The organism is Verrucomicrobiaceae bacterium, from assembly GCA_016713035.1.
In the GTDB taxonomy this organism is placed as follows: domain Bacteria; phylum Verrucomicrobiota; class Verrucomicrobiia; order Verrucomicrobiales; family Verrucomicrobiaceae; genus Prosthecobacter.
In genome coordinates this window covers 632,645-690,315 of sequence record JADJPW010000003.1, presented here as the reverse complement: position 1 = coordinate 690,315, position 57,671 = coordinate 632,645, and the positions used below count along the sequence as shown (strand labels likewise).

Annotated in this window: 36 protein-coding genes and 1 pseudogene (2 of these 37 running past the window's edge); 16 read left to right on the top strand and 21 right to left on the bottom strand. The window is 59.0% G+C overall.

Annotated elements, in window-relative coordinates; all coding sequences use genetic code 11:
- The 6 genes from IPK32_13665 to IPK32_13640 form a co-directional block, all read right to left on the bottom strand.
- Positions 1–2,653, bottom strand: partial view of a DUF1553 domain-containing protein gene (locus tag IPK32_13665; protein MBK8092996.1) — the 5' portion only. Its footprint begins 623 nt before the window's first position; 2,653 of the gene's 3,276 nt are visible here — the first part of the coding sequence; the start codon lies at positions 2,651–2,653; its stop codon lies off the left edge, out of view.
- Positions 2,650–3,297 (bottom strand): FadR family transcriptional regulator, encoded by a 648-nt coding sequence (locus IPK32_13660; protein MBK8092995.1) that lies wholly within the window; start codon positions 3,295–3,297, stop codon positions 2,650–2,652. Before IPK32_13660 ends, IPK32_13665 begins: the two co-directional genes overlap by 4 nt.
- A gap of 58 nt (positions 3,298–3,355) precedes the next feature.
- A complete protein-coding gene (locus IPK32_13655) occupies positions 3,356–3,826 on the bottom strand; it encodes a tryptophan-rich sensory protein (protein ID MBK8092994.1) in 471 nt (156 codons plus the stop codon).
- Between the two features lie 34 nt (positions 3,827–3,860).
- The gene (locus IPK32_13650; protein MBK8092993.1) at positions 3,861–4,370 is read right to left on the bottom strand and encodes a DUF1963 domain-containing protein; all 510 of its coding nucleotides are present in this window, start codon (positions 4,368–4,370) and stop codon (positions 3,861–3,863) included.
- A gap of 25 nt (positions 4,371–4,395) precedes the next feature.
- Positions 4,396–4,773 (bottom strand): DUF1963 domain-containing protein, encoded by a 378-nt coding sequence (locus IPK32_13645; GenBank protein ID MBK8092992.1) that lies wholly within the window; start codon positions 4,771–4,773, stop codon positions 4,396–4,398.
- Between the two features lie 226 nt (positions 4,774–4,999).
- Positions 5,000–5,935 carry a DUF1080 domain-containing protein gene (locus IPK32_13640; protein MBK8092991.1) on the bottom strand — a complete coding sequence of 312 codons (936 nt, stop codon included), beginning with the start codon at positions 5,933–5,935 and terminating at the stop codon, positions 5,000–5,002.
- An 89-nt stretch (positions 5,936–6,024) separates the two neighbouring features.
- Between IPK32_13640 and IPK32_13635 the strand changes: the two genes are divergently transcribed.
- Both IPK32_13635 and IPK32_13630 read left to right on the top strand, forming a co-directional pair.
- Positions 6,025–7,227, top strand: a complete 1,203-nt coding sequence (locus tag IPK32_13635; GenBank protein ID MBK8092990.1) for a hypothetical protein — start codon at positions 6,025–6,027, stop codon at positions 7,225–7,227.
- Positions 7,228–7,310: 83 nt separating this feature from the next.
- Positions 7,311–8,747: a Gfo/Idh/MocA family oxidoreductase gene (locus IPK32_13630; protein ID MBK8092989.1), complete on the top strand. Its 1,437-nt coding sequence runs from the start codon at positions 7,311–7,313 to the stop codon at positions 8,745–8,747.
- Between the two features lie 65 nt (positions 8,748–8,812).
- On the opposite strand, the gene IPK32_13625 is transcribed toward IPK32_13630, so the two are convergent.
- Together IPK32_13625 and IPK32_13620 are read right to left on the bottom strand one after the other, a co-directional pair.
- Positions 8,813–9,568 carry an RDD family protein gene (locus tag IPK32_13625; GenBank protein ID MBK8092988.1) on the bottom strand — a complete coding sequence of 252 codons (756 nt, stop codon included), beginning with the start codon at positions 9,566–9,568 and terminating at the stop codon, positions 8,813–8,815.
- An 84-nt stretch (positions 9,569–9,652) separates the two neighbouring features.
- Positions 9,653–10,594: a pyruvate ferredoxin oxidoreductase gene (locus IPK32_13620; protein ID MBK8092987.1), complete on the bottom strand. Its 942-nt coding sequence runs from the start codon at positions 10,592–10,594 to the stop codon at positions 9,653–9,655.
- A gap of 560 nt (positions 10,595–11,154) precedes the next feature.
- On the opposite strand from IPK32_13620, the gene IPK32_13615 reads away from it, so the two are divergent.
- From IPK32_13615 to IPK32_13605, 3 genes are all read left to right on the top strand, one after another.
- Positions 11,155–13,152, top strand: a complete 1,998-nt coding sequence (locus IPK32_13615) for a BamA/TamA family outer membrane protein (GenBank protein ID MBK8092986.1) — start codon at positions 11,155–11,157, stop codon at positions 13,150–13,152.
- Positions 13,153–13,214: 62 nt separating this feature from the next.
- Complete coding sequence (locus IPK32_13610; protein ID MBK8092985.1) at positions 13,215–14,093, top strand: DMT family transporter; 879 nt, start codon at positions 13,215–13,217, stop codon at positions 14,091–14,093.
- A 47-nt stretch (positions 14,094–14,140) separates the two neighbouring features.
- Entirely contained in the window at positions 14,141–15,568 is a 1,428-nt protein-coding gene (locus IPK32_13605; GenBank protein MBK8092984.1) for an adenylosuccinate lyase, read from the top strand.
- A 3-nt stretch (positions 15,569–15,571) separates the two neighbouring features.
- On the opposite strand, the gene IPK32_13600 is transcribed toward IPK32_13605, so the two are convergent.
- The 8 genes from IPK32_13600 to IPK32_13565 form a co-directional block, all read right to left on the bottom strand.
- Positions 15,572–17,659, bottom strand: a complete 2,088-nt coding sequence (locus IPK32_13600; GenBank protein ID MBK8092983.1) for a response regulator — start codon at positions 17,657–17,659, stop codon at positions 15,572–15,574.
- Positions 17,660–17,708: 49 nt separating this feature from the next.
- Complete coding sequence (locus IPK32_13595) at positions 17,709–18,092, bottom strand: hypothetical protein (GenBank protein ID MBK8092982.1); 384 nt, start codon at positions 18,090–18,092, stop codon at positions 17,709–17,711.
- A gap of 511 nt (positions 18,093–18,603) precedes the next feature.
- Positions 18,604–20,157: an HD domain-containing protein gene (locus IPK32_13590; protein MBK8092981.1), complete on the bottom strand. Its 1,554-nt coding sequence runs from the start codon at positions 20,155–20,157 to the stop codon at positions 18,604–18,606.
- Positions 20,158–20,269: 112 nt separating this feature from the next.
- Positions 20,270–20,815, bottom strand: coding sequence for a DUF1854 domain-containing protein (locus tag IPK32_13585; protein ID MBK8092980.1), 546 nt, complete (start codon positions 20,813–20,815; stop codon positions 20,270–20,272).
- 6 nt (positions 20,816–20,821) lie between these two features.
- Positions 20,822–22,996: an ABC transporter ATP-binding protein gene (locus IPK32_13580; GenBank protein MBK8092979.1), complete on the bottom strand. Its 2,175-nt coding sequence runs from the start codon at positions 22,994–22,996 to the stop codon at positions 20,822–20,824.
- A gap of 125 nt (positions 22,997–23,121) precedes the next feature.
- Complete coding sequence (locus tag IPK32_13575) at positions 23,122–23,364, bottom strand: hypothetical protein (GenBank protein MBK8092978.1); 243 nt, start codon at positions 23,362–23,364, stop codon at positions 23,122–23,124.
- A 107-nt stretch (positions 23,365–23,471) separates the two neighbouring features.
- On the bottom strand, positions 23,472–24,170 hold the full coding sequence (locus tag IPK32_13570; protein MBK8092977.1) for a hypothetical protein: 699 nt from the start codon (positions 24,168–24,170) through the stop codon (positions 23,472–23,474).
- An 862-nt stretch (positions 24,171–25,032) separates the two neighbouring features.
- A complete protein-coding gene (locus tag IPK32_13565; protein MBK8092976.1) occupies positions 25,033–25,314 on the bottom strand; it encodes a helix-turn-helix transcriptional regulator in 282 nt (93 codons plus the stop codon).
- 197 nt (positions 25,315–25,511) lie between these two features.
- On the opposite strand from IPK32_13565, the gene IPK32_13560 reads away from it, so the two are divergent.
- Genes IPK32_13560 through IPK32_13550 form a run of 3 tightly spaced genes read left to right on the top strand, consistent with a single transcriptional unit; the run spans position 25,512 to position 31,343 of the window.
- The gene (locus tag IPK32_13560; protein MBK8092975.1) at positions 25,512–28,205 is read left to right on the top strand and encodes a class I SAM-dependent DNA methyltransferase; all 2,694 of its coding nucleotides are present in this window, start codon (positions 25,512–25,514) and stop codon (positions 28,203–28,205) included.
- Between the two features lie 33 nt (positions 28,206–28,238).
- Positions 28,239–30,155 carry an ATP-dependent helicase gene (locus tag IPK32_13555; protein ID MBK8092974.1) on the top strand — a complete coding sequence of 639 codons (1,917 nt, stop codon included), beginning with the start codon at positions 28,239–28,241 and terminating at the stop codon, positions 30,153–30,155.
- Between the two features lie 3 nt (positions 30,156–30,158).
- Positions 30,159–31,343, top strand: coding sequence for a GIY-YIG nuclease family protein (locus IPK32_13550; GenBank protein ID MBK8092973.1), 1,185 nt, complete (start codon positions 30,159–30,161; stop codon positions 31,341–31,343).
- A gap of 617 nt (positions 31,344–31,960) precedes the next feature.
- On the opposite strand, the gene IPK32_13545 is transcribed toward IPK32_13550, so the two are convergent.
- A complete protein-coding gene (locus IPK32_13545; protein MBK8092972.1) occupies positions 31,961–38,584 on the bottom strand; it encodes an autotransporter-associated beta strand repeat-containing protein in 6,624 nt (2,207 codons plus the stop codon).
- A gap of 244 nt (positions 38,585–38,828) precedes the next feature.
- Between IPK32_13545 and IPK32_13540 the strand changes: the two genes are divergently transcribed.
- On the top strand, positions 38,829–39,629 hold the full coding sequence (locus tag IPK32_13540; GenBank protein MBK8092971.1) for a DUF3800 domain-containing protein: 801 nt from the start codon (positions 38,829–38,831) through the stop codon (positions 39,627–39,629).
- Between the two features lie 325 nt (positions 39,630–39,954).
- On the opposite strand, the gene IPK32_13535 is transcribed toward IPK32_13540, so the two are convergent.
- The 4 genes from IPK32_13535 to IPK32_13520 all read right to left on the bottom strand — a co-directional run bounded on the left by IPK32_13535 (position 39,955) and on the right by IPK32_13520 (position 45,397).
- Complete coding sequence (locus IPK32_13535; protein MBK8092970.1) at positions 39,955–40,389, bottom strand: hypothetical protein; 435 nt, start codon at positions 40,387–40,389, stop codon at positions 39,955–39,957.
- A 49-nt stretch (positions 40,390–40,438) separates the two neighbouring features.
- Positions 40,439–43,003, bottom strand: a complete 2,565-nt coding sequence (locus IPK32_13530; protein ID MBK8092969.1) for a hypothetical protein — start codon at positions 43,001–43,003, stop codon at positions 40,439–40,441.
- 234 nt (positions 43,004–43,237) lie between these two features.
- On the bottom strand, positions 43,238–43,978 hold the full coding sequence (locus IPK32_13525; protein ID MBK8092968.1) for an alpha/beta fold hydrolase: 741 nt from the start codon (positions 43,976–43,978) through the stop codon (positions 43,238–43,240).
- 15 nt (positions 43,979–43,993) lie between these two features.
- Positions 43,994–45,397, bottom strand: a complete 1,404-nt coding sequence (locus IPK32_13520) for a DUF1501 domain-containing protein (protein ID MBK8092967.1) — start codon at positions 45,395–45,397, stop codon at positions 43,994–43,996.
- A gap of 157 nt (positions 45,398–45,554) precedes the next feature.
- Between IPK32_13520 and IPK32_13515 the strand changes: the two genes are divergently transcribed.
- The 7 genes and pseudogenes from IPK32_13515 to IPK32_13485 form a co-directional block, all read left to right on the top strand.
- On the top strand, positions 45,555–46,424 hold the full coding sequence (locus IPK32_13515; protein MBK8092966.1) for an alpha/beta hydrolase: 870 nt from the start codon (positions 45,555–45,557) through the stop codon (positions 46,422–46,424).
- A 66-nt stretch (positions 46,425–46,490) separates the two neighbouring features.
- Positions 46,491–47,870, top strand: a complete 1,380-nt coding sequence (locus tag IPK32_13510; GenBank protein ID MBK8092965.1) for a DUF1501 domain-containing protein — start codon at positions 46,491–46,493, stop codon at positions 47,868–47,870.
- A gap of 159 nt (positions 47,871–48,029) precedes the next feature.
- Positions 48,030–50,672: a DEAD/DEAH box helicase gene (locus IPK32_13505; GenBank protein MBK8092964.1), complete on the top strand. Its 2,643-nt coding sequence runs from the start codon at positions 48,030–48,032 to the stop codon at positions 50,670–50,672.
- A 179-nt stretch (positions 50,673–50,851) separates the two neighbouring features.
- Positions 50,852–51,904, top strand: a complete 1,053-nt coding sequence (locus tag IPK32_13500) for a fatty acid desaturase (protein MBK8092963.1) — start codon at positions 50,852–50,854, stop codon at positions 51,902–51,904.
- A 49-nt stretch (positions 51,905–51,953) separates the two neighbouring features.
- On the top strand, positions 51,954–53,111 hold the full coding sequence (locus IPK32_13495; GenBank protein ID MBK8092962.1) for a M48 family metalloprotease: 1,158 nt from the start codon (positions 51,954–51,956) through the stop codon (positions 53,109–53,111).
- Complete coding sequence (locus tag IPK32_13490) at positions 53,108–53,914, top strand: hypothetical protein (protein MBK8092961.1); 807 nt, start codon at positions 53,108–53,110, stop codon at positions 53,912–53,914. The genes IPK32_13495 and IPK32_13490 overlap by 4 nt, the downstream gene beginning before the upstream one ends.
- Positions 53,911–57,671: pseudogene (locus IPK32_13485) on the top strand (DUF4011 domain-containing protein) (it continues 1,668 nt past the right edge of the window). The gene IPK32_13490 and the pseudogene IPK32_13485 overlap by 4 nt, the downstream one beginning before the upstream one ends.

Here is a 57,671-nt window from a genome sequence, read left to right as displayed (position 1 = left end):
TGAGCGTGCTCGCTTGCTGAAACGTCTTCGATGTCAGAATGAGTCTCTGAATGTGCTTTACGCTCCAGCCGCTCTTGATGAACTCATTGGCGAGCCAGTCGAGGAGTTCGGGATGCGTGGGTTTGAAGCCCATGTGGCCAAAATCGCTGGGCGTGGCGACGAGGCCGGTGCCGAAGATGTAATGCCAGATGCGGTTCACCATGACGCGGGCGGGCAGTGGATTGCGTGGATCGGAGAGCCATTTGGCGAAGGCGAGGCGGCGCTGCTGCTCCGGGGCGTCGGGCGCGAGATGGAAGCTGCCAAGAGTGGGATGGAAAAGCGAGAGCGCATCCGGTGCGACGACTTCCCGCGGGTTCATGTGATCGCCGCGATGCAGACGATGCGTGGGCTCTGGCTGCTTGAAGGTGCCTGCGTAGGCCATGGGCGGCTCGGTGAAGCTTTGCAGCTCTTTTTGCAGTGCATCGACTTTTGTGATGAGGTCGGCGGGGGCGTGCGACGCGGATGGGATGGCTTTGACCTTTTTGTTAAAGCGGGCACTGAGGCGATCCGCGTGGCTGGCGACGGTTTTCCAGGTCTTGGCATCGTCAGAGACCTCGATGCGATACGCGGTGGCGAGGCGATCTTCATAAACCTTGCCGCTGGTGCTGCGATCGCGACTCCAGACGACGCGGTTGATTTCATGCGCACGGTCAAAATCGAACTTTACCCAGCCTTTTGTTTCTTTGGCGATCCAACTGCGACTGTTGCCGTAATGGCCGTCGTTGATGTGTGCGAGCTTATGAATCGGCGAGGGGCCGTAATCGCCGCTGGAGGTCGTTTTGGCCTTCAACGCGAGGTTTTCGCCGTTGGGGCCGAAAATCTCGAGTTCGTCGATGCAGGCGTTGTTGCTATAGCTGTCCTCAATGACGAAGCGGAGGTGTTTCGCGGTCGTGGGAGTGAAAAGATCCGTGTTGGCGGTGTGAGTGACGGGTGGGCGGATATGGAGCTTTTCGGAAGGCGCGGGCAGTTCTTCGAGGAGGAGGATGTCTGCGGCCATCGGAGCACTTGTCGGGCCCATGCGGAGCAGGATGCGGCTATCGGCGGCCAGTTCGTGCTCGCCGAGGCTTTTGAAGCTGCTCCAGCGTTTTTTGCTGGCGATGGCCGGTGTGCCATCGGCGAACTGGCGTTGGTTGATGGTGCCGATTTCGGTTTGTTTGCCGTTGGTTTCGAGAATGAAGCGGGCGTCCGGTGCATGCGTGGTCCAAACGCCCCAGCTCACCCAGATGCGATGTTTGCCGCTGCGTTTCGGTGTCCACGCCACGCAGTCAGTGCCGGGCTCCTCGACGAAGTAGCGGTAGCTCTCGCCGATGTTGGGGAAGCGGTGTGCATCGCCGGGGTCGTTCAGCTCGCCCTGGGCGGTGCCGGTGTCGTATTCGGTGGGTTTGACGCCTTTCGGTGTCTTCAAAAACGCCGCTTCTTCCTCACTGAGTGTCAGGCGGCGGCCTAGCAGGGCTTTTGGCTGATATTCAGCAAGTTTGGTGAGGAGCGGTGCGAGCTTGGCGCGGATTGCAGCGGCCTTTTTCTCCTGAGCGGCGTATTCCGGTGACTTGATCGGGCGCTCGCCATGCTGCACGCCGGAAAAGACAGCCTGCATGGAGTAGAAGTCGGTTTGCAGGACGGGATCAAATTTGTGGTTGTGGCACTTCGCGCAGATCATCGTCGTGGCGAGGAAGGTCGTGCCAGTGGTGTTGACCATGTCGGAGAGCTCGTCGGCACGCTGCATGAGCTGCAAATTTTTGTCCTGGCCCTTCACACGATCATACGGACCACCGACGATGAAGCCGGTGGCGACATCTGCGTCACAGGTGTCGCCAGCGATCTGCTCGAACATGAAGCGGTCGTAGGGTTTGTCAGAGTTGAAGGCGTCGATGACGTAGTTGCGGTAGCGCCAGGCATTCGGGCGCTCGTGGTTGGTCTCAAAGCCGTTCGAGTCAGCGAAACGCACGACATCCAGCCAGTGGCGGGCCCATTTCTCGCCGTAGTGGCGGGAGGATAAAAGAGAGTCGATGAGCGAAACGGGAGAATTCCTGATTTTAGATTCCTGATTCCTGATTTGCTCAGAGTTTGGAGGCAGCCCGGTGACGATGAGGTGAAGACGGCGGACCAGGGTGTGCGGATCAGCCAGAGGTGAGAGTGCCAGGCCCTTTTCGGCGAGCCTTTTGGTTATGAAGTAGTCGATGGGGTTCACCGAATCAGGAATCATGAATCCAGAATCAGGAATTGGCTGATACGCCCACTGTGTGAGGCGTGGGTCTTGAGCGGCGGCTTTGTCCGCAGCGTTTTCGGGCCAGATGGCGCCGGAGTCGATCCAGGCTTTGATTTTGGCGATTTGATCAGCCGTGAGGGGCTCGCCTTTCGGTGGCATGCGTTCATCGCCGGTGGCGGTGATGTGTTTGAAGAGTGGAGATGCGCTGGTTTTGCCTGCGATGATGGCAGGGCCGCTCTCGCCGCCTTTGAAGGCGTGGATTCGCGCATCGAGGCGCAGGTCTGCTTTTTGCTTTTCGGGGCCGTGGCACTCGACGCAGCGCTCTTGGAGGAGGGGGCGGATTTCGCGATCGAAGTCCTGGGAGAATAGGACGGATGGGGCGGATAGGGCGAATAAGAGAAGTCTCATAAACCGAGATCGGTGCGGGCGTGTTCGAGGTGGGTGCGCATGGCCTTGGCGGCAGTAGCGGGGCGGCGGGCGAGGATGGCGCGGAGGATTTTGGCGTGGTCAGAGACCGCTAGTTCCTTGGTGACGCGGCTGTAGCCGCGTTTGAGGCTCGTTTGTAGCAGCTCGGAGAGGCTTTGAATGAGCAGTGCGGCGATGCGGTTGCCACTGGCCTCTGCGAGGAGGCAGTGAAAGGTCATGTCGGCTTGGACCTGTTCTTCAAAAGTGGCGGCTGCTTCAAAGCGGAGATGGCAGTCGGTGAGGGCCTTTAAATCGGCTGTGGTAGCACGCTCGGCGGCGTGTAGGGCGTTTTCTGGTTCTAGTGCAAGGCGCACCTCGATGAGTTGAGCGATGCGTTGGGCTTCATTTGGCACGAGGAGGCTGAGTGCGCCGTTGAGCGGCTTGTGGAGCTTGTCCACGACGGTCATGCCGCTGCCTTGGCGGATTTCGAGCAGGCCCTGGAGTTCGAGTCGTTTTGCGGCCTCGCGGATGACGCTACGGCTGACGCCAAATTTGGCCGACATGTCCCGCTCCGTCGGCAGGCGACGATTGGTGCGGGCGAGGCCGATGATGCGGCGTGAGACGGTTTCGACGAGAGAGACGGACATGGGAAATTGGTCAGACCAATTTCTCATACGGGCGAGGAGGCCGCTTTTAACGCGTTTTTCAGCTATTGAGCCGCCAGAGCGTGAAATTCAGCACGGTGGCAAAGCTGACCCAGGCGAGGTAGGGCAGGAGGAGGAGGCCTGCGGGGCGTGATACCGCGCCGAATGCCCGCTGGGTGATGAAAATGGCGATCCACAGGCTGATGATGACGAGGAGGGCAGCACCGATTTGATGGGCACCAAAGAATAGGGGTGTCCAGGCGGCATTGAGGGCGAGCTGGACGATGTAGAGCATCATTTCACGGCCCCAGCCGACTCGCCGCCACACTGTCCATGCGGCGATGGCCATCATGAGATAGAGGGCGGTCCAGACCGGGCCGAAGAGCCAAGAGGGCGGATTCCAAGTGGGTTTCGCGAGTGATTGATACCATTCACCTGGCGGTGTGAAAGCACCCGCTGCGGGTGCGAGGAAGGTGAGGAGGATGAATCCGCAGAGGACAGCGAAGCTTGCGGCGGCAGAAGGAGTTTTCATGACTTGGCACCGCAGGATGTGGTAAAGGATGGTATCAGCAACATTGAAACACAAGCCAAGCGCCGCTAAAGTCTCCCAATTTCGCCTGTTCGCGTTTCACCCAGAAATAAACCATTCCGCAGTCTCCCCACATGATGTCGAGTTCTTCATCACTGTCGAATTGGAGGAGCAGGCTCCATTCGGCGGCCCCAGCCATAAGTTTTTGCGCCTTCTCGCACTTATATCCCTCCTCATTGCCCACATACACTCCGTTGGAGGCGAGCTGGCACTCCTTGTCCATTTCAGGCGATTGCACTGCGTCCGGCCAACCTCCCAGTTGATGATGCGGGTGGCTCATGTAAATGGCTGAGGATTGATCAATCCAGGCATCAGACTGTTTGCTGTGCAAATTTAGCCGGGCCACCTCCTCTGTGAAAATGCTAGGGTAAGTATGAGCCTTTACAAAGTTCACATGATGCTTTTTTAAGCATGTCTGGTCACTTATATCCTCCGGTTTTGCCGCAAATGAATTTTGTCTGGCGGCCGAAGCTGGAATGTAAAGCACTCGAAAACTGTCTCTATCTTTTGGATCAAGCCCCTGGCATCTCCTCTACATCATAAAAAAACAGCAGCCTGCCGGATGGAGGTAGCCAATCCGTAACGACTCCAGTCTCGGACAAATCCAAACAGGCCAAGAAGGTTAAAGGACGCCCTCCGCAGCGAGGCCACACAAAGCTATCGTGCTCAGGAGGGCAGCCGCCGAGCCATGATGATGTGGTTTCCGAGGTCTTACGGATCAGCATGGCGGGTTTGGAGAGAGAATCCATGCATCGCTTGAGATCCGCCATCACCACAGGCGGCTCCTCGTCTGGATCAAGTAAGCCATTCTTCCTTCGCCACCAGTTCTGCAAAAGAGTACCTGTGATGATAAGAAACAACGCGAGAAAGGTTAGAACGAGAAAGTCCATGGGGATACCTTCTCACTTCTTCTTTTCCCAATCGCGTGCTTGGATGACGGCTTCGAGGTCAGCTTTGGCGGAGGTATCGGCGGGGAGGAGCTTGAAGTGGGTCATGTAGCGGAGGGCTTTGGCGACGTTCATGATTTCGCCTTTTTGCTTTTCCTGCTTGGTGGCGTCTGCGGTTTTTGCTTCGGCTGCGAAGGCTGTGAGTGTGGCGAGAGAGGCTTTCTCGGCGTCAGCGTTGGCTTCGTAGCAGAGGGATTCGAGGAGGCGGAGGGCTTTGGCGTTGCCTTGCAGCTTTGCGGCGTCTTCGCGGATGGTTTTGGCGATTTCGGCACGCTTTTTGGCGGTGGCTTCCTCGCTCATCTTGGAGTATCTCGCCGCCTTCGATGGCCCGCTTTGGCAGTGGGCGATACCAGATGTTGCGGAAGCGCACGGGATTGCCGTGGTCCTGGATTTTGAGCGGTCCTTTTTCAGGGAAGGCGCGTGGCTTGCTGCGGCCTTTGTGGCCGCCGCCGCCTTCGAGCGGGGTGTGGTCCTGGGTGAGGACGCCATTGACGAAGACGGTGATGTAGCCGGGGTCGATCTGCTGGCCGTCTTTGAAGATGGGGCGGCGGAAGACGATGTCGTAGCTCTGCCACTGGCCGGGAGCACGCAGGGGATTGGCGGCGGGCGGATTGATGCCGTAGATGCTGCTGGCGAAGCCGTCGGGGTAGGTGGGGTTGTTGTGATTATCGAGCACCTGCACCTCGACCTGACCCATGAGGAAGACGCCGCTGTTGCCGCGGCCTTGGCTGTTGCCTTCGACTTTGGAGGGGGCTGACCACTCGATGTGGAGCTGGCAGTCGGCGAATTCTTCGACGCTGCGGATGTAGCCGCTGCCGGGCACGCATTGGAGCACGCCGTCCACGACTTCCCACTTGGTGGGCTCGCCAGTGGGCTTGTCCGATTTCCATTTGCTGATTTCCTCTGGCTTGCCGGAGAAGAGGATGACGGCGTCGGAGGGTGGGGCGCTGTTTTCACCGGGCTCGACACGCGGGGGCTGTGGGCGATTCATGTCATGGATGGCCCAGGGGTGGGTGGCATCCGGGGGATCACCGTAGAAGCCGCCTTCGGCGAGGGCAGGGTGGGTGAGGGCGAGGAGACAAAAGAGGTGCGGCAGTGATTTCATGGAGCGGGAGTGCATAAACGGCGGTGGAGGGGTTCCAAGTTTCAAGTTTCGGGTTGTGCTTCTGCGGGGGGGGATAGGATGGGCGGCGCATGAAAGCGGCTCTTTTTCACGGTTTTTCAGTTCTAGCTGCCACGCTATGGCTCACGGGGTGTGCACTGCCGCCGCCGCCGAAGGCGGAGGTGGTCTATGATGAATCCATGCCGGAGGTGCAGCGTGCGCTGCCTGCGGATGGCGCGGAGCCCTTATATAATGGTGCGGCGTCGATGAATGTGCCGGCGCACTCGACGACGCTCAATGATGTGGCTCGCATGCTGGCGGGGATGGATGCGGAGGGGCTCGATCAGCTAGCAGGTATCCGCCGCTCACCGATCTGGCAGCAGCACCGGCAGCGGATGGACATGATGTGGCAGACGCATGTGCAGCTGCACCGCGATCCGATCCAGCGCTGGGCTGCCAGAGAGATCGGAGATTTGCGGGATGCAGGGACGGTATTCTATCCCTTCAGCGGGCCGGATTTTCTTTTTGCGAACGCGTTTTTCCCGCATGCAGAGAGCTATGTGCTGTGTGGACTAGAGGGAGCAGAGCCGATGCCTGAGCTGGCGGCCCTGACTGCGGCGGATGTGCAGGAGGGCCTAGCGCAGCTACGCAGCACGCTGCAAACGAGCATGCAGTTCAGTTATTTTATCACGAAGGACATGCGTAGCGATCTACAGGCGACGCGGTTCAAAGGCGTGCTGCCAGTGATGATGGTCTTTTTGGCAAGGGCGGGTCTGCGAATCGAATCGGTGGATACCGTGCAGCTAGATGCGGGGGGAAATGCGGTGATGGCAGGCTCATCTGGCCACACGGGTCTGCTGATCCGCTGCCGCACGGGCTGGGGTGGCACGAAGCACCTTTTTTACTTCAGGCAGGATTTGTCGGATGGTGGGCTGGGGGCTCCGTTCTTGAGCTTTGTGTCACGCTTTGGCCGAGTGCCGGTGTTTACAAAGAGTGCGTCGTATCTGATGCATGAGGGGTCATTTTCACGCATCCGTGATTTTTTACTCCAGAGCTGTGGTGCCATCGTGCAGGACCCGACGGGGGTGCCTTATGCATCCCTACTCAAAGCAGGACGGCAGATCCGGCTCTATGGGAACTACCAGGGCACGCTGGATATTTTCCCGAACAGCCAGCAGCCAGACCTGATCGAGGCGTATCGCAGTGGTCAGCCAGGGGCACAGGCGCTGGATTTTGGCATCGGGTATCTATTTGAGCCCTCTCGCACGAGCCTGATGGTGGCCAGGCAGCAGTGAGAAGCACAGAAAGCCGTAGGAACCAGCTTTGAAGTTGCGTTCATGGACGCATCGCCGCTATCTTTGCGGCCCCCAATCCAACTATGAAGCCCACACTCTTCCCCAATCGCCGCGCCTTCCTCCGTGGCACCGCAGCCGCCACTGGCGGTATTTTCTTCCCACACCTCCTGCTCGGTCAGGAAGGTGGCGTCAAAAAACTCAACGTCGCAGGCATCGGCGGCGCGGGCGGCAAAGGCGCGAGTGACATCGCCATCGCGGCTGAAGGCGCAAACGTCGTCGCGATCTGCGACATCGACAGCAACCGCCTCGCGGATGCGCAGAAGAAGTATCCAGGGGCGAAGATGTTCCAGAGCTTCCGTGAGATGTTCGATACCATGGGCGACCAGATCGATATGGTGACTGTCTCCACCCCTGACCATGCCCATTATCCGGCAGCGATGGAGGCCATCAAACGCGGCAAGCATGTCTGCGTGCAAAAGCCCCTCGTGAACCGCATCTGGGAGGCCAATCAGCTCCATGAAGCCGCCAAAAAGAAAGGCGTGAAGACCAACATGGGCAACCAGGGCCATTCCGGCGAGTCTATTCGCCAATTCAAAGAGTGGATGAATGCAGGCATCGTCGGCAACGTGAAAGAAATTCACGTTTGGACCAACCGTCCCATCTGGCCGCAGGGAAATGCCGCGCTAGACATCTACACAGGCAAAACAGCTCCCAAACCGCGCCGCAAGGAAGAAGCCAACGCTGCCGCCGAAGCAATCGGTCAGGCCCCGGCGCACGTAAGCTGGACCAACTGGCTCGCTCAGTCCCCAGATATGCCCTACGTCCCAGGACTGCATCCTTTAGCGTGGCGCGGACACCGTGAATTCGGTGCTGGAGCCATGGGCGACATGGGCTGTCACATCATGGACGGTCCCTTCTGGGCCTGCGAGCTCGGCGAGCCGTATAAGCTCGAAGCCGAAGTCGGCGAGCTCACAGAGCATAGCTGGCCCGCCTGGTCCCACGTCATCTGCTCCTTCAAGCATGCCAAATATGGCGAGATCAAGCTGCACTGGTATGAAGGCAAAAATGGCGACGTGCCCATGAAGCCCGCCCGCCCTGCCAAGCTCGAAGAGGGCCGCGATTACAATAAAATGATTGGCGGTTTCATGGTCGTCGGTGACGAAGACACCGTCCTCAGCGCCCACGACTACTGTGGTAACCTCGAAGTCGTCGGTAACCGCGAAAAACTGGTCAAATTCGCCAAGGAGACCCCGAAAACCCTCGACCGCGCTCTCGCTCCCGATAAGCCGCAGCTCGAACTCGTCCGCGCCATCGAGCAAAACAAGATCGCTGGCAGCAACTTCGATTACAGCGTGCCCCTCACCAAGCTCTGCCTCTTTGGCAATCTCGCCATCGCCAATCCGGGCAAAGTCATTAACTGGGACAGCGCTACGCAGCAAACCGACAACGCCGACGCCAACAAGCTCATCCAGCGTGCTGCCGTCCGTCAGGGCTGGGAATACAGCGCTGCGAGCATCTAAACCACGCTCACACTCACGAAACTGAGTTCACCGGCGGCATGAGCAAATCATGCCGCCGGATTTTTTTACCGGCTACGCACCACCATCGTGTCAGCGATCATATCGTGGAGGCAGCGGCGATCTGTGCGGAAGATGCAGAACGCATCCACAAGCCAGATACCGAGCCCGACGCCTGGGATCGTCTGCGTCAGGACTAGCATGACAAAGGAACGCAGCATGACGACGCTGATGAATCCGGCACGACCACCCGTTTGATGCTTCACCACACGCGTCCCCGTGATCAGCTTTCCCACCGTCTGGCCACGCCAAGTGAGTAAAATCACGTTCAGGAGCCCGACGCCTAACAATAGATTCATCGGCATCACGAAGTCCTGAGGGCGTGCTTCGATGACTTTTTGCATGTGCTCCTGTGTCGCGACAATGAGCTGATTCTGTGGCAAAAGCTGGTTTTTCTCAAAAAAGGCCTGGAGGCCCAGCGCATTGGAGAAAAGCAACATCGCAGGCAGTATTGTGAGCATATCCACCCACCAGCCGAGGAAACGCTGCCAGAGCGATGCGGGCTGGAGAGAGCCCTCCGCCCCATCATCGAGAGCACTCCAGCGGAAATCACCCTCGACTGGCGGTGGCGTAGCACTGCTCCTTTCCGGCTGCACAGGCTGCTCTGGAGGCGGGAACTCCACGGAGAGAGGTGACCACTCCTTTAGCCCTGCATGCCAGCAGATGTCCGTCGGCTTGAACTCGCCAGCACGCAGACCTGCGCTGATGTCGAGATCACTGAATTCTCCGATTTTTTCACCATCACGGGCGACATGATATTTCATACACGCCTACCTCGCGCCGCAGAGGCGGTTCTCAAGAAAGAAAAGCATGTGGAGGGCTCGAAAAGGCAGACTTTTTGACAATGCTTACCGCATCGCCTCAAAGCGCTTTTTCAGAAGATCTTTTTGGGATGCATCACCGAGCTTCGATTGCGTGTCGTCGATCCATTTTTGCTCGAGGGCATTCTTGGTCGGGCGGTTGACCTGGTAATAGACACCGAATTTTCCAGGAGCGAGGTTGTCAGCGAGTTTGAAGGCGGCGACGTCGTCTGTCACGTCGTGCTGCGTTTCGTCGATGGTTTCCCAGGAACCGCCTTTTTTCGGCCAGCTATCGTCGAAAGCGCCGGGGTAGAACATGACGCACTCACTGAGGCACTCGACGACGCTGAAGCCGTCGTGATTGATGGCACGGGTGAAGATTTCCTCCATGTGCTTCACCTGCGCAGCGTGGGTGCGAGCGATGAAGGTGGCACCGCTGGCGAGGAGCTGCTTCATCGGATTGATCGGGCGGTCGATCGCGCCAGTGGGATCAGTCTTCGATTTGCGGCCAATGGGCGTCGTCGGGCTGGTCTGGTTCTTCGTGAGGCCGTACACGAAGTTATCCATGGTGATGTAGGGGAGCTTGATGTTTTTGCGGGCGGCGTGGTTCAGGTGATTACCACCGATGGAGAAACCGTCACCGTCACCGCCAAAGACGAAGACATGCACATCCGGGCGGCTCAGACTGACACCCGTCGCGAGGGGCAGGGCACGGCCATGGATGAAGTGCAGGCTGTGCGTGTTCATGAAATAGGGGAAACGCGAGGAGCAACCAATGCCTGCGACCACCACGATTTTCTCCTGCGGGATGTTCAGCTTCTCCAGCACGCGGTAAAACATGGCGAGCACGGCGAAATCGCCGCAGCCGGGGCACCAAGTCGGATGATCAGCCGTGAGAGCCTTTTTCGTGAGTTTTTCGACAGCCGGAGCAACTGGGGCGTCAGGGGCAGAGGTGAGGGCGGCGGGGGGCTCCAGAGTGGTAGCGGACATGAGTTAGGTATTTGGTTGGTGGTGAAAAAGGCATTACAAACGCAATTTGGACAAACGCTATTTGTCCAAGTTACGGGGAAATGAGCAGGCAGCTTGAAAATCCGTTGGCCTCCAAGGGTAGCAAAAAAACAGCACCGGAAGGTATTTCTAGCCTAAAGACAGCGCTCGCTCCCGGTGCGGCGGAGGCGCGGCGGGCAGAATGGAGCGATCTAGTGGCCGAGGAGGGCATGAATGAGCGAATAAGGCTTTTTAATGGAGATGAATCAGGAGGTCAATCGGCAGGATGAGCGATGTCAAAAACCAGTCCAACTGCCTGTCTGCCGCCCAAATGGCTCATTCAATGGACCCATTGGCCACAAAATGGGGCGAGGAGGATGGTTACTCTCTGTGAGAGCTAAGAATTAGAGGAATCGCGGCCGTTTACCGTTGGCGGAGGTTTGATGAATGCCGTTGCGGAGGATTCTAAACTGGCTCCTACTTTGAGCGTGGTCTTAACGCACGATAATACTAACCTGAAAACGGAAGGATGGACGCTGGTTCGGGTAGGGATCTTTTGGTTGATGATGATTGTTTCACTGGGTGCATTTGAAGTGAAGCACGGTGGCGTGGTGGTGAGTGTGAGTGGAATCGAAGCGGCTCAGTGGAAGAATTTGGAAGGGATGTTGAAGGATCAGCTCACGCTGAATGGTGGTGGGGCTGTGGCGGAGCCTTTGGCGGATGATTTGGCGTTTTTTACGCGGCAGTTTTTGATACGAGATGGTTGGCCGGAGGTGGAGGTGAGCTGGAAGCTGCAAAAGAGTGCGATTGTGCTGGTGGTGAAGACTGGCCCGCGTGTGCGGGTGGGTGAAGTGCGGGTGCAGGGGGCTAAGGAGGTGCCGGAGGAGGAATTGCGGAAATTCGTGATGAAGCCGACGCTGGAGCGGGAGAGCGTGGACGCGAAACTGCCGCAGTGGGTGGATGGTGATCTCCAGGAGGGGGCAGGATTGGTAGCGCGGCGTCTGCGTGCGGAGGGCTATCTGAATGCGACGGCGCTGCTACTGCCCGCACCGGATCATGATGCGCAGTTTCGCCGTGATTTGACCGTGCAGGTGACGCCGGGGCCGCGTTTCACCTTTGGAAAGGCTTCGCTGAGTGGTGCCCCGTTGGAGCTGGAGTCCGAGATGCAGGCACTGATGACGGAGCAGGAGGGGACAGCCTTTAATGAGGCCCGTGTGCAGCAGATCGAGCAGCGCCTGCGGTCGATGTGTGCTGATCATGGTTGGCTAAATGCCACCACAGAGGCACGCTACACATTGTCAAAGGCAGGCGGTGCGGTGGATGTGCTCTTTCTGGTGACTCCAAGTGAGCGTGTGCGCATCACGCGGGTGGTGACGCATCCGGGCTTCAGCCGTGGAGCGGCTCGGGTGCTGATGGCGAAGTTTAAGCCGCTCCAAGGGCAAATTTATGAAGCGGAAGATGCGGATTTCTTTTTCAAGCGTGCGCTGGATACAGGGATGTTTGCGCTATTGGACACGGAAGTCGTGGCGGTGGATGCGGCGAAATCACAGGGCGAGCTGCATGTCACGGGCGAGGAGACAAAGCCGCACACACTGGGCTTTGAGGCGGGCTTTGATACCTTCCTGGGTGGTCAGGCTGGCGTAACCTACAAGAACACGAATTTCCGCAACAAGGGCAATACCTTGGCCGCAGAGCTGAGTTACAGCGTGGCGGGGCCGCTGGGTTTTGTGAGTCACACGAATCCGGCTGTGTTTGGCTCGCAGTGGGCGCTGACTTCACGTCTCGCGTTGGAGCAGTTCAATCGCTTCGAGTATGATCGGCTAGGGACGACGCTGGGTTTTGATCTGGTGCGACGGGTGAGTGTGCCGCTGAGTTACGGCTTCTTTTTGAGTTCATCGGTCAATACGGTGAGCACCAAGAATCTGACGAAACTGGAGACTGGGCCGCAGAGTTACACGCTGGAGAGTCTGGGGGCGAATATCCTCTATGATCAGCGTGATAGCCCTATTTTGCCGACAAAAGGCTGGATGGTGTCTGGACGGCTAGAGAGCACCGTGAGCCTGCTCGGCGGGAATGTGAGCTTTTTGCGCTCAGACATCCGCGCGGCGTGGTATCGGCCCCTGACGAAAAAATTGCGCTTTGCGACAGGTTTTGAGCTCTCGAATCTCCTCGGTGTGAAGGCGGAGGATGTGCCGATCGATGCCCGTGTCTTCAATGGTGGGCCCAATAGTGTGCGCAGCTTTGCGCAGCGTGAGCTGGGGCCGGTGACACCGGGCGGCACACCGCTAGGGGGCACATCGGCGCTGTTTGCGAGTGCCGAGTTCTCCTATGAGCTCATTCAAAACTTGGAGCTCGCCCTTTTTACGGATGTAGGCAGCCTAGGACGTGGGGTGAATGCGTCACCCTTCGCCTACTCATCGGATCTGCGCTACGCGGTGGGTGCCGGGCTGCGCTATCATCTGCCTTTTGGCCCGATCCGAGTCGATTATGGGCATAACATGAGCCCACGCACAGGCGAGCGCGGCGGGATGCTGCACGTGACCGTGGGTTTTGCGTTCTAGACCTGCATTGACGATGTTTGCTAGCGGCGGCATGGGGATGCGGTCTTTGCATGAGTCGCGAAATGAATTCTCTACAGCACAAGCCCGTCCTCGGGGCGTGGTGGATGGTGCTGTCGCTGACGTGTTTTACGGGGAATGCGCTGCTGCTGAAGGTGCTGGCCTCGCAGCGGATGGTGGATGGCTGGGTATTGCTGCTTTTTCGTGCTGGCCTAGGGCTGCTGGTGACGATGCTGTTTTTTTCGTCGTCAGGGACGCTGCGGCTGATGCGCAGTTTTCAGAGCTGGCTGCTGGCCTCACGCGGTGTCCTGGGAGCGCTAGGCACGGCTGCGTATTATTTGACGATTGGTCCGCTAGGGGCGGGGAAATCGACCCTGATCGGGAATACTTGGTGTGTGTTTGCCGCGGTGATGGCTGCCTGGGTGCTACGTGAGCGGCTGGGTGTGGTGCAGGTGCTGGGCATCGTCCTAGCGCTGCTGGGGCTCTCATTTCTGACCGGGATGACGCCGGGGGCGCTGGTCGTTTTCGGCAAGTATGAAATGATCGCCCTGGGCGGTGCGGTGCTGGCGGCGGCTGTGGTGGTGGTGATCCGCCAACTGACGCGGACGGAGTCGAGTGCGACGATTTTTGCTTCGCAATGCATTTACGCACTGCTGCTGTCACTGCCGCTGGCCTGGGGGCATCTGGGATCACTGGGCGGGCTGGATGTGGCGCTGCTGTGTGGCGCGGCGCTGTGTGCGACGGTGGGGCAGCTCGCGATGACGGAGGGTTTTCGCTTTTTGTCGGTGGCGGCGGGTGGGGCGTTTCAGAATGCGGTGCCGCTGGTCATCACGCTGTGCAGCATGTGGCTGTTCGCAGAGCCATTTACCGGTTTGCAGATGCTGGGGGGCTTGCTGGTGCTGTGGGGTGGCTTTCAGACGGTGGTGGGTGGGCGTGGGCGGTGATTTGAGCATTCGACAATCGCCATTCGTCATTCAAAATCGGCCTCCCCATGTCTGACTCTATCCCGAACGTCCTCGCTGAACGCTACGCCACCGCCCCAATGCGTGCTCTCTGGTCTCCAGAGGGCAAAGTCCGCCTCGAACGCGACTACTGGATCGCAGTACTGAAAGGGCAGCGTGATCTGGGCATCCCGGTGCCAGAGGGCGTGATCGAGGCGTATGAAAAGGTGAAGGACCAGATCGATGTGGCCAGCATCATGCGCCGTGAGCGTGTGACGCGGCATGATGTGAAGGCGCGGATCGAGGAGTTCTGCGATCTAGCCGGGCATGAGCACATCCACAAAGGCATGACCAGCCGCGACCTGACGGAAAATGTGGAGCAGCTCCAGGTCTTCCGCGCTTTGGAGGAGAGCCGCCGAAAGGCCGTGGCCGTGCTAGCAGGCATCGCGAACCGTGCGGTGCAGACGCGTGACATCCCGCTCACGGCCCGCACGCATAATGTGGCTGCGCAGGCCACGACGCTGGGCAAGCGCATCGCCATGTTCGGTGAGGAGATGCTGCTGGCCTTTGGTGATCTGGAGAATGTGATCGCGACGTATCCCGCACGCGGCCTCAAAGGCGCTGTGGGCACTCGCCTAGACCAGATCACACTCTTTAATGGGGATGCGAAAAAGGCCTCTGAGCTGGAAAGCCGCATCCTGCATCATTTAGGCATGCCTGCGGCCTTTGGCGCTGTGGGGCAGGTGTACCCACGCAGCCTCGATTTGCAGGTGGTGGGCTCACTTTGCCAGCTCGCGAGCGGTCCGGGCAGCTTTGCCCGCACGCTGCGTCTGATGGCGGGGCATGAGCTGGCGAGTGAGGGCTTTGCCAAAGGCCAAGTCGGCTCCTCTGCGATGCCGCATAAGATGAATAGCCGCTCATGTGAGCGTGTGAACGGACTTCACGTCATTTTGAAGGGTTATTTGGCCATGGCAGCCGGTTTGGCCGGTGACCAGTGGAATGAGGGTGATGTGTCCTGCTCCGTGGTACGGCGTGTGATGCTGCCAGATGCCTTTTTGGCGCTGGATGGCCTGCTGGAGACGTTTTTGACGATCCTCGGGCAGATGGAGGTCTTTGAATCCGTGATCGAGCAGGAGCTGATGCGCTATTTGCCATTCCTACTGACGACGACGGTGATGATGGAGTCTGTGAAAGCTGGCGCTGGCCGCGAAACCGCGCATGAGGCGATCAAGCTCCACGCTGTGCAAGTGGCCCGCGATATGCGCACGGGCAAAGTGCGTGAAAATGACCTGCTCACGCGATTGGTGAATGATCCGGCGCTTTCGCTCTCACAGGCCGATATGGACCGAATCGTGGAGGCTGGCCGCTCGAACACTGGGGATGCACCGCAGCAAGTGGATGCCTTTGCTGACCGTGTGGCACAGATCGCAGCGAAGTATCCTGATGCAGCGCAGTATCAGCCTGGGGTGATTTTGTGAAGCTTATGCGCTGAGCATGGGACGACCGGATTCACGCACTGGAGCTGCCACGTCATCGATCATGTCCACGAGGCGTGGCATGGCGGCGGTGGTGGCCTGCGGAGGTGATGTGCGCGTGGCAGAGTCCATACCGGGGGCTCCGACAGCTTTGGCGAGCGCTTTGCTGAGGCAATCGAGAGCATAGGGCTTCAGCATGATGTCCACGGGCGGCGGTTGTCCCTGGCTGAGGAGCATGAACTCATCTGGGTCGATGATGAAGCCGCTGCATACGACCACAGGCGTGTTATTGGAGGCGGCACGGAGTTGCTTGAAGGCCTCTCGCCCACTGAGCAAGGGCATGTAGATGTCGAGCAGGATGGCGTCGATTTTTTCACGGCCCTGGAGGCAGATGTCGAGCATCTGCTGGCCATCAGCAGCCTCGAGCACGCGGTAACCGAGGAAGCCCAGCATGTTCGCCGCGATGGAGCGCACGGGAGCCTCATCATCGACGACGAGGATGGTGGTCTGCATGCCGAGCGGGGCCGCGATGGTGTCTGCACCTGCGTAAGCGTCACTACCGCTGATCTGCGGCAGGGCAGATTCACTGACGACTTGGGTGCGTGGGAGGTAAATGCGGAATTCACTACCGCGTCCTGGCTCCGAGTCGAACTCGATCCAGCCGCCATGCTCACGCACGATGTCCTGAGCTGTGGCGAGTCCGAGTCCTGCGCCTTTGCTGGCGTGCTTGGTGGTAAAGAAGGGCTCGAAAATGCGCTGACGGTGCTCCTCAGAGATGCCGTGGCCATTGTCCCGAACGACGAGCATGACGTGGTCGCGTGCCTCGCTGCCACGCATGGCGCGAGTGACGTTCTCCACGGCGATTTCGATGATGCCGCCGTCCACAGGTAGGGCATCGCGGGCATTGAGGCAGAGATTGAGCATCACCTGCTGGAGCTGTGAGGAGTCCGCGTGTACCTGGGAGTCATCTAGACCTGCACGCATCTGGATGGTGACGGAGGAGTCCACGCTGTGCTTCAGGAGCTGCTGCACGTCTGCGAGGAGCTGCTTCAGGTTCACACTTTTTCTCGCAGAGGAAGTGCCGGCTCCAGAGCGTGATCCCGTGCGTGAGTAGCCAAGGAGGCTCTTCACCAGATCTGCGGCACGCTGGGTGGCATGGGAGGCGCTTTGTAGCTTGTCGCGAACAGCACCAGCATTGGACGCTGGAGTGAGCTCTGCGAGAGTGAGATTCCCCCGGATGGTGGTGAGCAGGTTATTAAAGTCATGCGCGATACCGCCAGCGAGCTGGCCGATGGTGCCCATCTTCTGGGATTCGCGCAATTGACGCTCCAGCACATGCAGGTGGGAGTGGTCCTTCATCAGCCAGATTCGGCCCAGGATCTCTCCAGAGTCTGTGGTCATGGGGGCTACGCGGAGGCTGAGGACGCGGCCATCGGCTGCAGAGGTGCTCAGGACAGGGCTCTGATCGGTCGTGTCGAGCTGGGAGGTGACTTTTTCCAGCCATGCAGCCACCGTTTGCCGATCTGCAAAGCTATCCACAAAGGCGGAGAGCAGTTTTTTGCCATCACGGCCAGCGACTTCCTCGACAGGACGCCCCAGGAATAGATCGAGCCGTGCATTGGTGGCGATGATGGAGCCCTGGGCATCCACCACAGCTACACCGTCTTCACTGGCATTAAAGATGCCCTGGAGAGCGGTGAAAGCCTCACGCAGGAGCCGCTCAGCATTGAGGAGGCGCTGTGCGGTCTGGGTGGCGTGTTGCTCGGCGGCGTTCAGCGCCTGGCGCTGCTTGGTGAAGATCATGTTGATGTCGCAGCGCAGCTTCCAGAAGTCGGAGGGCAGCCATTCGGCCACTTCATTCGATGGTGGCACGCCGCGTAGCACGGAGCCTGCACCTGTCATGATCGATTTGGCAGGCCGCAGCATGAATCCAGTGATGAGATAGGCCCCAAGTAGCACCCCCAAGGCGAGCAGGAGGCCACTCGTGCTCCAGAACCAGTCCAAAGGGCGTCCCATCAGTGTTGTGGCACCCATCGCAGGTAGGAAGCCGAAAAGCCAGAGTGGCAGGAGGAGTCGGAGTCGGAGCGTGTCCATATCGGGAGGTGTGGGAGTGCGGGAGGGGCGGGTGGCTAGGGACGGCGTCCTAAACGGTGGTCGGATTGCTGGTGGTCTGGGCTTGATACTTCTCCCACACAGCTCGCATGCGCTGCTCCACGGCGGCATCCATGTGGTGAGTGATCCATTGCCCGATCTCCTCGCGTAGGGTGGTGATGGCCGTGGTGGCTGCGTTTTGCACCGTGTGGAGTCGGCTCTCTAGCCGCTCGACACGATCACTCAGGGCACTGATCGTCGTCACTGCGGAGAAGAAATCATTCCGCAACTGCTCCATCTGGCTGGCCAGATCAGAAAGGTGCGGGACGGGCTCTTCGGGCTCTGCGAGGTGCATGTGCCGACTGAGCGGGTTCAACAAGGGTGTAGTCGCCGCATTGGCATCGCTCTGCTCATCGGCAAAACTGGGCTGTGGCACATCATGGAGGCGCCTCGGCTGGACGGGTAGAGTCTGGGTGGAAAGGGCGTCTCCGTATGGACCAGGGCCAGAGGGCGAACTGGAAAATGGTTGCTTGGGAGCCTGGGAAAGGTGTTTCGGTGGGACGAATAACATATTGGCCCGTGCGGGTGACTCGATTTGAGTGGTTGGAGGGGAGGTCGGCGCTGACGAATCTCTTTCTGCGGTCACCCCAGTCTCCGTAGCAGCCCACCCCGCAGAGATGGGCTGCGAGGAGCGTTGGCTTGAAAACGAGAAGGTGATTGGCATGTCGAGAAAGTGTGGAAACAATCAAATTTAATATAACTTATGTAATCTACCATAATTATTTGAATAAAATTACACTTTTCTCAATTTACAATAGAATCACCTCCTCATTGGCGATGATGCGACCATACAAAAAAGCATGGAAACCCCGCTATATGGCTCTTCTTCCTCTGAATGAGGACTTTGGGCCATTTGGCCAGCTAGCTCAAAGGGGAGGCGTATTGGATCAATGTTTCGCCAGCACAATCTCGTAGCCATAGATCTCGCGGAAGAGATCGCACTTCGAGTCGATGGCCATTTGCTCCACCGTGGTGTCATCGACGCCCTGGGTGAGGATGCGCAGACGGGGGCCATCTGGGCGGAGCTGGATGCTGCGGATGCGCTGCGCATGGCTGCGGTCTAGCGCATCGGCGATGCGCAGTAGCGCGGCCAGTTTCAGCACGATCATACGGTCTTCGCGGCTGAGATCGGCGAAGTGGGGGTGGCTCGGTTCTGGATTGTAGCGGCGGTGGTAGCGTGCCAGCAGCGCTACGAACTCCCGATCCAGAGTGCTGAGACCGAAAATCTCTGTGTTCAGCAGGATGTAGAGGCTGTGCTTGTGATGCTCACGCGGGCTGATGAACATGCCCACATCATGCAGCGTGGCGGCGACGCAGAGCACGAGCTCGAACTTCGGATCTAGGCCGTGCAGATGCTGCAACTCGCGGAAAAGCTGCTGTGCAAAGCCGGTGACATGCTCCGCATGCTTGCGGTCCGTTTTGTAGCGTAGGCCGATCTCGCTGGCGGACTGCAGCACCTCCTCCTGGAAGACCTCCGTGCGTGATCCTGCCGTCATGAGATCCGTCATCAGCTCCGTGCTGAAATCTCCCACCGGCACCCACAGGGATTCATCGCCGAATCGGCGTGCGAGGGCCAGATTCGTCTGGAGGGCAGGTACGATGCCCTCTCCACCTGTGTAATGCACATGCAGCTCACGCACGAGCTGCTCTGGCGTCATGCGGGCCACTTTTTCGGTGAATCGGGCCAGGTCGTCTTCTCGCAGTTGGAAGGATCCTTGGCGCTCTTTCGCCAGTTTCGGGGCCACACTCTGGATTTCCGCCCCGATGGCCACATGGTGGTCGATCCGGCTGCCAGAGTAGTCCTGCGCGAGATGATCCACCACGCCGCGGATCTGCTCTTCGAGGTGCATCATCTGCTGGGGGGCCGTTTCGTCACTGCCAGAGACCGCCTCGCGTGCCCGGAAGATGCCCAGGCGGTAATTTGAATACGCAGCGAGCCGTCCTTGCTTGAAATACATCGCACGGGTGTTCCCTGGGCCGATGTGGGTCACAAACGTGTGTCCTTCTGCCAATCGCGGGTTCCTTTGGAGCAGCCGCTGCGCGATCTGGAAGACTAAGCGGGTCATATTCCCGTCATCAATGAGTGCGGGGGATACGCCGGTCTGGATTTGGAGGCGATTGAGGAAAATCTCGTGGTTCGCTGCTTCGGCGAGGATGTTGGTGGTGAAAATACGCACCTGGGCTGCGGGGATGCCGTACTCGCGTGTCGCGAGTAGGTAATCACGCATGATGCTCACCGCCTGCTCCATCGTCGCACGCGTGATGCCGCCACCACGAAAGATGTCCCGCGCCAGCGGCAGCGGCCTATCTAGGTGCTCAATAGCCCTCAGCGGTCCACCATCCTCACCGCATACTCCGATGAGCATGGCGACAGAGGCGGCACCGACGTAAATCACGGCATTTTCAGGCGACGGGGAGGATTTGGCAGCGAGATCAGACATAAGGGGGCGTGCCTGCGGATGCATCGCAGCAGGGCAGGGGAGTCGTATCCTTGAACGCGATTGCCGCTTGCACAAGGGCCAGCCCCTATTCCGTGCGTGTACATTTTGTTACTCACCAATAGATATATGTCAGCAGCTTATGCCGCTCCTTCGGGGCGAGTGCCTCCAAATCGGGGATGAGGTAGCGATTGTTCAGTGAATCGAGCAACACGCGGCCCTTGCTGCCATATTCCTCCGCACGGTCATGGCGCCAGGGCATCACAAACTCAGTTTTGCCCGCATTCGTGTCCACGGTGAAGAATAGCTGCCCATACTGGTGTTTGATCTTCCAGATGCGCTGGATGATCCGCTCGTGGTAATGCGCATTCAGGCAGGAGAGCACCTCGCGGGCTGTTTCTGCTGGGAACTCGCTCAGCCGCTCGATGATGCCGATTTCGTGGTCCTTGTCCTTTTCGTCCGTGTGGCGCAGGGAGATGAATTGGTCGCCCAAGGTGATCGGAAACAGCCGCACCGCCGTCACACCCTCGTACACACGGTCCCCCGCGATGTCACAGTTTAGTGTGCCATGAGCGCCACGCCGCAGCTCCGTCGTCGCAGGGGCGAGGTAGCGTACGGTGCCTGGGATGGGCGGCAAAGAGATGATATTGGTCGCATTCATGGTTGTTTAAGCTGCTTCGAGCCGTGTGAGCTCCGTTTGGATTTTGACCAGGCGTGCATAGATGCCGTCCTTGGCCATCAGATCATCATGGGAGCCGCTTTCCGCCACGCGGCCCTCATCCATGACGTGGATGATGTCGGCATTTTTCAGCGTGGAGAGGCGGTGGGCGATGGCGATCGTCGTGCGGCCCTTGCACGCGCGAGCCAGTGCCCTTTGGATTTCCTGCTCACTTTCCGTGTCCACGGCGGAGGTAGCCTCATCCATGATCAGGATGGCCGGATCGGTCAAAAGCGCCCGTGCGATGCTCAGGCGCTGTTTTTCGCCACCAGAGAGTCCTGCGCCGTTCTCACCTAGCTTCGTGTCGTAGCCAGCCGCCTTGCGGGCGACGAAGTCATGCGCATTCGCCGCCCTCGCTGCCTGGATGATGTCCTGCGGTGCCGCATCAGGTCGGCCGTAGGCGATGTTTTCCGCGATGCTGGCACGGAACATGAAACTCTCCTGCAAAACGAGGCCGATATTTTCCCGCAGCGCATCCGTGCCGAGCTCACGCACATTTTCGCCATCAATGAGCACGCAGCCCTCCTGCGGATCGTAGAAGCGGCAGATCAGATTCACCAGCGTCGTCTTCCCGCTGCCGCTCTTGCCCACGATGCCGACGAACTGCCCCGGCTCGATGGTGAGGCTCACATTTTTCAGCACCGGAGCATACGGATCGTAACCAAAGGTCACGTTCTTCAGCTCCACTCTGCCCTGGAGGGCGGTGAGGCGGCGGCTCTCGCTAGGCTCCTCCAGTTGGCTGGTGCTATCCAGCACCTCAAACACACGCTGACCAGCGGCCATGAAACCCGTGAGCCAGCTCGAAAACATACTCAGCGCCTGCACCGGGCTGTAAAACATGCCCAGCAGCGCAAAGAAGGCCATCAGCGTGCCCAGGCTGATTTTATCGGCCAAAACATCCCGACCACCCGCATTCCACACGATCAGGCCTCCTAGCCCGAAGATGAAGCCCATGATCGGATTGAACGTCGCAGCACTCATCTCCAGCGAGCGCTTGGCCGTCTGCACATAACCCGCCGTCTTCGCAAAACGGGCCTTCTCCCGCTCCTCCTGGCCAAAGGCCTTCACCAGCCGGATGCCCTGTAGCAGGCCCGTGAGCGACTGCGCCATCTTGCTCTGACTATCCCACACACGGTAGTAGCGTGGGTAGATCACATTCCAGTACACCGCCGTGCCCAGCAGCACAAAAGGGATCGGAATCATCACCCACAGCGCCAGCTTCCAGTTCATCACAAACAGCGTCGTCCCGATGCCCATCACCAGCAGCACATTGAGCAAAAAGCCCTGCGCCATCTGACTCACAAAGCCCTGGAAGTAATCCACATCATTCAGCACCCGGCTCATGAGGCTGCCCGCACTGTGGCGGTTGTAGTAGTCCACATTCAGGCCCAGCAGCTTGCCCTGCACCCGCTCACGCAGCTCTTTGGTGATCCGCGTGCCCACAAAACTGCTCGTCCGGCCAATCACGATATTCAAAAGCATGCGGCAGGTGCTCGCCGCCACCAGACCGCCCAGTATCCATGGCAACCAATCCATGTTTTTGCGGGGCGTGATCACCTCATCCACCAGTTTCCGCGTCAGCAGCGGCGGGACGAGGTCCAGGCACACCCCCGCGACCATCACCCCGAGTAAAAGCAGGATCGACGACCAATACGGCCGCATCAGCGTGAAGGTGCGGCGGAAAATGCCGCCCTTATTCGCACAGCGCGGGCATGGAGCCTTCGCGGCAGGCAGCGGCAGCGCACAGGCACCGCAGATCGTCTCACTCTGGCTACGCAGCGCATCCGGCTGAAAATCATCCCCCGCGATCAAGCGGCGGATCTGCGCCACCCCACGCCCATGCAGCTCCCGCAGGCCATTGCTGATGCGTAGCACATCCACATACACCCCCGCGATACGGAGCTGAATGAACGCACTGCCCACCGTCTGCAGCAGCCGTGCCTTATCCGCTTTTTTCAGCTCATAGGCCGCCTGCTCGGATTTTTCGTCAAAGACATGCACCGCCTCATCCGTCACCACCAGCCACATCTGCGCCGGAGCCCCCTGGTGGGTCAAATCCCCCGGTAAAGAGAACAAAACACGCGGAGCGATGCTAGCAGCAGCGGCACGGAGCGATTCAGGCACATCCTGGATGATAGCGGCGGGAGGAGAAGACGGAGAGTGAGACACGGGCACCTTATGACAGCAGCGCCGCAAAAAACTTCATTCTGATTTTCGAGAGAAAATGGAATCGCAATCGCCGCTCGGCCCTACCGCCGCAGGGCATTGATCAGCTCGTCGATTTTGTCCGCCATCTGCTGCACCTCCCACTGTTGGGGTGGATCGCTGATGATGAGGTTCAGCGTGCTCACGCCATTGCTGTTGGCGCTGGTGCCAGAGATGGCGGCGTTCACGGCATTGGTGATGTTGTCGTTGAGGCCGGTGAGTTGCGAGCGCATCTCCGCGCTGGAGAGCGGCGCATTGTTAGCGGGTTTGGTGGGATCGAAGGGCATGGCGTTTTTTGTTCTGGGTTCATGGTTCCTTGTTCTTGGTTGGTTCTGGCTCGGTGCTTGTTCTCAGGGAACCAGGAACAAAGAACACCGAACCAAGAACCCGCCCGTCAGGGCGAGACCGTCACCTTCACCACATCGGTCCAGTCGCCGTTCGGCGTGCCTTTGTCCCAGAAGCGCAGGCGGTATTCGCGCACTTCGGGGGTTCCGGCTTGCAGCAGCGGGCGCTCGTCCATGTAGGGGCTTTCGGTGTCGATGGCTTGGAACTCCCACGCACCCGTGCCACGGCGGCTCTCGATATACACGCCCATGTGGCCGTATTTGGCGAAGGTCAGCTTCACGCACTGGCAGCCCGCGCCTTGCAGCAGGTCGGCGCTGAACTTTGGCAGCGCCTTCTCCGTGGCCGCCGCACCCACGATGCCCAGATCGGTGCCGATGGCCTCCGTGTAGCCCGCGCTGAGCTTCATTTTGGAAATGAGGGCAAAGATGCGGTTCAGCGTGCCAGGGATCGCTGCCGTGACTCCGGCAGGCAGGGCAGGCGCGGTGAAGGTGGGCAGCACCATCGCGCCGGTGCCGCCGCCCGTGAGCACATCATCCACGGCATCCGTGGTGCTGGGCGAAAATGCTCGCACGGCAGTGAGCCAGGTGCCGAGCACGTAGTTCGCATATTTCGCGTCGTTCACGCTGGCGGAGATGTCGCCCGCGATGACGCCGAGCGTAGCCCCGTGGATGGGGAGCTTGGCGGCGTAGTTATCGAGCCAGTTGACCTGGTCTCCGATGCGGCTGGGGAAGTAGTCTTGGCGTTTCACTTTGGAGTTGGGTTGAGGGTGAGGTGAAAAGTAGTCGGACGGCTGGTCCCAAAACCCGCTGTCCCAGGTGGAGTGGTTCCAGTTCATAGGGGGAAGACTTGGAGATGGGGAGACAGGCAGACGAGGAGACTGGCCTGCGGCCAAGACAGCGATACTGGCATCACGGATGCGCCGGGAGACTGGGAGACCAGGAGAAGCGCGGAGCGCAAAAATCTCCCCCTCTCCTTGTCTCCAAATCTCCCGGTCTCGTCTCCGGGGTGTCCGTTCCGCGCTGCGGGGGCTCCGCTGCGGGCGGCGGGGGCTTCGGTGGCGCAAATGGGGGCCGCCCCCGGCTGGCGGAGCGCTGCCCCCGCGCCGTGGACCGCTGCCCCCGGCAGATGGAACTCCGCCCCCGCGCCGCATGGGGGCACCCCCGCACGGCGGAGCGCTGCCCCCGGAAGGCTCAGCGACGCCCCCGCAGGCGGGAACTCCGCCCCCGGAGCGTCCAGCGCGGCCCCCGCAGCGAATGGGGGCGTCGTTTTCGGGCGGAAAAGCCCCGTTTCAGGCCGGAAAGCGGCCCCCAGAGGCGAAAACGAGGCAGTTGGAGCAAAAATCGGCTTCATCGCGGTCGGCAGGTGGAACGCCGCCCATCTCACCACATCCCCCGGCAGAGCGTTAGTCGGACATCTCCGACGCCCTTCGTCCATCAAAACCGGGAGACTTTGAGCACGGCTAAAGCCGGGAGACAGGGAGAATCAGCGTCTCCCAGTCTCATCGTCTCCCAGTCTCATCGTCTCCCAGTCTCATCGTCTCCCAGTCTCATCGTCTCCCTGTCTCAAAGTCTCCCTGTCTCAAAGTCTCCCTGTCTCATCGTCTCCCTGTCTCAAAGTCTCCCTGTCTCCTGGTCTTCCCCACGCTCCAGCTTCTGCACAAACTCCGTCAGCGTCATGCCCATCCCGTAGGCCATCCGCGCCGCCCAGAACAGCGTTGGCACCGTCTCCCCGTTTTCGACGTCCCCGATGGTATCCCGCGACACCCCGCAGCACTTCTGCAAGCCATAGCGGCTCAGATGCGCACACTCCCGGCACGCCTGCACACAACGCGGCAACCGGCCGCACACCCGTGTGGCATACTCGTAAGCTTCGCGCTCCCGGTTGGCAGGCATGGCGTCTTCATGAGCAGGCTTCCCGCCGTCGATCCGTCTCCCAAAAGCCCCACCTGGAACTCAGGAGAAAATGCCGCAGCGATCAGGGCGGAGTATGCGGGATCGGGGGCCGTTTTGGCAATGGTTTTTTCACGGGAAGATCGCAAACGAAGGTAAAAATTGTGACAGGCGTGGTGGGATGCTGTTAAAGATAACGAATGCCCAAAGGCCATCACCTCTCTGAAATCATCGACGCGCTCACGGCGCTCACGGGAAAGCTCGTTCCTGAGAGCTTCATCTATGATTTCCTTGCCAGTTTCGGCATCTCGAAGTCGATCATCTCGCGGTTGAAGGGCGGCAGCATCAACATGGCAAAGAAGCCGGGCTGCACGCTGTTGAAGGACAAGATTTACTTCGAGCCACTGCGGGCCGACTTGCTGAAGGCGGCGACTCCCGCGCAGGCGTTGGCTGCTGCAAAGGCAGATGCGAAGATCAAAGCCAGCAAGCCACGCTTCCTCATTGCCACAGACTTCAAGTCACTGGCCGCTTTTGACACCAAGAAGGGCGAGACGGAAGAGTTCCCCATCGAGGACCTGCATGAGCACTACACCTTCTTCCTGCCGCTGGCGGGCATGGAGAAGACCGTCTTTCAGGCGGAGGCTGAGGCGGATGTCAAAGCAGCAGAGCACATGGCGAAGCTCTACGACCTCATTCGCGCTGACAATCCGCCAAAGACGAAGGAGGAACGCCATGCGTTGAATGTCTTCCTCACGCGTTTGCTGTTTTGCTACTTCGCTGAGGACACGGGTATCTTCCCCGGTGACGCCATGTTCACCGGAGCGGTGACACAATACACCCAGGCTGATGGTTCCGACCTTGCGCACTTCCTCGCGGAGTTATTCCGCACGCTGAACACCGATTCCAAGGCGCGGGCCAAGACACCCAAGCACCTGCGCGACTTTCCGTATGTGAACGGCGGACTGTTCAATGACACGCACGCGCGCCATTCGGAGATTCCGAAGTTCTTCACCAAGTCCCGGCAAAAACTCATCGAGTTGGGCACCAAGAGCTGGAAGGAAATCAATCCCGACATCTTCGGCTCCATGTTCCAGGGCGTGGTGGATGACGAGAAGCGTGCCGAGTTGGGCATGCACTACACATCTGTGCCGAACATCATGAAGGTCATCAAACCCCTGTTTCTGGATGATCTTTATGAGGAACTGTCGAAGGCCAAAGGCAGCGAGACCAAGCTCAAGAAGCTTCTCGCTCGGCTTTACAAGCTCCGCATCTTTGACCCCGCCTGCGGCTCGGGGAACTTCCTCATCATCGCGTATAAAGAACTTCGGCGGCTGGAAATGGACGTCTTCCGGGAGCTAGATGCACTGGACAAGCAAGGCAGCTTGCGCCTTCCCGGCATTCACGTCAGCCAGTTCTATGGCATTGAGTTAGACGACTTTGCTCATGAGGTGGCCATCCTTGCGCTTTGGCTTGCTGAACACCAAATGAACGTGGAGTTCAAGGCGGCCTTTGGGAATGCTCCGGCATCATTGCCGCTGAAGGATGGAGCGAAGATCAAGTGCGGGAACGCCCTGCAAGTGGATTGGGAAAAAGTATGCCCGAAGGACAAGGAGCATGAAATCTTTGTGATGGGGAATCCGCCGTATCTCGGTTCAGCGATTCAAGATGCTGGACAAAAAGCCGACATGGCCGTTGTCTTCAAAGGTGTGGAGGACTACAAGAACCTCGATCTCATCGCCGCTTGGTTTTTCAAAGCATCCCGCTATCTGAAAAGTGCCAAAGCACGCTGCGCTTTTGTGACCACAAACTCGATCTGCCAAGGGGAACAAGTCGCCATGCTCTGGCCGCACGTTTTTAACGCAGGTGTGGAAATTGCCTTTGCCCACTTATCATTCAAATGGACGAATAACGCGAAGGGCAATGCAGGCGTGACCTGTGTCATCATTGGAATGCAAGAAGGACCAGTGACCCCCAAGACACTCTACGCGAACAACATCGCCAAGACAGTGACAAACATCAATGCCTACTTGGTGAATGCGAAGAATGTATTCATTTCAAAACAGCGGGTGCCGATTAGTAACTTGAGGCCAATGACAAAGGGAAGCGGCCCCACCGATGGAGGGAACTTGATCTTATCCCGCGAACAAAGAGATGAACTGCTGGAACAGTATCCTGAGTGCAAAGAGATCGTGAGGCGCTTTGTCGGAGCCGAGGACTATATTGATGGCTTCTACCGCTACTGCCTCTGGATGACGGATGAACAGGCTAACAAGCTCAAGACCATACCCATATTGAAGCAGCGGCTCGATAAAGTCCGCGCGATGCGTCTGGCGAGCACCAAAGCAGCAACACGGCAAGATGCGTCAACGCCACATCGCTTTAGTGAACCTCGGCATGAGGAGGCACCCTCAATTATTATCCCGCGACATTCTTCAGAGCGCCGGACATACATTCCATTTGGCTATCTTGAGAAAGACAACGTCGTCGCGGATTCTGCTTCCGCCATCTACCACGCCGAGCCATGGATTTTCGCCCTTATCACCAGCCAGATGCACATGGCCTGGGTGCGTGCAGTAGCAGGACGGCTAGAAGAACGAATCCGCTATTCTAACACCATCTGCTATAACAACTTCCCGTTCCCCGACATCAGTGTAGCGCACAAAAAGGAGCTAGATGTGGCGGCGCAAGAGGTGTTGCTGGAGCGTGAGAGGCACTTTCCGAAGACAATCGCCCAGCTTTACGACCCTGACACGATGCCAGCGGGGCTGCTCGCCGCGCATCAAGCTTTAGATGCTACTGTGGAGAAGTGTTATCGCGCCAAGCCCTTCACCAGTGACGACGAACGGCTGGAGCATCTCTTTGCCCTCTATGAGAAGATGACCGCCGAAGAATAAGCCTAGTTGCCACCAACCATTCATTTCTGAATCATGCCTGACCTTATCCACGTCCACTACGCCACGACGGGCGAAAGCACCTCCACCGACGCCATGGGGATGCGTGAAATGCAGGCGCGAGCCTATGCCGCGCGTGTTGCTCAATACCTGCTGCTGAAAGCGCCGCCGGCCTCCGGTAAGTCACGGGCGCTAATGTTCATCGCACTGGACAAGCTGCATCATCAGGGACTGAAAAAGGCCATCATCGCCGTGCCAGAGCGCAGCATCGGCGGCTCCTTTGACAGCACCAGGCTCAGCGAGCACGGCTTCTTCGCTGACTGGGCGGTGCCACCCGAGCACAACCTCTGCACGCCCGGCGGAGACAAGGGTAAGGTGGGTGTCTTCAAGAAGTTCCTGGAAGGTGAGGGGCGCATCCTCATCTGCACCCATGCCACGCTGCGCTTTGCCTTTGATGAGCTGGACGCTGACGCCTTTAACAACTGCTTGCTGGCGGTGGATGAGTTCCACCACGTCTCGGGCAATGAAGACAGTCGGCTTGGTGAACTGGTGCGCGGCATCATGTCTCACAGCTCGGCGCATCTGGTGGCAATGACAGGCAGCTACTTCCGAGGAGACAGCCAGCCCGTGCTGCTGCCGGAGGATGAAGCGAAGTTCACCGGGGTGACCTACAACTACTACGAGCAGCTCAACGGTTACGAACATCTGAAGTCCCTGGGCATCGGCTACCATTTCTACCAAGGGCGCTACATGACTGCGATTGGTGAAGTGCTAGACACGAACCAGAAAACCATCCTGCACATCCCCCATGTGCGCACGGGTGAATCCACGAAGGACAAGCATGGAGAGGTGGGGGCCATTCTCGATCTCATTGGTGATGTCGTCTCCGCTGACCCAGAAACGGGCGTGCTAAACGTGAAGCGGAAGTCGGACGGCAAGATGATCAAGGTGGCTGATCTCGTGGATGACGATGAGCAGCGGAGAAGTCGGGTGATTGGTTATCTGCGCAAGCTGGAGAAGCCGGAGGACATGGACCTCATCATTGCGCTCGGCATGGCGAAGGAAGGCTTTGACTGGAAGTTCTGCGAGCACGCGCTCACCGTGGGTTATCGCGGTTCCCTGACGGAAGTGATCCAGATCATCGGGCGCTGCACTCGTGACAGCGTGGGCAAGAAACACGCGCAGTTCACCAACTTGATCGCCCAGCCAGACGCCAAGCAGCCGGACGTGGCGCTTTCCGTGAACAACATGCTGAAAGCCATCACCTGCTCTCTGCTGATGGAGCAAGTGCTGGCCCCAGTGATCAAGTTCAAGCCGAAGCAGGACGGGGAAGACACGCCAAAGGGTGAAATCCGCATCAAGGGACTCAAAGGCGCGACGACCGACCGCGTGAAGAAGATCATTGAGCAAGACATCAATGACCTGAAAGCCGCCATCCTCGGTGATGACGCCGTGACGAAGGCCATTGCGGGCACCATCGACCCCGAAGTGCTGAACAAGGTGCTCATCCCAAAGGTAATCGAGACCAAATACCCGCAGCTCACCGCCGAGGAAAAGGAGCAAGTGCGCCAGCATGTGGTGGTTGGCTCCGTGATCGCAGGTGGCGAGATTGTGCATGAGGGTGATAAGCGGTTTATCCGCATGGCTGGGCAGTTCATCAACATTGACGACCTGAGCATCGACCTGATCGACTCCATCAACCCCTTCCAGCGGGCTTATGAAATCCTGTCGAAGCAAGTGGATGTGCCGACGCTGAAAGCCATCCAGGACTGCATCGCTGCGACACGCATTCAGATGACCGATGAGGAAGCCATTTTGCTCTTCCCGAAGATCAAAGCCTTTGTGCAGACCCATCAACGTGAGCCGAACATCAATGCGCTGGACCCACTAGAGCAGCGCATGGCCTCCGCCCTCATCTTCATCAAGAAACAACGCCAGCAACGCGGCCAGTAAGCCATGACGGACGAACAACTCGCCAAGCTGATCGCGGATGACGATCTGGGACTGCTAGCGGTCAAACCCAAGCGCACGCCCCAAACCTCCGAAGAGGAGCGGCTGCTGGAAGGCTTTCAGGAACTCATTCGCTTCGTGGAAAACACAGGCGCAGCACCAACGGAGCTGGGCACCGGGATGAATGAGCGGCTGCTATTCACCCGACTGAAAGCGATCCGTGAGAACACCGCGCAGCGTGAACGGCTGCTGCCCTTTGATGAATACGGTCTGCTGAAAGGAGACGTGGTCGCACCGCCAAAGGAGCCGCCGCCCCCGGCGACGATAGACGACATCTTCAATGATCCGTTCTTCGCCAGCCTTGACTCGGGGGCCTCTGACATCTTCACCCTGAAGCACGTCCCGCAGGCGAAGGACATCGAAAGCCCGGACTACGTGGCGCAGCGGAAGCCGTGCAAAGACTTCAAGGTGTATGAGGAGCAGTTCCAGAACTGCCAGAAGGAACTCAAGGCCGAGAAGCGCCGACTGCTGCCCTTTGCCAACGAGCAACAGATCGAGGTGGGCAAGTTCTATGTGTTGGGCGGCATCCTGCTGCTGGTGGTGGAAGTGGGCGAGCGCTTCGAGAAGAAAGGCAAATGGAACAACCGGCTGCGCCTCATCTTCGAGAACGGCACCGAGTCCGACATGCTGCTACGCTCTCTCGCAAGTGAACTCTACAAAGACGGCAAGCGTGTCACCGAGCTGGATGAGAAGCTGCTCAATGCGATGCTGGTCACAGACGAGGACAAAGACGCGGGCTTCATCTATGTGTTGCGCTCTCTGAGCGAGCATCCCGACATCAAAGCCGTGCCGAACCTCTACAAGATCGGCCTCGCTCGCCGCAGCATCGACACCCGCATCCAGAATGCCGCGAATGAACCCACCTATCTTATGGCGCCCGTGGCGCTGGTGAGCAGCTTCCAATGCTACAACGTGAACCTGCCGAAGATGGAGAACCTGCTGCACCGCTTCTTTGATCACGCGGCAGCCAAAGTGCAGGTGAAAGACCTCGAAGGAAACTACTCGACGCCGAAGGAGTGGTTCAGCGTGCCGTTATCCACTATCGAAGCTGCCGTGCGCCTGCTGATCTCTGGGGAGATCGTGAACTATGTTTATGATGACGGGAGCGGGACGGTGAAGCTGGTGGAGTAGCGCGAAGGCACTCCTTTGATCCTGCCGCTGGATTCCCGGCTGCTGCCACGCTCACGAGCCTGGGTGGACGTTGCTCAAACCCATCGCTTAACAGCGTTCCTGCAAGCGCCTCAGCCGCCGCTCGTCGTAGTCGTGGTTGATGCCGCAGAGATGCATGAGGGTGGCCTGCATGTCATGGATGTGGACGGGGGCGTTCACGATGTTCCAGGCAGCATTTTGCGGGGCATGAAGTCGTCACCTCTTCCCATTCCCCAGCGGCGCGGGCGTCTCCTACAGCCTTCGCTGCATCTCGGTGAGTCGGGGGCGATGGATTTCATCTCGGGCGAGGTTGTGCCACTTGTGAGGATCATTCGCGATGTCTTAGAGTTCTTCATCGCCGTCGGCGTAGCGGAGGTAGCGCCAGTCGCGGGTGATGAGGGCGTGGTCGGTTTTCAAATCGGGATTCGTGCTGAGCCTGCGGTAACTGCTGAAGGCCATGAAAACGTGCGAAAGCAGGCAGACAAGAGTCTCTGACTCACCGGCTCAGATACTCCCACGGCATCTTCGGCGTCTCGCGGGTCTCATGGCCCAACTTTCGTGACCCCAGACGGTGACGGGTGGGTGTTTGCCCTCCAGCGTCACGGCCTCGTGACCTTCAGTCGCACAAACCGCTTCGTCACTCCACTTCCAGCAGGCACCGTGGCCTTGATTTGCTGGGTGGTGGCGCTGTCGGTCAAAAGGGTGCTGGTGATGCCTGCGGTGCTCCAAGTCACCAGATCATCGCTCCATTCGACGGTGTAGGGGATGTCGGTGGCGGATTTGTTCTTGGTGTAGATGAAGTCGAGGTTGGAGCCGTTTTTGGTGGCGGATTGCGGGACCACGTCGTTGAGCGCGGGGTTCATGGCCGTGGCGTATTCGAGGAGGTTGCTGGTGCCGTCGGCATCGGTGTCGGCGGAGTCGAGGCCGGTGCCGGTGTTGAGGACGCTGCCGTAGTGGGTGAAGCGCCATTGCTCGATGGGCGTGGTGATGAGCGTGAGGACGACGTCGTTGCCGGTGCCGCCAGCGTAGGTGATCTGGAAGGTGTAGCCGTCGTCGGTGAAGGTGCTGTTGTTGGCTTTTCCGGCGAAGGTGCCTGTGATGGCTCCGGTGCTGGTTTTGTTCAGGATGGTGAAGGTGCTGCTGGGGGCCAGATTGGGGCCGCAGATGAGGTCGAGGGCCCCATTGAGGCTGACGGTGGTGCCGCTGACGGTGAGTTGATCATAGCCGCTGCCGACGGTGCTGCTGTTGAGGCGGACTTGGAAGGTGGCGCTGGATGCATGTGTGAGATTGGCAGTGGTAGTTGGAGTGCCTTGCGGGGCAAAGATCGCGGCATTGGTGGTGACGGCACTCGCGAGGCTGCCTGCGAGTGCGAGTCGGCCTGTGCTGATGGTGGTGGCGCCCGAGTAGGTGTTGGTGCCGTTGAGCGTAAGTGTGCCATTGCCGACTTTAGTTAGGGTAAAGGCACCACTGACTCCTGGATGCAAAAAGAGATCGCCCGAGCCGCCGATGCTGCTGTTCGCGGCGAGGATCACCGCACTCATGTTTGCCGTCGCTGTGGTTCCCGTGCCGCTGCTGAAAGTGACGCTCGGGGCGCTGGTGTAGCCGCTGCCGGGGTTGGTGACTTGGATGCCGCTGACGACGAAATTGGTCGCGTTGCCGGTGCCGGCGGGATTGGTGCCTGCGGTCGTGACGGTTCCGCCGGTGAAGGCAATGGTCGGAGCCGAAGTGTAGCCGACACCTGCATTCGTGATGGTGATGCCGGAAACGATACCGCTGGTCAAAGTGGCCGTTGCGGTGGCACCGGTGCCACCTCCGCCGGTGATGGTGACGGTGGGTGCGGTGGAATATTCTGTCGTGCCGCCATTGATCGTAAAACTGGCCGCACTGAGGCCTAATGTGGCGACGGCAGTAGCGTTTCCGCTCAGGATGACATCCGGCACGGTGCTGTGAACGCCGCCTGCGGTGGTGGAGATGCTGTGGACGCCGTTGGAGATGCTGGCGGCTGTGGCGCTGTTGTTGATCAATGCGCCGACGCTGCCCACGCCGGTGCCGCGAACGGTGATGGCCTCGTTAACGCCTGGCTGGCCGTTGAGATCCAAAGTAGCTCCAGCGATGATGCTGGTGGCTCCGAGTGTGTTTCCAAGTTGCAAACCGCCGCTGCCAAGAGCGTTCGCATTTCCGATGAGGAGCGTGCCTGCTGTCACGGTGGTGGTGCCGCTGTGCGCATTGGCACCGCTGAGCGTCCAGGTGCCTGCGCCTTGTTTGTTCACGCCGAGCAGCACATTCGCGCCGCTGCCATTGCTGATCACGCTGGCGACGATTCCCGATCCTGCACCATCAAGCAGCAGATTTCGACCCGTGGCGATGGGAGCGATACTGCCTGCAAGTGTGAGCGTGCCACCGTTGACGAGGATCTTCGTATCGCCACCACCGCCGGTGAGATTGATGGGGCCGAGGATGGAATTGTCGCCCGCTTCATTGATGATGGCTCCGGTGATGCTGCTGGTGTTGTAGCTGATGGTGGCGGGCAGTTCGATGGGGTCGGCACTGCCATCGAGCGCGAGGTGTGGAGCGCCTGTGGTGCCGTTGCTGAGCGTCACCGTCTTGGTGCCATCGCCGAGCGCGGTGCTGTTCGTGATGCGCAAGGTGCCACCGCTGACATTCACGCCGCCGTCGAAGGTATTCGTGCCGCTAAAGACGACCGTGCCCGCATTGATCGGACAGTCGATTTGCACGCCGCCAGTGCCGGTGATGGCATTCGGCACGTTCAAAGTGCCGGTGCGGTCAAAACGCAGCGTGCCGTTGTTGATCACGTCGCCGCTACCGAGGCTGCCGGTGGTGCCGTCGTTGCCGATTTGCAGCGTGCCCGCATTGATCGTGGTATCGCCGGTGTAGCTGTTCGTGCCTGCGAGGATGAGTTTGCTGCTGGTGCTGTTGCGAATCACGCCGCCCGCACCGCTGAGGTCGCCATTGAAGATGAACGTGCCGGTGTTGGTCGCATTGAAGGTGGTGTCGGAGCCGAGCACAATTGGCGTGTTGATGTTGTAAATTAGTCCTGTGCCAGTGCCGGCGAGGTTCACGGTAGGCAGCGTGGTGCCGTTGTTGAGAAGCTGGAAGCTGCCTCCACTGATGTTGGTCGTGATCGCCGCAGTGCTGGTGCCTGCGAGCGTGAGATTGTTCATCTGGAGAACGCCCGCGATGTCATTGGTGGCAGTCGTGGTGCCCGCAGCGAGCGTTTGCCCGGTGAAGAACTGCACGGAGGCACCGCGAGAGCTTGTCGGCGAAGTTCCGGCCTGCCAGTTCGTGCCGGTGGACCAGTTGCCGCTCGTGGAGCTGGTCCAAATGTAGTTCACCGGTGCTGCGGAGAGTGAAATCGTCGCTGTGGTGCTGAGGCCGCCGAAATGCCGCGCGGTCATGCCATTGAACAACGTGGTGACTTCCGCCGGACTCAGCGCGGCGCTAAAAACGGCGAGCTCATCGAGCTTTCCATCGAACCAGCGCGGCGCATACGTCGCGGTGACATCGGTGTGACCGCCAAAGATGAGCGGCGCGGTTTGATTCGTGGCGAAGGTGAAGGCGGTATCGCTGCCGACGAGCGCTCCATTCAAATAGAGGCTGATGGTGCTGCCGCTGCGCACGACAGCAAAGTGATGCCACACACCCGGCGTGGCCGCAGTGCTCTCGATGCTGACATCCGGCCCTGGATAGTGATGCAGCGTGAGCGTGGAGGTGCTGCGAGCGATCAAATACAGCTCCTCGCCGCTGCCGAAGCCGTCGCCGGTGTTGAGATGCCAGATCATGTCCTCATTGCCGCTGTCGCGGCGTTTGAACCAGCCGGTGAAGGTCCAATCGCTGGTGTCCCAGTCGATCTCCGTCGTGGTGATGGTGCGGCTGAGTCGCGCGGCATTGGCTCCGCCGTTCTCGGCGAGATCGAGGCTGCGTCCAGCACGACCGAGAGCGGCAGGGACATCGCTTTGCAGCGTGTAGGCACCGGTGCCGATGGCGTCATAGGCTCCATCGCGACCATTGCCGGAGACATCGGGCTGATCGGTCGGATCGGTCGGATCGGGAGTGTCAAAATCATAGACCAGAAGCGTGCGGGGATCAGCGCCGGTGTCCGTCGCGGTGAAGCTGAAGCTCGGCACGCCGGTGTAGCCGGGATTCGGCGTGAAGCGGGCGGTGAAGCCATCGGCAAGCAGCGTGACGGTGCCGTTTTGTGGATCGCTCACGCTGAAGCGCATCTGCGCGGCGGGTGTGGAGTCGTCGGTGATGTAGTTGCGCAAATCGATGTCCACCGGGTTTTCGCCATTGCTCGTGGCGACGCTGCTGATGGCTATGGGCGCGTCATTGGAGGCGGCGATGTTCCAAGTATTGAGCGCGGTGACAGCGGGCAGCGTCGTGGGAATCGGATCGCCGGTTTGCAGAGGCACAAACCACACGGCGAGCGTGGTATTCGTGACGTTGGTGAGATTGATGGCGAGCTTCTTGTGGCCGGTGTTGGCGTTTTGCGCGGGTGTCGTCACCGGATTCGCCGAACCGGGCAGCGGCACGGCATCCATGATTTGGAATTGGCCGCTGCTGCTGAGGATCTTGCACCACAGACGCTCCGCGCCCTGAGTGAGCATGGCGCTGGTGCCATCGGGATCAATGACGACACTCGTGGTCGGATGCGTGTAATGCGCGAACCACCACACCGTCTTGCCGGTCGCCGCTTGGATTTCATCCTGCACGAGCACTTCATCGCGTGCGCCCATGAGCCGCACACCGCGCCAGACCTTGCTCATGCCTGTGTAGACCGGCGTGAGATCATGAATCGAGAAGGAGCTGCTGCCACCAAGCTCGCTTTGATACGCGGTGAGCGGTGCGACGGCACCCAGCACCATGCCTGCGGTGCCATCGGGATTGATGGCGAGCGTGTTCTGCCCCTCTGGCCTCATGCGGTAGTAGTCCCAGCGATCCACCGACGTGCTGCTCGATGTGCCGTTGAAGTAGTTTGGAAGCGCATAGTTGTCGCCGCTGAGATCGTGAAACCAACGTTTGCCGAGCGCATCGAGCACAAAGGTGCCCGCATCGAGATTGCCATGATCCGCGCCCATTTGGCCGCCTTTCGTGCCGACGAAGGTGGCACGCGAATCATTCCATTTGCCGCGCATCGTCACCATTTCCTGCGGTTGGAAAGCGGTGCCTGCATCACCATGAAAGGCCATGTCCGCCGCCGAACCATTGTTCGCCACGGTGACGCCCACGTGATCATTCCACCACAGCGCACTCAGCGCACTGCCGCTGCCGGTGTTTTCCCAGCCATCATACGCGGCGATGCCATAACGCCGTGCCATCCACTGAAACTGCGCCCCGCGAGTGCCGCCGCCCGCACCTGCATCGGCATAGTTGAAGATGACATTCGAGGTTCCGAGCGAGTTGATCGGCCCATAGCCAGCCTCGGAGACATTTTGCGTGTTGCTGATGCCGAAATCACTGCCCAGCACCCATTCGAGCCCGGCAAGCATCCTCATTCCATACTCCGTGGTGTAGCCCCAGTAGCCCGGGCCTTCATACCAGGCACCGTTGTCGGTGGTAAAATGCTTCCAGCAGGGTCGCGTGGAGTTGATGGAGCGGTTGAGGATGTTTTCCACCAGCGCCTCGGATTCTGTGCCGACGACCAATGCGCCCATGCTGAGACCGCCGGTGCAGACCTGGTTCCAGTTGTTGCCATCACTTTGCGACCATCCGGCATTGTTGGTGAACTGCGACAGGCCCGGATTGAGGCCTTTGTTGATGATCGCGGTGCGGATCGTCGTGCGTCGTGCGGCATCCCAGTAGTGGTAAAACCAATCGTAGCCGATGGCGCAGCCGTGCGTCATCTCGGCGGTGTCGAGGAAGTGGCTGGGGTTCCAGTTTGGGAAGAGCGTGTTGTCCGCCACGGTGTTCAGCTCCGTCCAGGCACGCTCCGCATACTGCGCATCGCCCGTGAGCTGCCACGCGAGGCCGAGCTTATACATGCGATCCACCACGGTGCGTGATTGCGTGAGGATCACGCTGCGCACATCCGGCGCATAGACCACCGGAGCCGCCGTGAGGATGCCATTGGCCGAGTTGATCGCGTTTTGCGCCCAGGTCTTCTGCTGTGGTGCCGTGGGGCTCAGGTAAGCCGCTTTCAGCTTCGCAAATCGTTCCGCCGTGGCAAAAAGACGCGGATGATCCTGCGCCATCGTGTTGAGCAGGTTCGCCTCTGTTGGCTGCGCCGTGCCTAGACCAGGCTGCACCAGTGCCGAGCCTGGAACGACACTGAAAGCCGCATCCCCCGGCTTTTTCCAGCCCACGGACCAATGATCCGTGCCGGTGTTCTCTTTGTGCAACAGCTCCACATAGTAGCGCTGACCTTGCACAAGCGTCCTGGCACTCGACGGCGTGCCCCAGGCCCGAAACGCCGTCGCGGAGGCCACACTCGCCGCGAGTGATTTGTTCGCGCTGGTCGCATCCGTGCTCACATACAGCTCCACCACCTCATCTCCGCTCACCGCAAAGGTGTAGCTGCCACTCACCGGCGGCACGATGAAGCCCGTGACCCGCGTGCCATACGACTCCGCCCAATCCTGCGCCAAACACTCGAACGACGTGATGAACTCGCGCCCGCCCGGCTTGCTCGGGTAGTTCGCGTTCGATGTGAGTGATGAAATCAAGCCCCCGCTGATCCCGCTCCAATGCTCCCGCAGCAGCGATCCGCCCGCCTTGTCCACGCGAGCCGGATACAGCCTCGAAGTCGGAATCACCTCCCGCGCCCGCGACGCACACGACCACTCCAGCTTCACCGAAGCCGAGCCCGTTTGCTCGATGTATTCCAACCGGATGTTCACCCGTTTCCCCGCCTCCAGATTCACCTGCCCGCGCATTTCCGGCCCCGCCGCCGCAAACGTCCGGCTGGCGATCATCTGATCATTCACCCACAACCGCGCCCCATCATCCGCCGTCACATAAAACGTATAAAGCCCGGTGAACTCCGGCTCGATCTGCCCCGACCACGCGATGGAAAACGTGTCCGCATTCGTGATCGTCGTGCCGGATGGGATCGCCGTGCCGAAGCTGAAATTCACCGTGGCATCGGTGCGCGTCGTCTTCAGCGTGCCAAAGGTCGCGGTGTCGTAGTATTGCCCCGTGAGCCCTGTGCCCTGCGAAAAGGCAGAAACGACGGCGACAAAGAGAAAGAGGAAGGCGAAGCGGAGCATGCGGTTGGACCCGGAGCCCTGCTGTGACACTCCGGGTGCCCGTTTTATCGAAAAAAGCCGCTTTTTGGAAGATCTATTTCTACCTGACGGCGACCAAAGCCAAGCGCCTTCCTCATCACCAAAGGCAGAAGGGTCAAACTCCAGCCCATCAACCAAGCCGCCGCCTCTCTAGAACTGTTGCCCCGCCCCTCCGCTTTTTTGTCCGTGCTTGGCAAATTGGATGTGCGATCTACCCTCGAAATCAATGAGCATTTCGCCCGACACCTTCAGTGATTACCTCGTCTTTGTGGACGAGAGCGGAGATCATGGCATGGCCACGATAAATCCTGACTTCCCGCTCTTCGCACTGGCGTTCTGCGTGTTTCTAAAGGCTGCCTATGTGCATGAGGTAACACCTGCCGTGCGAGAGTTGAAGGTGAAAAACTTCGGCCATGACCTTGTGATTTTGCACGAGCACGACATCCGCAAAAAGGCGGGTGCGTTTTCCATGATGAGCAAGGAGCCGCGCGAGGCTTTTCTCCATCAGTTGACTCAAATCATTGATGCGGCCGAATTCACCCTCGTGGTCGTGGTGATCGACAAACGAGAACTGCATCTCACCGATGTCTCATCGACCAATCCCTACCATCTGGCGCTGCTGTTTGGACTTGAGCGTGTTTACCGCCTTCTTTCGGAGCGCGGCCAGGGCACTCAGACCACCCACTTCATCGTCGAGGCACGCGGCAAACGCGAAGACACCGAACTGGAACTCGAGTTTCGCCGCATCTGCGAAGGCGACAACGGTCTCGCCAAGCAATTGCCCTTCAAGCTTGTGATGGCTGACAAGCGCACGAACTCGGAAGGCCTTCAGATCGCTGACATGGTGGCGCGGCCCGTCGCCTTGTCCGTCCTGCGCCCAGATCAGCCCAATCGCGCCATGACCATCCTACAGCACAAGTTTTGGCAAGGCTCCGATGGTCAGGTGGCAGGCAACGGCTTGAAGTGTTTCCCCGAGAAAAACGAAAGGCCACCGGGTAGTCCCAGTGGCCTTTCACCGAACGGGTAGTCCCATTCCAAAGCTGCTAAATCAGTAACGCAAGTGAGTGGGCTTGGCAAGTCTGGAGAAGAGGAAGGCAAAGCTGAACATGAGGTTGGACCCGGAGCCCAGCTGTGACACTCCGGGTGGCCGTTTTATCGAAAAATGCCGCTTTTTGGAAGAGCTATTTCGTCCTGACGGCGACCAAAAATGATTCACGAGGGGCTGAGCCGTCCACTGATTCTGCTAAAGCCAAAATAAACCTCCCTCATATCGACGTCGGCCAGTTCAGTACTATCCTCCCCATTGAAGAAGGAAACGCCTTACAGTTACAAAACGTCAAACACTCGGTAGCTCACACGGGCCAGCTCCCCAATGGGTTGCCAAACATCGGGGCATGAGGAATATCCAGCTGAAAGTGCATCATTCGCTCCCTGAGAAACTTCTCAACGACCTCTGGCTTCACGCGGCGATTCCGGAGAATAAAGCCGTAGCGTTGAAGGCAGGTCATCGCATGCATGCTGAGGTTGCGATCCATGTCCGCTCGATTGAATGCATTTGCGGGAAATTGCGCACCTTGAAGTTCATCCATCACTTTCTGTCGCCGCCTCATATCATCTGGCGAATAACCCAGACGGCGTCTCTCAGTTTCCAAATGCAAAACCTGGTTGAGCACGGCGGACAATATATGCCAATCCTTGTAGCCGCGTTCATAGTATTCGGCGCATAGAGCCATGAACCTCTCGTCCGTTTGAAGGATCTCAACTTGGAGCGTGATGCGTTGTTTCACGCCAATATAGCGGTCACGAATCTGCCGAAGTGAATCGGTTTCATCGAATCTACGATGTGGGGGTGGTGAGCCAGTTGTTGATGTCATACTTGTTTGCTCCGATTAAGTCGAGAAGGGCGGTGAAGGTGCGTCCGGTTGAGCAGGCTCGTTCGAAGACCCCGCCAGCCTTCCATGCGGCAAGCTCTTCTTCGATGTCGTTCTTAGAGTCTATGGTGGTGAATAAGAGAATGTCCGTGAGGAGGCCATAAAGATGCTGAGTATACTCTTGAGGCTTGTTGCGCATCCAGTCGATCATTCCTGTCCCCCAAACAAGTTCTTGCGATTCCATGCCCAAAAGGGTTGGATTGATTTTCGGAGGGTTAACCCCATCAGCCTTTGACACAATAGAAAGGTCAACAGTATCGACCACGAACGCGAAGTTCTCCCATTTTGCATCTGCAAACGCTGATTCGAGCATCCCAAGAATGGTTTCGGCGTAAATTTGGGCTCCAAGCTCGTTCGCACACCGAATACGATACTTTACACCAAAAATGGTGGCCTCATAAACACTGGCAGAACGAGTCTCTCCCACGGTGGAATTGCGGATCTGTGAGTAAGCAGGCTGTTCTTTCCAAGATTCCACGAGGTCTTGAATCTCGGCTGGACTTGCTGACTGCTCAGCTTCGATTACCGAGGATTCACCAAGAGAATAGAGCAGCGCGATTCTCGACGAGGCGAGCCCCATTTTGTCCAACGTCGGTGGCAGCCGTTTGAGCTCGGCAGCCTGCTCAGGTGCCAATTTGAGGAAGAGGCACCCCAGACATCCATCTTGACGATCGAGTTCTTCAGTTACGTCCTCGGTGCTCTGTCCCGAGGCTTTTACTTGATTGGCCAATCCATGCGCGAAGTTCCTCCAAGCCAAAAATGGAGCGATTCTCCCAAGCTGTAGTTCATTCCAGGCTAGTCGCATAACGCAATCGAAACCACGTTTCGGGTTCGCACGCATTGATTCAACTGAATACAACGCGATGTGAGCAGCTTCCAAATATGCGGCCCGGGACGCCCATCGAAGTTCCATGTCGCCATAGACCGCGCCTAATGCCAACGAAGCCTTCCCGCTTTCCAGCAATGTTTCCTCATGGGCGAGGTCAAATCTGGCCTTTGACAACTGGGACACCGCCTCGCGATAGCGTTTATTGGTGAGCAGTTGAATGCCGTATTTCAATTGGCGGTGGCCTGTCTCGCGGACACCGCAGCGTTCGACTATAAGCTGCTGCACCTCGCTTTGAAATGCATTGTAGTTCGGCAATGAACAGAGAAACTCGCCTATACCTTCGATGGCATCCACAAACCTCAGCAGAGGATATGTGCTAAGTCCCTTTGATTGGCGAAAACATTCCAAATAGGCGTCGAGCATTTCAACCATTCGTTGCTTGTCACTGAGACTATCCTTCATTCCCAGGCGAACGAGCAAGGTTTTGGCAAACAGTGCGGTGTTCGGTCGGGCTGCATCTGCCGCCAAAGTGGTAAAACGTGCTTTCAGGCGACCAACTCGTGCCGCCTCCCTTTCATCTGCTATTTCATGTTGCCTAAGTAGTTTGGCGGTTTGGAGAACACTGCAAATGTTCGAGAAGAGCTCACATTCTTCGCCCGTTCCAATCTGCTCAAGTAGTGGCTCCATTGCCTCATAGATTCTTTCTGTCTCGATGGGGTCATCAAACCAGAAATAACTTCTCCAAGCATGCTGGTAGTGTGCCCGCAACGCTAACCCTGGGTGCCGGTATTTCTCAGCCAAGTGCCGGGCTTGAATGAACAGTCCATCCACCTCCGTTCGAGGGCGTTCGAGGGAACAAGCAAGCTTTGCCGCTTCAAGATAGCTTTCGGCTAAAGAGTAGTCGTCATTTCTGGCCAAGTCAGGATTCCTGAGTGAGTTCAATAGTGTTTCCAACTCAACCTCGCGCGAAGCGTCCTTTGGTCCAAGTCGTTTGGTCTGCGACATTCGCACATCGAGTCCCAATTTGGCGACAGCCAGTTCAATGTGGTGCCCTTTGAAAACACGATCAACAAGCCATGTGCGATCAAGTATCCTTACGTCACAACCGCTTAGAGTCAGCATCTTAGTTTCCCACTTCTCTCGCTCTTTGTCAGGGACAGGTTGGTTTGTGATAAAGAAGATCTTAGAGAACTGCCGAGAAAGCCCGGTGATCTTTGTGACATCCCCTGCAACTTTAGGTTTCCATGCCTTCTGAGCACTGAATGCAAATGCCCAATCATCATTGGGGGGACGAGCTTGACTGGCCCAGTATCGTCGTTCACCGAGTTCCTCCGAAACAGGATATGTGGATGCGTCAGTTTTCGAATCCCCACCACCCACAGGACCAGTCTGGGGCAAAAGATTCGGGCAGATCTCTTTCTCTGCAATTGCACGCGCAAACTCCTCAAACTCTCGCTCTCGTCTTTCGGTGGTGAGTTGATCGAGATAGAACTTGAGTTGGTCCTCGCCAACTCCCGCCACATCGACGCTTTCGCTGTCCGAGAAGTAGTCAGGGTGTTCCTGCCTGTAATACTCACTTGGACGTAGTGCTGCCCAAGGATGGCCGGGGGATGGAACGGTTGACTGGGTTGGGGGCTTCATCGCAGAAAGGTATAGTGGTATTCTTTAACCGCGAACGCCAACAAGGATATGCTTCTTGAAGCTCAATCCGTTCGGATTTTGAACTGGGTGCTAAGGGAGGTGTTGGAGAGGTTGGCAAGCCTCCCAGCGCGGACGTTAATTTCAAACTGGATGGCTTCGATTGCCAATCGAAGCTACTTCGCGGTGGCCTCGCGGGTGGTTTCCGGCGTGCTGACGCCCGCTGCTACGTGGGAATCACTTCAGAAGCGTGGCTTTGAGAAACTCCGTTGCTTTCTCCCGAAACTGCTGCTGGCGCTTTTCATCGACGAAACCGCAGGCGAGCTGGCCGAGGAGGTCGGTGGGCCATTCGGCGTCGAGGTCGGTGGCACCGGGGATGAGGAGGACCTCTTTTTCGCCGGGAATGGCGTCGGCGATGGCTTGGGCGTTGCTTTGCTTGTTCCAGGGGCCGGGTTCGGCGAGGAGGAGGGCGGAGGGGGCTTTCAGCTTAGCTGCGGCGGCTTTGCCTTGGCCGTTCATATCGACGGGATCGAGGCCGACCCAGGCATCCACGGGCGTGTGGGTGGTGGCGAGCAGGGTGGTGAAACCGCCCATCGAAAAGCCCATGAGGGCTACGCGGCGCTTGTCGCGGTATTTTTCGACCAAAGCGGCCAAAACGCGGCCATTGAGCGCATGATCGGCGAAAGCGGGTTGCGTGGGCACGGCGACGAAAAAGCCCTCCCCGGCCAAATGACCGCCCCAACCGGCCATGTAGCGTTTGGAGCGTGTAAAGCCGTGTGCGACGACGACGAGCGGGGCGTTGTCGTCCTTCGCTGGCCGGTAGAGGGTCACGGAGACGCGGTGGCCTGCGAGGTCGAGCTGGGTGTGCGCTTTTTTCACGCCGAGTGGGAGCGGCGGGGCCTCGGTGCGGCTGGCACAATGGACCAAAACAACCAGCAAAAGTTGGGAAAGGAGGATTCGGAGGAGTAAGCGGCGCATGGGCATGCCGCCGACTCAAAACAGCTCGGTTAGCGCTTTGCCCTCATCGAGCAGGTTGTAGGCGCGGCCAAGTTTGTCTTTGGCTTCGAGGTTGTCGATGCCCATGGCGTAATAGACTGTTTTGGTGATGTCTTCGGGGTAAATGGGGCGGTCTTTGGGGTATTCGGCACGGGCATCGGTTTCGCCGATGACTCGGCCACCCTGGATGCCTGCTCCGGCCATCAGCACACTCATGCAGGCGGTCCAGTGATCACGCCCGGCACCGCCGGGGCCACCACTGCGGCGATCACCCACTTTGGGCATGCGGCCCATCTCGCTGGTGACGAGGACGAGTGTCTCATCGAGCAATCCGCGTGCGGAGAGGTCTTCGAGAAAGGCGCTGAAGCCACGGTCGAACTGCGGGAGGAGGTTTTCGCGTAGGCAGTTGAAGTTGTTTCCATGCGTGTCCCAGCCTCCGGCGCTTTTGCATTTTTTGTGCAGGCCTTCGTCTTCTTTCCAAAAGACGGTGATGAAGGGCACGCCGGCCTCGACCATGCGGCGGGCCATGAGGAGGCTCATGCCATTGATGTCCTGGCCGTAGCGCTCACGCAGGGCGAGGGGCTCACTCTGGATGTCAAAGGCGTTCACCGTGCTGGTGGAGGAGAGCAGGTCAAAGGCTCGCTCCTGTTGTTTGGCGTAGTTTTGGATGGCTGCCTCGTGATCCAGATCGCGGCGGGCGCTGTTCAGTGCGGCCAGTAGCCCTTTGCGGTCCTGCATGCGCTGTGCCGTCATGCTGCCGCCGATGCTGATCGTCGGTGCGGCAAAATTCAGCGGCTGGTCAAAGCTGCCATTGAGCAGGAATGGATCGTACTCCATGCCGATACGGCCTGCGAACTGCCCTGGACGTGTGAAGGGCAGCTTACTGGGCTTGTGCGGCAGGGTGATGAGGGATGGCAGCGTGGGGTGCTGCGGGCGCTTCATCGCGACGACGCTGCCCATGTAAGGCCAGTCCTCTGGATACGGACGGCGGTCATTGCCCTGCTGCTTAAAGGTGGGGTCTGGGGCGTGGCCGGTGAGGTTGTAATAATAGCCGGCGTGATGATCCCCCGTGGCGCGGCCACCATCCGTCACGCCGTGGATCATGGCGAAGTGGTGGGCCTGCTTTGCCAGCAGGGGCAGGTGCTCACAGAGCACGATGTCGTCGCCGGTGGTGCGCATCGGCTTGAACTCCCCGCGATACTCCAGCGGTGCCTCTGGCTTCATATCCCACATGTCGATGTGGGACGAGCCGCCGCATAAAAAGAACAACACCGTCGATTTGGCCGGTTTTGCCAGTGTGGGGAGGCTCACGGCAGGGGCGGTGGTTGCTCGCGCTCCACCTTTGAAGCCCAGGGATGCCAGTCCCGCCGTCGAGGCCGTCAAGAAGGCCCGGCGGTCCATCGAAGGACGAAACAGCGGTGAGTGCATAGCAAAAGCGGCCTACTATACGCATGGGCTGAATGCAGCCTGTCACGGTGGCATGGATTTCGTGCGGGTGGGGGCTTGAGCCGTACGGGCGGATTCTAACTCGAAGGACTGCGCAGACTCGCATCGTTCAATGCGGGCTATGAAACGCCTCCTCTCCGCCTGTGCCGTCATGATCGCTGTGAGTGCCTCTGCTCTGGAGGTGAAAAAGGCTATCCCGTATGCCGATGATGGGCATGCACGGCATGTGCTCGATGTGTATGCGCCGGATGGTGCCAAGGCGCTGCCGGTGGTGTTTTGGATTCATGGCGGCGGCTGGCAGGCGGGTGATAAATCAGATGTCGCCACCAAGCCGAAGTGGTTCGCAGAGCATGGTTTTGTGTTTGTCTCGACGAATTACCGACTGCTGCCAGAGGTGGATATGGGCACGCTCATCCGTGATTGTGCGAAGTCCTTCGCCTGGGTGCAAAAACACATTTCACAGTATGGCGGTGATCCACACCGCGTGCTGGTCGGTGGACATAGCGCTGGGGCACAGCTCGCGGCCATCCTGTGCACGGATCATCGCTATGTGAAGGAGGCTGGTGCAGATTTCTCGGCTCTCATCGGCTGTGTGCCGGTGGATGGTAATACGTATGATATTCCGGCGATCATCGAGATGGCAGAGACGCGGAGCCGTGTTCATGGACTGCCTTTACCGAGCTTCGGACACCGGAAGAAGTTCGGCAATGATCCAGCGCTGCACAAAGACTTCAGTGCCGTGACTCACATCGCGAAAGGGAAGGGGATACCGCCCTTTTTGACGCTGCATGTTTCCTCACACCCAGATACGACGGCCCAGGCACTGAGACTGACGAATGCGCTGAAGGCGGCAGCGGTCGATGCGCGGTCTTTTGGTGCCAAAAACACCAACCACAGCAAGCTCAACGATGATCTCGGGCTGGATGGCGATCCTGCGACAAAGGAGCTGGAGGCATTCCTCGCAAGGATTCTAAAGAAGTGAGCCCGCTGAGTGCATGGGAGTGATGTCGGTGGTTAGAGGGGAGGGGCGTAGCTCGTATGTCTCTCCATGGCCGCTCATAATCACGGACATGCTTTCACCTTCATGAATCCGCGAGTGCGGGATGGGGTCGTCGTGCATGGACGGCGTTCTGTATTGAAGACCAGCCTCGCGGGGCTGGGTGCGCTGACGCTGCCAGGGCTGATGAAACTGCGGGCAGAAGGGAAGGCAACGAAGAGCGGCAAATCGGTCATTTTGCTCTGGATGACCGGAGGGCCATCCCACATCGACACCTGGGACCCAAAGCCGGACCGACCCATCGAGAACCGTGGGCCGTTCAAGACGATCAAAACCAAGCTGCCGGGTGTGCGCATCTGCGAGTTCCTCCCGAAGCAGGCGGCGATGCTGGATCAGTTCACCCTCATTCGCTCGGTGGATTGCCGTTTCAGCAATCATGAGCCGAACATGGTCATGCAGACGGCAAATCTGACCAATGAGCCGCGCACAAACCCGAAAGCGAAGTATTTCCCCTCCTTTGGCAGCATCGTGGCGAAGCATCATGGCGCGAACCATCCTGCCATGCCGCCCTATGTGGTGCTGAACATGAAATCCCGCTCGCATGTGGCCTGGGGCGGCTACCTCGGCACGCAGTACGATCCATTTGATGGCAACAATGCGGCGAAGCTCTTTCAGTTGCCCGCTGGTCTCAGCATGGACCGGCTGCAAGCCCGCCAGACACTGAGCAAGCAGATGGACGGCCTCCGCGCAGAAATCGACGCGAGCGGCATGATGGGCGCGATGGATGCTTTCGGCCAAAAAGCCTTCGACATCGTCGCGGGTGGTCGTGCCCAGGAGGCCTTTGATTTGAGCCTGGAGCCGAAAAAAGTGCGTGACCGCTACGGTGAGCACGACTGGGCCAAACAAGCCTTGCTAGCACGGCGCCTCGTGGAGCGTGGCTCATCCTTTGTGACCATCGATCTCAGCAATCACGGTGCATCTGGCACCTGGGACAATCATGGCGACAACATCCCTCCCTACGGTGGCATCTGGAATGGTCTGCGCCCGCTGCTGCCGGTCTTTGATCACGTCATTACCACGCTGGTGGGGGATTTACGCGAGCGCGGCTTGTTGGATGACACGCTCGTCATTGCGATGGGTGAATTTGGTCGCACGCCGAATCTCGGCACTCAGGGCAGCACTGACGGGCGCAATCACTGGCCCGTGGTGATGAGCATGAGCCTCGCTGGCGGTGGCTTCCGCCACGGGCAGGTCATCGGAGCGAGCACAAAGGACGGCGCAGAGATCGCCGAGCGTCCAGTGACTCCGAGTGATCTCGCTGCGACGATCTACCACCACATGGGCGTGCCACTGGACGCGACTTATACGGATCACCAGGGTAGGCCGAACTTCATCGTGGACAGCGGCCGACCGATTTCGGAGCTGCTGTGACTACCTCCCACTCCGCGAGGCCTACGCACAAGGCACGTAGGAAGGACGCAGCTCGCAGAGCAGAAGAAAGAGCCGTGAATGAGCGGGGCGTGAGTTGCTGCTGAGCGAATCGTGTTCACTATCGTGCACGATTCCACTTTCTCTCGCATCCCGCTACGCATGCTCGCTCCCACCATCACTCCCGAAGGCATTTTGACACTCGAAGGCAGTGCGGAGTCCGCCGCAGAGAGGAAGATCCTCGCTGCGCATTCACTGCTCTGCGTGCTGGCGGGGGATTTGCAGACGATGGAGCTCGCGCCTCCCTTTCGATGGCTGCGGGAGTGGGGGATGCGTTTTTTCACCCGTCTTTGCCAAACCAAAGACGTGTCCCTCGTCTCGGTGCCATCGCTGGATGAGCGGGCCGCTTTTTTGACCACCGTGCCGCCCATGATCGGTGCGGAATATGCCTCGCCCGAAGTGCTGGAGCGATGGTGGAGCGAGCTCGGCCACTACATCTCCGAATCCGCCACACATGGCATCGAGGCATGGTTGCGCGAGGAATGCCCCGCCTGGCATGTCGTCGGCCGCGTGAGCTTTCACCTCGCGGAGAATAAAGCGGACACGCAGAGGCCCTTCGCCTTCCTCGCCACCTTCACAGAAAAACTCAGCGCCACCGGCCAGCCGCAGCACCTACCACTCGCACGGGCGCTCCAGCTTTACGCCGGGCAGAAAGACCAAACCGCCCTCAATGCCCTACTGGAGCCCGTGCGGCTCGCTGCGGAGAAATCCAAGCTCCTACGCGAGTGGCTGGAGTCGAAGCGACTCTTTCAGCCCATGGCCATGTCACCGCAGGAGGCCTACCGCGTGCTGCGTGAGACAGCGGTCTTTCAGGAAAGCGGCATCATCATGAAGCTGCCAGACTGGTGGAAGTCCGGTAAGACCACACGGCCCGCTGTGCAGGTCACCATCGATGCACCGAAGAAATCTGCGCTCCATGCGCACTCGATGCTCAGCTTTAAAATCGAGCAGAGCCTCGATGGCGAGCCGCTCACGGAAGCCGAGTGGGAAAAGCTGCTCAGTGCCGAAACCGGCCTCGTCTCCCTGCGTGGAAAGTGGGTGGAAGTCGATGGAGAGCAGCTCCAGCAAGTCATGGAGCACTGGCGCAGAGTGCAAAATGCCGCTGGAGACGGCGGAATCGGTTTCCTAGACGGCATGCGGCTCCTCGCAGGCTTTGGCGGTGCCAAAACGGCTGCAGAGGCCGAATCGCTCGAAATCGTGCCCGAGTGGAGCAGCGTCATCGCAGGCAAAAAACTCGCCGAAGTACTCCAAAACCTGCGCGAGCCCGCAGAGGCCGATCCGCCCGAAAATCTCTGCGCCACCCTGCGGCCCTATCAGCGCAAAGGATACGCCTGGTTGAAATTCATGACGCAAACCGGCCTCGGAGCCTGTTTGGCCGATGACATGGGCCTGGGCAAAACCATCCAAATCATCACCCTACTCCTCGCTCGGCAAAGACAGGCCCCCGCACCCGCTCTCCTCATCGTCCCCGCATCCCTCGTCGGCAACTGGAAGGCCGAAATCGCCCGATTCGCCCCCGACCTCCGCCTTTTCATCGCCCATCCATCCGCGCAGGAGCGTGATGTCTTTGATCTGGTTTCCCAGCACCCGGCGGAAGTGCTGCGCGGCTATGATGTCATGCTCACCACCTATCAATTCCTGCAAAAGACCGAATCCTGGCTCACACACACCTGGAGCCTCGTCATCCTCGATGAAGCCCAAGCCATCAAAAACAGCGGCAGCGGAGCCGCCAAGGCCGTCAAAAAGCTCCAAGCACCCGCACGCATCGCATTGACCGGCACACCGGTGGAAAACCGGCCCGGTGATCTCTGGAGCCTCTTTGACTTCCTCAATCCCGGCCTACTCGGAGGCTCCACCGCCTTTGCAGATGTGATCAAGCGCTGCGCCAAGTCCGCAGATGGATACGCCCCTCTGCGGCGCCTCGTACGGCCCTACATCCTCCGCCGCATGAAGACAGACCGCAGCATCATCACCGACCTGCCGGATAAAATCGAGCTCAAAGCCTACTGCGGCCTCACCAAGCGCCAGGCCACCATTTACGCCAAGCTCGTCGATCAACTCGCCAAAATGCTCAATGACAAAGAGATGGAGCCCATCAAGCGCCAGGGCCTCGTCCTCGGCTTCCTGCTCAAATTTAAGCAAGTGTGCAATCACCCCAGCCACTGGAATGGCGACGGCGCATGGAATCCAGCCGATAGCGGTAAATTCGCCCGCCTCGCAGAGATTTGTGCCGAGCTGGCAGAGAAACGCGAGCGAGCCCTCATCTTCACCCAGTTCCAAGAGACCTGCGATCCGCTCGCTCGCTTCCTCACCACCGTTTTTGGCCGTGAGGGACTCATTTTGCATGGAGCCACCCCTGTGGCCAAGCGGGCGCAGCTCGTCGAGTCCTTTCAGTCACCCGGTGGGCCGCCCTTCATGGTCATCAGCGTCAAAGCAGGCGGCACCGGCCTCAATCTCACCGCCGCCAGTCACGTCATCCACTTTGACCGCTGGTGGAATCCCGCCGTCGAAAACCAGGCCACCGACCGCGCCTTCCGCATCGGCCAGAAGCGCAACGTCATGGTGCACAAATTTGTCTGCCAAGGCACCATCGAGCAGCGCATCGACGCCCTCATCGACGAGAAAATGAGCCTCGCCCAGGACCTCATCGGAGATGGCGCAGGCGCAGAGAAAATGCTCACCGACATGAGTGGCGAGGAATTGCTCGCCTTCGTCAAGCTAGACGTCAGCGCCGTCGAGGCCTGAGTGCGCCCACTCCTCCGCAGGCCCTGCAAAAGGCGGGTCCAGGGCACCTTTCATGCGAACAGCCCGGAGCCCAAAATGAGCGATAAAAGCCAAATAGAACACAGGACGAACGCGAAAAAGTGGTTAAATATCTGCCACCCTACCGCCCTCCCCAGTCCGACCCGGTTTCAATTTTGCCCATGACAAGTTCCCCTGCGTACTCCGCCACTGCTACGACTAAGCCCCAGGTTTCCATCAGCGAATGGAAAGAGATCATCGCCGAATTCCAGATACCATCCATCCCACGCTCGGTCTGGCAGATGGTGAATACCTTTGTCCCCTATGTGGCCGTTTGGTTTGCCATGTATTGGAGCCTATCCATCTCGTATTGGCTCACACTCGCCTTTGCCGTCCTCGGCGGACTCTTTGTCGTGCGCAGCTTCATCATTTTCCATGACTGTGGCCATGGCTCCTTCTTCAAATCAAAAAAGGCCAACGACATCGTCGGCTTCATCACCGGCATCATCTCCTTCACCCCATATAGTCACTGGCGCTGGCAGCACGCCGTCCACCACGCCACCTCCGGCGACCTCGATCGTCGTGGAGACGGCGACATCTGGACCATGACTGTGAAAGAGTACCAAGCCGCCACCCCACGCTGGAAGTTCTTCTACCGCTTCGCACGGAATCCCTTCGTGCTCTTCATCCTCGCCCCGCTGGCCATCTTCCTCGTTTATCAGCGCTTTCCATCCCCCCGTGCCAAAGGGAAAGACCGCACCTCCGTCATGCGGATGAATATCGCCCTCGCCCTCATGGTTGCTGGCATGTGCTGGCTCTGTGGTTGGCAGAATTACCTCCTCATGCAGATCCCGGTCACGCTGTTTGCAGGCATGGCTGGTATCTGGATGTTCTACGTGCAGCACCAGTATGAAGACGTGTACTGGGAGCACCGTGAAAACTGGGACTACACCACCGCCGCGCTCGAAGGCAGCTCCTTCTACAAGCTCCCGCGCATCTTCCAGTGGTTCACCGGCAACATCGGCTTCCACCACATCCACCACCTCGGCTCCAAAATCCCAAACTATTACCTGGAGCGCTGTCACTACAGCCACCCCATGTTTTACACAGTGAAGCCCCTCACCTTCCTCGAAAGCCTGAAGTGCATGAAACTCCGCCTCTGGGACGAAGACCGCCGCAAGCTCATCGGCTGGAAAGAGTACAATGAAGTGTATGGCAAGAAGGCTGCGGCTTAAAGAATGGTTCAGTTTGACGGCTCTGAAGCCTCTCGCTTGAGTCTGCGTGATGCCGCATACTCTCACCCCACTCCCACAACATCGCGAACTCGCGGATTGGCTGCGCCGTGAGGAAAAAGAGGTCTGGAGCTGGTTTGCTCAAAAGGAAACCGAGGTCGCAGATTTGGAGCAGGTGAGACTCTCACTGCTGCGTGATAATTATCGACTGGAGGCGGCGGCACACCCAGAGGAGTTTCGCGAGATCGCGGCAGCATGTGAGGCCCTACAGATCAAGGCGGCGGTCTTTGCCTATCAGGCACAGCACCAGTCGGAGCCGAATGCAGCCGTGTGCCATCTGCCCGGCGAGGCGCATGTCATTTTCTCTGGCCCCATCCTCTCGCTGCTGTCGGCGGAGGAGTTGCGGGCCGTGATCGGTCATGAGCTGGCTCATCATCATCTCTGGCAGATGGAAAACGGTGATTTTTTGCTCGCAGATCGCATTTTACTCGCCTCCGCCTCGCATCCTGCGGCTGAGGCGACTCATATGCAGAGTGCCCGCGTGTGGCGACTGGCCACGGAGTTATTTGCGGATCGCGGGGCCTATTTGGCGACAGGCAGTTTGGAGGCAGCAGTCGGAGGTTTGGTCAAAACAACGACGGGATTGGCTCAAGTTAGCGCCAAGAGCTACTTGGCCCAGGCCGAGGAGATTTTTTCCAAATCCAAGCCGAAAACCGACCGGCTCTCCCATCCCGAGACCTTCATCCGTGCCCGTGCGCTTCAGCTCTGGGTCGATGAAGATGCCGCACTGGAGTCCATCATCGCCCGTATGCTCGATTTCGACGAGGGCCTCGACGATCTCACCCTCGTGCAGCAGGCGGAGCTTTCCGCCCTCACCCGCCGCTTTCTCGCGCATCTGCTCTCGCCCGATTGGTTTCAAACCGAAGCCGTACTCGCTCATGCCCGCCTCTTCTTCCGGGAGTTTAAACCCGCAGCCGATGCCGCGATCCTCACCGAACTCACCGAGCGTCCCGCCTCACACCGCGAATACTTCGCCCAGCTCATGCTCGACTTCTGCTCCGTCGATCCAGATCTCGACGATGCACCCATCGAGCGATGCCTGGAGTTCGCCCGGGATTTGGAATGCATCGGCACCTTCGAAAAGCTGCTCACCAAGGAGCTGAAGGTGAAAGCCAAGACACTCAAAAAGCTCAAGGAGGCACTGGCATGAGCCAGATTGAAGTTGCTGCCATCTGCTTCGAAGGCGAAACTCCCCGCCAGACGCCTCTTTCCTATGTCAACGGTCCCAACTCACTCGCCAAAGCTCATGCCCTATTCGGCGGTCCGCAAGGTCTTCTCCGAAGCGCGGCGGCTACAATTGCAGAGCCAAGGGCCGGTGACTCAGGAGAACATTGTTCGGATCCAGCGGAGCAGGAAATACGCGCATTCGCCGATTTCATCCAAGGAGCGGGCTTGATGCTCATGCCACGAACGGTGGCGGAACTGATTCAGCAAAACTTCGTCGGGAAAGGCATCGAGCACTCGGTGGGTCTCTTGTCAGGCAGTTCGCTCGTCATCAAAGATTACGACACGACGCTGTTCGACGAAGAAACCGGAACGGTTTTCTACAAACCTGCGGAGCTTCTTTTTGACTACCTCACCGACCACCTACTAGCCAACCACTTCTTTGGTGACGCCATTGAGCTTGTCGGTGCTTATGAGGAACGCGGTTTCATTCACCTGGTGGTGACTCAGCCCTTCATCGAAGGAAAACACCCTTCCTGGACCGACCTCGTCAACCAATTGCAAGTTCAGGGAATGGAACATGAGAGCCCTGGAACGACCAAAGCCCGCTTTTGGATTGATGGCGGCAACGCTGGCAGCCTGCTCGTGACCGATGTGCATGAGGATAATGTTTTGATCAGCCGCTCCGGCATGGCTCACCCCATCGATGTCCATTTCAGCTTCCCTGGACGCTCCGCTCGCATGAATGCCCTGAACACACTCGGACTCCTCACTCCCACCCGGCCATGAGCGATTTCACCTCCTTCCTCTCCACAGGCATCGAACGCGGCGGCTTCGAGACGGAGGACGTGCTTGCCGCCGTTCTGCCGCTGATGCGCGAGGTGCTCGCTTTGCATGAAAAGGGCGACGTGGCTCCGCTGCGCGGCGTCTCGGGCCTTCGCGTGATCGAAGATCGCGCTTTGGGCCTTCTCTCGCCGCAGGACCAGCCTCCCGAGCGCAACGACAGCCGCCTGCGCGAGCTGCTCGCCACGCAGTCACGCGGACTCGAAGTCATCGGCGAATCGAAGCGCGAGACAGACATCGACACCTTTGCGCAGAACATCACGAACCTCGATGTCGGTAGCGCGGACGCCGAGATCACGCGGCCTGTTTATCTGCCGGGCTACACGACTTGGGAACATGCCATCGGTCATCATGACGAGCTGACCGACGTGCTCTCGCTCGGCCTCATTCTTGCCAGCGTGGGATGTGGGCTGGATTTCACCGATGCGGAGGACGTCTCACTCTTTGCGAACTCACGCACGAACCTCTTCGCGCTCGCTCGTCGGCTGCATCCCGTGCTCGCCAGCGTCATCACCGAGATGACGGAGTTGCATCGCGGCAAACGGGCGCAGGATTTGCCATCGCTGATCCGCAGGCTGGAGACCTATCGCGATCAGCCGGTGGACATCGACATCACCTCGCTGCCCGGTTTGGAAACAGGCAGCAAAAAGGACAAACGCAGCGTCATCCAGACGCACCTGCGTGACCGCCTTTTCGAGGTCTCGCGGCGGAACAAGCTGCTCTATTTCAAGAGCACGCAGTCCACGCTGAACCTCACCATCGCCAGCGTGCCGCTCGTGCTCGATTATCGGAATGTGAAGCCCGAGGACCTGCTCTACTGGCACGCGTCACTCGCGCAGGACATCAGCGCGGGCAATGCGCTGCCGCTGAATCGGTGGCTACGCATGGAGGAGGCACCGTATCTGCCCGGCCAGCTCGACAAGCTCATCAGCGAGGCCCGCCGCGACCGCGCGGAGTATGGTTTCTCTCAGCTCAGGCTCGTGCTCACCTTCCTGCGCTGGCACAATCTCAAAGAGGCACCGCAGGAGCGTATCCACTCGCCCTTGCTGCTCCTGCCCGTCGAGTTGACGAAGAAAAAAGGTGTCAAAGACCACTACACCCTCGAACCCAGCGACACGGTGGCCGAGGTGAACCCCGCGCTGCGTCACCACCTGAAGCAGCTCTACAACCTCGACCTGCCAGAGACCATCGATCTGCGCAGCACCACGCTCGCCGCCTTTCATGAGCAGTTGAAGGCGCAAATCCACGCCAGCGAGCCAGGCGTGAGCCTCGTGCTCAATGAGAAGCCGCGCATCCAGCTCTTTCATGAGAAAGCCAAACAGCGTGTCGATCAGTATCGCCGTCGCATGGCTCGCAGCGGTCGTCGCGTCACCGCAGCCAAGGTGGATTACAGCTATGACAGGGCCGACTTCCGCCCACTCGGCCTGCAGGTCTTCCAAAAGAAGATCCTGCCCGCGCCGCTGCCTTTGCGTGACCTCGCCGGAGCACCGCCGCTGCCTCGTCAGCTGAACATGGTCGCCGAGACGGAGCGCAAGACCTTCTCCATCGTCGAGGACAGCCTCGGCAATCCTTACTCATGGGAGTTTGACCTCTGCTCGCTCACGCTGGCAAACTTCAACTACCGCAAGATGACGCTCGTGCGGGACTACTCGCAACTCATCAGCAGCGATCTGCCAAACGCGGCCTTTGATCGGGTCTTCTCGCTGGAGCCACGTGCCGTCGATGCGCCGCAGATTCCCGTTTTGCCGCCGTCGCAGCAGCATCTTATCATCGCTGCGGATGCCACGCAGACCGGAGCCATCGCACGAGCACGCACCGGCGAGAGTTTCATCATCCAAGGCCCGCCCGGCACCGGCAAATCGCAAACCATCACGAATCTCATCGCCGACTACGTGGCGCTCGGGAAGCGTGTGCTTTTCGTCTGCGAAAAGCGTGCGGCCATTGATGTCGTCTTCCATCGCCTGCGCCAGCAGGGCCTGGATGAGCTGTGCTGCCTCATCCACGACTCGCAGACCGATAAAAAGGAGTTCATCCTCAATCTGAAGCAAACCTACGAGCAGTGGCTCGCGAACGAAAAAGCCGACGACAGCAGCGAATCGAAGCGAAACACCGCTTTGAGCACCTTGGAGGCCGAACTGGCCGCTTTGGAAAAGTTCACCACTTCCAGCGCCGCAGCCAATCCGCTGCTTTTGCGCCTCATCGAGCTGCGTGGCTTGGCAGGGGAAACTGGCGACAGAAAAATTGAAGACAAAAAGATTTCTGAATCAGATTTTTCTGTCTCCAATCTTTCTGTCGAACTTCCCGACTATACCGAATGGCAGCGAGGCGGCGATTCCGTGCTCCGGCTCGCCAACGCCCTCGCAGACCTCGGCGCACCACCCATCTTTGCCAAACATCCGCTGCGCTGGCTCAACGATCTCGAAACCACGCCCGCACGCCTCGAAGACCTCGAACAACGCCTCAGCGATCTCGACGACGCCCTCCAGCAAACCAGCCTGCCGATGGAGCACTGGGACACGCTGGACGAGGTGGCCCAGCTTCTCGAATCCACCACGCGTCTGCTCCCACTCGCTCGAAAAAATCTCCTCGGACTGCTCGATGCCAACAGCAGCACCAGCGGAGCCTTTGCCAAGCTCTGCACCGACTTCGCGAAGAAGCGCAAAGCTCTCGAAGCCGCTCAGAAGAAGACCACGAACTGGCGCGAAAAGCTGCCTGCGGATGAAATCGCCTCCGCTTTGGCTCAAGCGGAGAAACTCCAGGGCGCTTTGCCTTCCTCAATCCCGCGTGGTGGCGTCTGCGGAAGGTTTTGAATGCCGCCTATGACTTCAGCAAACACGCGGTGAAGCCCACTTGGGCCAAGGTGCTCTCCGAGCTCGCCGCTGAGCACGCCGCGAATGCCGAAGTCGAGGCCGTGAAGGAACGCTGCGAGCAAGAGTTCGCCTCGGACGATCCCGAGACGCTTCGCAGCCAACTCGCCACGCTTTCCGCCAGCGATGCCTCGCCTGCCGCGCTCGCCCTCCGCGAGAAGCTGCTCTCTTCGCAGCAAGGAGCCGCGCTCGTCGAAATGCTCGCCGCTCTCGCGCCCGGCTTTGCGCAGCTTCGTCGTGATCTGAGCAGCACGCTCTTTGAACCCGAGCACCACAGCCTCGCCGCACTCGCCGCCGCCATTCGCGAGATCATGGAGGACATGGATGCGCTGCCGGAACTGCTGCCATCCCTCCTCGATCTCGCCACCGCTCCACCAAAACTCGTCCGCGCCGTGCGCACTCGCGACTGGACCGCCGAGCAACTTGAGTCCGCCTGCGCCGCGAAGTCGCTAGCCGAGCTGTATCGCGCCGACCGCAGCTTGCAGCGCTTCGACGGCCACGTTTTGAAACAGAAACTCGACCGTGTGGCCCACTCGCATCGCCAGTGGCTCGATCACAATGCCGGGTGGATTCGCTCTCAGGCTCGTAAACGCTTCGTGGAGCATGTGCAGACAGCCAATCAGTCCGCCACCGTGCTCACGCCCGAGCAGAAGCTCTTCAAAAAGACCTTCACCACCGGTCGCCGGGAGCTGGAGCACGAGTTTGGCAAAACCATGCGCTACAAAAGCATCCGCGATCTCGCCGCTGGCGACAGCGGCGAGGTGGTGCGCGACTTGAAGCCCATCTGGCTCATGAGTCCGCTCTCCGTCTCCGACACCCTGCCACTGGATGCCTCT

Bases quoted from the DNA above. Each gene is read 5' to 3' on its own strand.
- IPK32_13660 (MBK8092995.1), bottom strand. From the start codon at position 3,297: ATGTCCGTCTCTCTCGTCGAAACCGTCTCACGCCGCATCATCGGCCTC.
- IPK32_13655 (MBK8092994.1), bottom strand. From the start codon at position 3,826: ATGAAAACTCCTTCTGCCGCCGCAAGCTTCGCTGTCCTCTGCGGATTC.
- IPK32_13645 (MBK8092992.1), bottom strand. From the start codon at position 4,773: ATGGACTTTCTCGTTCTAACCTTTCTCGCGTTGTTTCTTATCATCACA.
- IPK32_13640 (MBK8092991.1), bottom strand. From the start codon at position 5,935: ATGAAATCACTGCCGCACCTCTTTTGTCTCCTCGCCCTCACCCACCCT.
- IPK32_13635 (MBK8092990.1), top strand. From the start codon at position 6,025: ATGAAAGCGGCTCTTTTTCACGGTTTTTCAGTTCTAGCTGCCACGCTA.
- IPK32_13630 (MBK8092989.1), top strand. From the start codon at position 7,311: ATGAAGCCCACACTCTTCCCCAATCGCCGCGCCTTCCTCCGTGGCACC.
- IPK32_13625 (MBK8092988.1), bottom strand. From the start codon at position 9,568: ATGAAATATCATGTCGCCCGTGATGGTGAAAAAATCGGAGAATTCAGT.
- IPK32_13620 (MBK8092987.1), bottom strand. From the start codon at position 10,594: ATGTCCGCTACCACTCTGGAGCCCCCCGCCGCCCTCACCTCTGCCCCT.
- IPK32_13615 (MBK8092986.1), top strand. From the start codon at position 11,155: ATGATGATTGTTTCACTGGGTGCATTTGAAGTGAAGCACGGTGGCGTG.
- IPK32_13610 (MBK8092985.1), top strand. From the start codon at position 13,215: ATGAATTCTCTACAGCACAAGCCCGTCCTCGGGGCGTGGTGGATGGTG.
- IPK32_13605 (MBK8092984.1), top strand. From the start codon at position 14,141: ATGTCTGACTCTATCCCGAACGTCCTCGCTGAACGCTACGCCACCGCC.
- IPK32_13600 (MBK8092983.1), bottom strand. From the start codon at position 17,659: ATGGACACGCTCCGACTCCGACTCCTCCTGCCACTCTGGCTTTTCGGC.
- IPK32_13590 (MBK8092981.1), bottom strand. From the start codon at position 20,157: ATGTCTGATCTCGCTGCCAAATCCTCCCCGTCGCCTGAAAATGCCGTG.
- IPK32_13585 (MBK8092980.1), bottom strand. From the start codon at position 20,815: ATGAATGCGACCAATATCATCTCTTTGCCGCCCATCCCAGGCACCGTA.
- IPK32_13575 (MBK8092978.1), bottom strand. From the start codon at position 23,364: ATGCCCTTCGATCCCACCAAACCCGCTAACAATGCGCCGCTCTCCAGC.
- IPK32_13565 (MBK8092976.1), bottom strand. From the start codon at position 25,314: ATGCCTGCCAACCGGGAGCGCGAAGCTTACGAGTATGCCACACGGGTG.
- IPK32_13560 (MBK8092975.1), top strand. From the start codon at position 25,512: ATGCCCAAAGGCCATCACCTCTCTGAAATCATCGACGCGCTCACGGCG.
- IPK32_13555 (MBK8092974.1), top strand. From the start codon at position 28,239: ATGCCTGACCTTATCCACGTCCACTACGCCACGACGGGCGAAAGCACC.
- IPK32_13550 (MBK8092973.1), top strand. From the start codon at position 30,159: ATGACGGACGAACAACTCGCCAAGCTGATCGCGGATGACGATCTGGGA.
- IPK32_13545 (MBK8092972.1), bottom strand. From the start codon at position 38,584: ATGCTCCGCTTCGCCTTCCTCTTTCTCTTTGTCGCCGTCGTTTCTGCC.
- IPK32_13540 (MBK8092971.1), top strand. From the start codon at position 38,829: ATGAGCATTTCGCCCGACACCTTCAGTGATTACCTCGTCTTTGTGGAC.
- IPK32_13530 (MBK8092969.1), bottom strand. From the start codon at position 43,003: ATGAAGCCCCCAACCCAGTCAACCGTTCCATCCCCCGGCCATCCTTGG.
- IPK32_13525 (MBK8092968.1), bottom strand. From the start codon at position 43,978: ATGCGCCGCTTACTCCTCCGAATCCTCCTTTCCCAACTTTTGCTGGTT.
- IPK32_13520 (MBK8092967.1), bottom strand. From the start codon at position 45,397: ATGGACCGCCGGGCCTTCTTGACGGCCTCGACGGCGGGACTGGCATCC.
- IPK32_13515 (MBK8092966.1), top strand. From the start codon at position 45,555: ATGCGGGCTATGAAACGCCTCCTCTCCGCCTGTGCCGTCATGATCGCT.
- IPK32_13510 (MBK8092965.1), top strand. From the start codon at position 46,491: ATGGCCGCTCATAATCACGGACATGCTTTCACCTTCATGAATCCGCGA.
- IPK32_13505 (MBK8092964.1), top strand. From the start codon at position 48,030: ATGCTCGCTCCCACCATCACTCCCGAAGGCATTTTGACACTCGAAGGC.
- IPK32_13500 (MBK8092963.1), top strand. From the start codon at position 50,852: ATGACAAGTTCCCCTGCGTACTCCGCCACTGCTACGACTAAGCCCCAG.
- IPK32_13495 (MBK8092962.1), top strand. From the start codon at position 51,954: ATGCCGCATACTCTCACCCCACTCCCACAACATCGCGAACTCGCGGAT.
- IPK32_13490 (MBK8092961.1), top strand. From the start codon at position 53,108: ATGAGCCAGATTGAAGTTGCTGCCATCTGCTTCGAAGGCGAAACTCCC.